The 54,789-nt window shown below is 65.0% G+C and carries 60 protein-coding genes and 1 pseudogene (2 of these 61 running past the window's edge); 22 read left to right on the top strand and 39 right to left on the bottom strand.

From position 1 onward, the window contains the following. Together FHS31_RS08050 and leuA are read right to left on the bottom strand one after the other, a co-directional pair. Positions 1-147 carry the start of a hypothetical protein gene (locus tag FHS31_RS08050; RefSeq protein WP_167072841.1) on the bottom strand. The gene continues 852 nt to the left of window position 1, outside the view, so only the first 147 of its 999 coding nucleotides appear in the window; the start codon lies at positions 145-147; its stop codon lies beyond the left edge, outside the window. Between the two features lie 174 nt (positions 148-321). After that, positions 322-1,980, bottom strand: a complete 1,659-nt coding sequence (gene leuA / locus FHS31_RS08045) for a 2-isopropylmalate synthase (RefSeq protein ID WP_167073003.1) — start codon at positions 1,978-1,980, stop codon at positions 322-324. 251 nt (positions 1,981-2,231) lie between these two features. Between leuA and FHS31_RS08040 the strand changes: the two genes are divergently transcribed. After that, a complete protein-coding gene (locus FHS31_RS08040; protein WP_167072840.1) occupies positions 2,232-2,636 on the top strand; it encodes a BLUF domain-containing protein in 405 nt (134 codons plus the stop codon). Position 2,637: 1 nt separating this feature from the next. Here the strand turns inward: FHS31_RS08040 and FHS31_RS08035 are convergent, their stop codons facing one another. The 5 genes from FHS31_RS08035 to miaA all read right to left on the bottom strand — a co-directional run bounded on the left by FHS31_RS08035 (position 2,638) and on the right by miaA (position 7,843). Then, a complete protein-coding gene (locus FHS31_RS08035) occupies positions 2,638-3,177 on the bottom strand; it encodes a YceI family protein (RefSeq protein WP_425057207.1) in 540 nt (179 codons plus the stop codon). 165 nt (positions 3,178-3,342) lie between these two features. Then, positions 3,343-4,362: a ketol-acid reductoisomerase gene (gene ilvC, locus FHS31_RS08030; protein ID WP_167072839.1), complete on the bottom strand. Its 1,020-nt coding sequence runs from the start codon at positions 4,360-4,362 to the stop codon at positions 3,343-3,345. A 105-nt stretch (positions 4,363-4,467) separates the two neighbouring features. Then, positions 4,468-4,983, bottom strand: a complete 516-nt coding sequence (gene ilvN, locus FHS31_RS08025) for an acetolactate synthase small subunit (protein ID WP_167073001.1) — start codon at positions 4,981-4,983, stop codon at positions 4,468-4,470. Between the two features lie 2 nt (positions 4,984-4,985). Then, the gene (gene ilvB / locus FHS31_RS08020) at positions 4,986-6,722 is read right to left on the bottom strand and encodes a biosynthetic-type acetolactate synthase large subunit (RefSeq protein WP_167072838.1); all 1,737 of its coding nucleotides are present in this window, start codon (positions 6,720-6,722) and stop codon (positions 4,986-4,988) included. A 290-nt stretch (positions 6,723-7,012) separates the two neighbouring features. After that, positions 7,013-7,843 carry a tRNA (adenosine(37)-N6)-dimethylallyltransferase MiaA gene (gene miaA, locus FHS31_RS08015; RefSeq protein WP_341786315.1) on the bottom strand — a complete coding sequence of 277 codons (831 nt, stop codon included), beginning with the start codon at positions 7,841-7,843 and terminating at the stop codon, positions 7,013-7,015. Between the two features lie 22 nt (positions 7,844-7,865). Between miaA and serB the strand changes: the two genes are divergently transcribed. Then, entirely contained in the window at positions 7,866-8,753 is an 888-nt protein-coding gene (gene serB / locus FHS31_RS08010) for a phosphoserine phosphatase SerB (protein ID WP_167073000.1), read from the top strand. Positions 8,754-8,853: 100 nt separating this feature from the next. On the opposite strand, the gene FHS31_RS08005 is transcribed toward serB, so the two are convergent. The 10 genes and pseudogenes from FHS31_RS08005 to FHS31_RS07960 form a co-directional block, all read right to left on the bottom strand. Then, the gene (locus FHS31_RS08005) at positions 8,854-9,846 is read right to left on the bottom strand and encodes an SPOR domain-containing protein (protein ID WP_167072836.1); all 993 of its coding nucleotides are present in this window, start codon (positions 9,844-9,846) and stop codon (positions 8,854-8,856) included. Beyond that, positions 9,843-11,063 (bottom strand): dihydroorotase, encoded by a 1,221-nt coding sequence (locus tag FHS31_RS08000; protein ID WP_167072999.1) that lies wholly within the window; start codon positions 11,061-11,063, stop codon positions 9,843-9,845. The genes FHS31_RS08005 and FHS31_RS08000 overlap by 4 nt, the downstream gene beginning before the upstream one ends. After that, on the bottom strand, positions 11,057-12,040 hold the full coding sequence (locus FHS31_RS07995; RefSeq protein WP_167072835.1) for an aspartate carbamoyltransferase catalytic subunit: 984 nt from the start codon (positions 12,038-12,040) through the stop codon (positions 11,057-11,059). Before FHS31_RS07995 ends, FHS31_RS08000 begins: the two co-directional genes overlap by 7 nt. Positions 12,041-12,101: 61 nt before the next feature. Beyond that, positions 12,102-12,845: pseudogene (arsH, locus tag FHS31_RS07990) on the bottom strand (arsenical resistance protein ArsH). Next, complete coding sequence (locus FHS31_RS07985) at positions 12,842-13,510, bottom strand: aquaporin (protein ID WP_167072834.1); 669 nt, start codon at positions 13,508-13,510, stop codon at positions 12,842-12,844. Before FHS31_RS07985 ends, arsH begins: the two are co-directional and overlap by 4 nt. Next, positions 13,507-13,938 carry an arsenate reductase (glutaredoxin) gene (gene arsC, locus FHS31_RS07980; protein ID WP_167072833.1) on the bottom strand — a complete coding sequence of 144 codons (432 nt, stop codon included), beginning with the start codon at positions 13,936-13,938 and terminating at the stop codon, positions 13,507-13,509. The genes FHS31_RS07985 and arsC overlap by 4 nt, the downstream gene beginning before the upstream one ends. Positions 13,939-13,947: 9 nt before the next feature. Then, the gene (locus FHS31_RS07975) at positions 13,948-14,277 is read right to left on the bottom strand and encodes an ArsR/SmtB family transcription factor (RefSeq protein WP_167072832.1); all 330 of its coding nucleotides are present in this window, start codon (positions 14,275-14,277) and stop codon (positions 13,948-13,950) included. A gap of 168 nt (positions 14,278-14,445) precedes the next feature. Next, positions 14,446-15,138 carry a hypothetical protein gene (locus tag FHS31_RS07970; RefSeq protein ID WP_167072831.1) on the bottom strand — a complete coding sequence of 231 codons (693 nt, stop codon included), beginning with the start codon at positions 15,136-15,138 and terminating at the stop codon, positions 14,446-14,448. Next, the gene (ruvX, locus tag FHS31_RS07965) at positions 15,135-15,602 is read right to left on the bottom strand and encodes a Holliday junction resolvase RuvX (RefSeq protein ID WP_167072830.1); all 468 of its coding nucleotides are present in this window, start codon (positions 15,600-15,602) and stop codon (positions 15,135-15,137) included. The genes FHS31_RS07970 and ruvX overlap by 4 nt, the downstream gene beginning before the upstream one ends. Further along, complete coding sequence (locus FHS31_RS07960) at positions 15,599-16,738, bottom strand: DUF3089 domain-containing protein (protein WP_208408618.1); 1,140 nt, start codon at positions 16,736-16,738, stop codon at positions 15,599-15,601. The genes ruvX and FHS31_RS07960 overlap by 4 nt, the downstream gene beginning before the upstream one ends. A 109-nt stretch (positions 16,739-16,847) precedes the next feature. Here FHS31_RS07960 and gatC point away from each other — a divergent pair, with 109 nt between their 5' ends. The 3 genes from gatC to FHS31_RS07945 all read left to right on the top strand — a co-directional run bounded on the left by gatC (position 16,848) and on the right by FHS31_RS07945 (position 20,231). Beyond that, a complete protein-coding gene (gene gatC / locus FHS31_RS07955) occupies positions 16,848-17,135 on the top strand; it encodes an Asp-tRNA(Asn)/Glu-tRNA(Gln) amidotransferase subunit GatC (protein ID WP_167072829.1) in 288 nt (95 codons plus the stop codon). Positions 17,136-17,274: 139 nt separating this feature from the next. Further along, positions 17,275-18,756, top strand: a complete 1,482-nt coding sequence (gatA, locus tag FHS31_RS07950; RefSeq protein ID WP_167072828.1) for an Asp-tRNA(Asn)/Glu-tRNA(Gln) amidotransferase subunit GatA — start codon at positions 17,275-17,277, stop codon at positions 18,754-18,756. A 20-nt stretch (positions 18,757-18,776) separates the two neighbouring features. Further along, complete coding sequence (locus tag FHS31_RS07945) at positions 18,777-20,231, top strand: oligosaccharide flippase family protein (protein WP_167072827.1); 1,455 nt, start codon at positions 18,777-18,779, stop codon at positions 20,229-20,231. Positions 20,232-20,344: 113 nt separating this feature from the next. Here the strand turns inward: FHS31_RS07945 and FHS31_RS07940 are convergent, their stop codons facing one another. From FHS31_RS07940 to FHS31_RS16715, 4 genes are read right to left on the bottom strand one after another with little or no spacing between them, the layout of a single operon-like run. Continuing rightward, on the bottom strand, positions 20,345-21,088 hold the full coding sequence (locus FHS31_RS07940) for a glycosyltransferase family 2 protein (RefSeq protein WP_167072826.1): 744 nt from the start codon (positions 21,086-21,088) through the stop codon (positions 20,345-20,347). Next, the gene (locus FHS31_RS07935) at positions 21,085-22,686 is read right to left on the bottom strand and encodes an aminoglycoside phosphotransferase family protein (protein ID WP_167072825.1); all 1,602 of its coding nucleotides are present in this window, start codon (positions 22,684-22,686) and stop codon (positions 21,085-21,087) included. The genes FHS31_RS07940 and FHS31_RS07935 overlap by 4 nt, the downstream gene beginning before the upstream one ends. Then, a complete protein-coding gene (locus FHS31_RS07930; RefSeq protein ID WP_167072824.1) occupies positions 22,686-23,063 on the bottom strand; it encodes an LNS2 domain-containing protein in 378 nt (125 codons plus the stop codon). The genes FHS31_RS07935 and FHS31_RS07930 overlap by 1 nt, the downstream gene beginning before the upstream one ends. Next, entirely contained in the window at positions 23,060-24,187 is a 1,128-nt protein-coding gene (locus tag FHS31_RS16715) for a glycosyltransferase (protein WP_167072823.1), read from the bottom strand. The genes FHS31_RS07930 and FHS31_RS16715 overlap by 4 nt, the downstream gene beginning before the upstream one ends. Positions 24,188-24,305: 118 nt before the next feature. Here FHS31_RS16715 and gatB point away from each other — a divergent pair, with 118 nt between their 5' ends. The 8 genes from gatB (at position 24,306) to FHS31_RS07885 (ending at position 31,681) form a co-directional block, all read left to right on the top strand. Continuing rightward, entirely contained in the window at positions 24,306-25,766 is a 1,461-nt protein-coding gene (gene gatB / locus FHS31_RS07920; protein ID WP_167072822.1) for an Asp-tRNA(Asn)/Glu-tRNA(Gln) amidotransferase subunit GatB, read from the top strand. Next, positions 25,763-26,656, top strand: coding sequence for a GIY-YIG nuclease family protein (locus FHS31_RS07915; RefSeq protein WP_167072821.1), 894 nt, complete (start codon positions 25,763-25,765; stop codon positions 26,654-26,656). The genes gatB and FHS31_RS07915 overlap by 4 nt, the downstream gene beginning before the upstream one ends. 3 nt (positions 26,657-26,659) lie before the next feature. After that, the gene (locus FHS31_RS07910; RefSeq protein ID WP_167072820.1) at positions 26,660-27,250 is read left to right on the top strand and encodes a hypothetical protein; all 591 of its coding nucleotides are present in this window, start codon (positions 26,660-26,662) and stop codon (positions 27,248-27,250) included. Beyond that, a complete protein-coding gene (gene ruvA, locus FHS31_RS07905) occupies positions 27,247-27,843 on the top strand; it encodes a Holliday junction branch migration protein RuvA (RefSeq protein WP_167072819.1) in 597 nt (198 codons plus the stop codon). The genes FHS31_RS07910 and ruvA overlap by 4 nt, the downstream gene beginning before the upstream one ends. 69 nt (positions 27,844-27,912) lie before the next feature. Further along, complete coding sequence (locus FHS31_RS16405) at positions 27,913-28,593, top strand: RcnB family protein (RefSeq protein WP_243843340.1); 681 nt, start codon at positions 27,913-27,915, stop codon at positions 28,591-28,593. Positions 28,594-28,752: 159 nt separating this feature from the next. Continuing rightward, positions 28,753-29,781 (top strand): Holliday junction branch migration DNA helicase RuvB, encoded by a 1,029-nt coding sequence (gene ruvB, locus FHS31_RS07895; protein ID WP_167072818.1) that lies wholly within the window; start codon positions 28,753-28,755, stop codon positions 29,779-29,781. 139 nt (positions 29,782-29,920) lie between these two features. Beyond that, entirely contained in the window at positions 29,921-30,838 is a 918-nt protein-coding gene (locus tag FHS31_RS07890) for an MlaA family lipoprotein (RefSeq protein WP_167072817.1), read from the top strand. A gap of 84 nt (positions 30,839-30,922) precedes the next feature. Continuing rightward, positions 30,923-31,681, top strand: coding sequence for an SDR family oxidoreductase (locus FHS31_RS07885; RefSeq protein ID WP_167072816.1), 759 nt, complete (start codon positions 30,923-30,925; stop codon positions 31,679-31,681). Positions 31,682-31,756: 75 nt separating this feature from the next. Here the strand turns inward: FHS31_RS07885 and FHS31_RS07880 are convergent, their stop codons facing one another. Then, a complete protein-coding gene (locus FHS31_RS07880) occupies positions 31,757-32,500 on the bottom strand; it encodes a Bax inhibitor-1/YccA family protein (protein WP_167072815.1) in 744 nt (247 codons plus the stop codon). Between the two features lie 161 nt (positions 32,501-32,661). Between FHS31_RS07880 and thpR the strand changes: the two genes are divergently transcribed. Further along, on the top strand, positions 32,662-33,195 hold the full coding sequence (thpR, locus tag FHS31_RS07875) for an RNA 2',3'-cyclic phosphodiesterase (RefSeq protein ID WP_167072814.1): 534 nt from the start codon (positions 32,662-32,664) through the stop codon (positions 33,193-33,195). A 214-nt stretch (positions 33,196-33,409) separates the two neighbouring features. Here thpR and FHS31_RS07870 read toward each other — a convergent pair whose 3' ends face one another. The 6 genes from FHS31_RS07870 to FHS31_RS07845 all read right to left on the bottom strand — a co-directional run bounded on the left by FHS31_RS07870 (position 33,410) and on the right by FHS31_RS07845 (position 39,053). After that, positions 33,410-34,522: an OmpA family protein gene (locus FHS31_RS07870; protein ID WP_167072996.1), complete on the bottom strand. Its 1,113-nt coding sequence runs from the start codon at positions 34,520-34,522 to the stop codon at positions 33,410-33,412. A 201-nt stretch (positions 34,523-34,723) separates the two neighbouring features. After that, positions 34,724-35,227, bottom strand: a complete 504-nt coding sequence (locus FHS31_RS07865) for a DUF2793 domain-containing protein (RefSeq protein WP_167072813.1) — start codon at positions 35,225-35,227, stop codon at positions 34,724-34,726. Between the two features lie 7 nt (positions 35,228-35,234). Next, positions 35,235-35,627, bottom strand: a complete 393-nt coding sequence (locus FHS31_RS07860) for a hypothetical protein (RefSeq protein ID WP_167072812.1) — start codon at positions 35,625-35,627, stop codon at positions 35,235-35,237. Positions 35,628-36,018: 391 nt separating this feature from the next. Next, entirely contained in the window at positions 36,019-36,810 is a 792-nt protein-coding gene (locus FHS31_RS07855; RefSeq protein WP_167072811.1) for a TorF family putative porin, read from the bottom strand. A 234-nt stretch (positions 36,811-37,044) separates the two neighbouring features. Then, positions 37,045-38,214 carry a cystathionine beta-lyase gene (gene metC / locus FHS31_RS07850; protein ID WP_167072810.1) on the bottom strand — a complete coding sequence of 390 codons (1,170 nt, stop codon included), beginning with the start codon at positions 38,212-38,214 and terminating at the stop codon, positions 37,045-37,047. Next, positions 38,211-39,053, bottom strand: a complete 843-nt coding sequence (locus tag FHS31_RS07845) for a sulfurtransferase (RefSeq protein ID WP_167072809.1) — start codon at positions 39,051-39,053, stop codon at positions 38,211-38,213. Before FHS31_RS07845 ends, metC begins: the two co-directional genes overlap by 4 nt. 84 nt (positions 39,054-39,137) lie before the next feature. On the opposite strand from FHS31_RS07845, the gene FHS31_RS07840 reads away from it, so the two are divergent. After that, positions 39,138-39,377 carry a hypothetical protein gene (locus tag FHS31_RS07840; protein WP_167072808.1) on the top strand — a complete coding sequence of 80 codons (240 nt, stop codon included), beginning with the start codon at positions 39,138-39,140 and terminating at the stop codon, positions 39,375-39,377. 134 nt (positions 39,378-39,511) lie between these two features. Here FHS31_RS07840 and FHS31_RS07835 read toward each other — a convergent pair whose 3' ends face one another. Further along, positions 39,512-41,047 carry a cryptochrome/photolyase family protein gene (locus FHS31_RS07835; RefSeq protein ID WP_167072807.1) on the bottom strand — a complete coding sequence of 512 codons (1,536 nt, stop codon included), beginning with the start codon at positions 41,045-41,047 and terminating at the stop codon, positions 39,512-39,514. 44 nt (positions 41,048-41,091) lie between these two features. Here FHS31_RS07835 and queF point away from each other — a divergent pair, with 44 nt between their 5' ends. Together queF and FHS31_RS07825 are read left to right on the top strand one after the other, a co-directional pair. Further along, on the top strand, positions 41,092-41,538 hold the full coding sequence (queF, locus tag FHS31_RS07830) for a preQ(1) synthase (protein ID WP_167072806.1): 447 nt from the start codon (positions 41,092-41,094) through the stop codon (positions 41,536-41,538). Positions 41,539-41,650: 112 nt separating this feature from the next. Continuing rightward, positions 41,651-42,016 carry a hypothetical protein gene (locus FHS31_RS07825; RefSeq protein ID WP_167072805.1) on the top strand — a complete coding sequence of 122 codons (366 nt, stop codon included), beginning with the start codon at positions 41,651-41,653 and terminating at the stop codon, positions 42,014-42,016. An 87-nt stretch (positions 42,017-42,103) separates the two neighbouring features. On the opposite strand, the gene FHS31_RS07820 is transcribed toward FHS31_RS07825, so the two are convergent. The 5 genes from FHS31_RS07820 to hflK all read right to left on the bottom strand — a co-directional run bounded on the left by FHS31_RS07820 (position 42,104) and on the right by hflK (position 47,437). Further along, positions 42,104-42,589 (bottom strand): hypothetical protein, encoded by a 486-nt coding sequence (locus FHS31_RS07820; protein ID WP_167072804.1) that lies wholly within the window; start codon positions 42,587-42,589, stop codon positions 42,104-42,106. Next, a complete protein-coding gene (locus FHS31_RS07815) occupies positions 42,586-43,536 on the bottom strand; it encodes an isopenicillin N synthase family dioxygenase (protein ID WP_167072803.1) in 951 nt (316 codons plus the stop codon). Before FHS31_RS07815 ends, FHS31_RS07820 begins: the two co-directional genes overlap by 4 nt. Positions 43,537-43,929: 393 nt before the next feature. Continuing rightward, positions 43,930-45,495 carry a Do family serine endopeptidase gene (locus FHS31_RS07810; RefSeq protein ID WP_167072802.1) on the bottom strand — a complete coding sequence of 522 codons (1,566 nt, stop codon included), beginning with the start codon at positions 45,493-45,495 and terminating at the stop codon, positions 43,930-43,932. 101 nt (positions 45,496-45,596) lie between these two features. After that, complete coding sequence (gene hflC / locus FHS31_RS07805; protein ID WP_167072801.1) at positions 45,597-46,469, bottom strand: protease modulator HflC; 873 nt, start codon at positions 46,467-46,469, stop codon at positions 45,597-45,599. Continuing rightward, entirely contained in the window at positions 46,466-47,437 is a 972-nt protein-coding gene (hflK, locus tag FHS31_RS07800) for an FtsH protease activity modulator HflK (RefSeq protein WP_243843339.1), read from the bottom strand. Before hflK ends, hflC begins: the two co-directional genes overlap by 4 nt. Before the next feature lie 220 nt (positions 47,438-47,657). On the opposite strand from hflK, the gene FHS31_RS07795 reads away from it, so the two are divergent. After that, a complete protein-coding gene (locus FHS31_RS07795) occupies positions 47,658-48,596 on the top strand; it encodes an Mrp/NBP35 family ATP-binding protein (protein WP_167072799.1) in 939 nt (312 codons plus the stop codon). Positions 48,597-48,748: 152 nt separating this feature from the next. Further along, positions 48,749-49,177 carry a CoA-binding protein gene (locus tag FHS31_RS07790; RefSeq protein WP_167072798.1) on the top strand — a complete coding sequence of 143 codons (429 nt, stop codon included), beginning with the start codon at positions 48,749-48,751 and terminating at the stop codon, positions 49,175-49,177. Between the two features lie 6 nt (positions 49,178-49,183). Here the strand turns inward: FHS31_RS07790 and FHS31_RS07785 are convergent, their stop codons facing one another. Next, positions 49,184-49,393: a hypothetical protein gene (locus FHS31_RS07785; protein ID WP_167072797.1), complete on the bottom strand. Its 210-nt coding sequence runs from the start codon at positions 49,391-49,393 to the stop codon at positions 49,184-49,186. A gap of 67 nt (positions 49,394-49,460) precedes the next feature. Further along, positions 49,461-49,667, bottom strand: coding sequence for a cold-shock protein (locus FHS31_RS07780; RefSeq protein ID WP_167072796.1), 207 nt, complete (start codon positions 49,665-49,667; stop codon positions 49,461-49,463). A 556-nt stretch (positions 49,668-50,223) separates the two neighbouring features. On the opposite strand from FHS31_RS07780, the gene FHS31_RS07775 reads away from it, so the two are divergent. After that, the gene (locus FHS31_RS07775) at positions 50,224-50,643 is read left to right on the top strand and encodes a TIGR02281 family clan AA aspartic protease (RefSeq protein ID WP_167072795.1); all 420 of its coding nucleotides are present in this window, start codon (positions 50,224-50,226) and stop codon (positions 50,641-50,643) included. 11 nt (positions 50,644-50,654) lie between these two features. Here FHS31_RS07775 and FHS31_RS07770 read toward each other — a convergent pair whose 3' ends face one another. From FHS31_RS07770 to ubiA, 3 genes are all read right to left on the bottom strand, one after another. Then, positions 50,655-51,446 (bottom strand): 3'(2'),5'-bisphosphate nucleotidase CysQ, encoded by a 792-nt coding sequence (locus tag FHS31_RS07770; protein ID WP_425057206.1) that lies wholly within the window; start codon positions 51,444-51,446, stop codon positions 50,655-50,657. A gap of 160 nt (positions 51,447-51,606) precedes the next feature. After that, positions 51,607-52,953, bottom strand: coding sequence for a TldD/PmbA family protein (locus FHS31_RS07765; RefSeq protein ID WP_167072794.1), 1,347 nt, complete (start codon positions 52,951-52,953; stop codon positions 51,607-51,609). A gap of 26 nt (positions 52,954-52,979) precedes the next feature. After that, the gene (ubiA, locus tag FHS31_RS07760) at positions 52,980-53,897 is read right to left on the bottom strand and encodes a 4-hydroxybenzoate octaprenyltransferase (protein ID WP_167072793.1); all 918 of its coding nucleotides are present in this window, start codon (positions 53,895-53,897) and stop codon (positions 52,980-52,982) included. A 116-nt stretch (positions 53,898-54,013) separates the two neighbouring features. Here ubiA and FHS31_RS07755 point away from each other — a divergent pair, with 116 nt between their 5' ends. Beyond that, positions 54,014-54,475 carry an EF-hand domain-containing protein gene (locus FHS31_RS07755; RefSeq protein ID WP_167072792.1) on the top strand — a complete coding sequence of 154 codons (462 nt, stop codon included), beginning with the start codon at positions 54,014-54,016 and terminating at the stop codon, positions 54,473-54,475. Beyond that, on the top strand, positions 54,472-54,789 hold the beginning of the coding sequence (locus FHS31_RS07750; protein ID WP_167072994.1) for a 16S rRNA (uracil(1498)-N(3))-methyltransferase. It continues 423 nt past the right edge of the window; the window shows 318 of its 741 coding nt (coding positions 1-318); it begins with the start codon at positions 54,472-54,474; the stop codon falls past the right edge of the window. Before FHS31_RS07755 ends, FHS31_RS07750 begins: the two co-directional genes overlap by 4 nt.

The raw sequence follows: 54,789 nt of genomic DNA, 5'->3' as shown, positions 1-54,789 counted from the left end.
CCATTCCGCCATGATCGCGAACAGCCCGCGATAGCTCGCCGCCTCCCACGAAAAATACAGCACAACCACCAACACCCACAGCCATAACAGCTGCAGCCGTAGCGCTCGGGATCGCACCGGCGCCTTTGGTCTCCAGATTTCGGTCATGATGGGAGGACCGAAACCCTACCGGATTTTCGCCATCCGCGGGATATGCAAAAACCCGACACGCACACTTACAGCCATTCTTCTTCCCCAAGTATGCTTTCCATACGATCGGTGATCGTTTTTGGACGCAGAAGAAACGCCGTTAACGTGGAAAATTAATCGAAGTTATGCGCGTCAAATCGCGTTGGCGCAGCCGAGCAGCGCCTTGACCGATGCGGTGGCAACATCCTCATCGACCCCGACACCGAACAAAGTGCGCCCTTCCGGCGTCCGCGCTTCCACGTAGGCCGCGGCCTTGGCGCCCGATCCATGCCCGATCGCATGTTCGGAATAATCGACGATATCGAGATCGATGCCAAAGCCGCTCTTCAGGCCGGCGACGACACTCGACAGCAACCCGTTGCCGCGCCCGCTGACCGAGCTTTCCTTGCCGCCATGGCGAATCGTGCCGGTGAACAGCCGATCGCCATCGGCGCGGCCTTCGTGATAATCGACCAGATCATACGCCTGCTGCCCGATCAGCCGATACTGTTTCTCGAACGCGCCCCAGATATCGGCAGCGTTCAACTCGCGGCTGTGTTCGTCGGCCAGCGCCTGCACGACGCGGCTGAAATCCGCCTGCAGACGCTTGGGGAGCTTCAGCCCCTTGTCCTGCTCAATCACCCAGGCGACACCGCCCTTGCCGCTTTGCGAATTGACGCGGATCACCGCTTCATAGCTGCGGCCGAGATCGGCGGGATCGATCGGCAGATAGGGCACGCTCCACAGCCCGCTGTTGCTCTGCTCCTGCGCGGCGAACCCCTTCTTGATCGCGTCCTGATGGCTGCCTGAGAAAGCTGTGAACACCAGATCGCCGGCATAGGGCGTGCGCGGGTGGACGGGGATATTGGTGCAATATTCGACCGTCTTCACCACCTCATCGACGTCCGAGAAATCGAGGCCGGGATCGACGCCCTGCGTGTAGAGGTTCATCGCCACAGTCACGAGATCGCAATTGCCGGTGCGCTCGCCATTGCCGAGCAGGCAGCCCTCGACGCGATCGGCGCCCGCCATCAGCCCCAGCTCCGCCGCCGCGACGCCGGTGCCACGATCGTTGTGCGTATGCAGCGAGACCACCACGGCATCGCGATTGGGGATGTTGCGGCAGAAATATTCGATCTGATCGGCGTAGATGTTGGGCGTCGCTGCCTCGACGGTGGCGGGCAGGTTGAAGATGATCGGGCGATCGGGCGTCGGCTGGAGCACGCCCATCACCGCCTCGCAAACCTCCAGACTGAAATCGAGTTCGGCGGTGGAGAAGGTTTCCGGGCTGTATTCGAAATGCCAATCGACATTCGGCTGCTTGGCAGCTTCGTCGCGCAGCAGCTTGGCGCCGGTGATAGCGATCTCGCGCACCTCGTCCCGGCTCATCTGGAAGACGATCCGCCGCCAGGCCGGAGATACCGCATTGTAAAGGTGGACGATCGCCTGTTTGGCGCCGACGAGGCTCTCAAAGCTCTTCTCGATCAGGTCACGGCGGGATTGGGTCAGCACCTGGATCACGACATCGTCCGGAATCTTGCCCTGCTTGACGAGGCCCGAGATGAAATCGAACTCGGTGGCGCCCGCCGACGGGAAGCCGACCTCGATTTCCTTGAGCCCAATCTTGCAGAGCAGATCGAAGAAGCGCTGCTTCTTCTCCTCGTCCATCGGATCGATCAGCGCCTGATTGCCGTCGCGCATATCGGTGGAGAGCCAGCGGGGCGCCTTGGTGATCGTGCGCGACGGCCATTGGCGATCGGGGATATGGATCTGCGGGAAAGGGCGATATTTGACGGAAGGGTCGGCCAGCATAGTCATGGATGTCACTCGTGCTCGAAAAGGATCGGGGCGCGCGGTCATTTGCGCGGTCTATGGTCCCTTAGGCGGTGAGCGGCGGCGGACAGCCGCGCGAAATCGACGCGCCTAAGGGCGCGTAAGTCGAAGCAGGAGAAGGCTGCGCAGCGACGGCATGGCCCGCGCCTAGGCGATGCGGACACAAACGTCCAGCCATTTAGCGGCTGTTAACCGCCATTGGCTAGCTCAACCTTCCAAGGGAGGCCGCAGTGATCCAACTTACTTACATCAGCTCGGCAACGGCGACGGTGAACGATGCCGAGGTTCAGACGATCCTGACGGCATCCCGGCGCAACAATGCGGCCGCGGGCGTGACCGGGCTGCTGCTGTACGATGGCCGCCGCTTCCTGCAGGCGCTGGAAGGCGAGCCCGTGCTGGTCAACCGCACCTATGAACGGATCAAAGCCGATCCCCGCCACCGTGCGGTAGTGCTGCTGAGCAGCAAGGACACGACCGAACGATCGTTCGGGGAGTGGGCCATGGCGGCGCAGAAGGTGGCTACGGCCAGGGCGTCCGACATGGCCACCCTGGTCGATGAGCTGACGGCAGGCGTCGCGGATGCCAACATCCGCGAGCTCTTCCGCGGCTTCGCGCGGGTCCGCGCAGCCGCCTGACTTATGGCGCGGTGAAGGCGACGTGGATGCCGAGCTTCACCTCGTCGCTGACGGCGGGCACCGCGAAGCCGAGGCCGAATTCGCTGCGCTTGATCGTCGCCGAGCCATGGAAGCCGAAGTTCAGCTTTTTGCTCATCGGGTTCGATCCCGCGCCCACGAACTTGGCATCGATCACGATCGGCTTGGTGATGCCCTTGATCGTGAGGTTGCCCATGATCTTGGCCGACGTGCCGTTGACCACTACCGATGTCGAGGTGAAGGTTGCGGTCGGGAACTTGGCGGTATCGAACATCTCTGGCGTGGCGAGATGCTTGGCGAACCCGACCGACGTCACCGTGATGACGCTGGTATCGAAGGTCACATCGACCTTCGCCGCGTTGGGCTTGGCGGGATCGATGGTCAGCGAGCCGCCGGTCGCTCCGAACAGGCCCGACAGTGACGAAAAGCCCAGGTGATCGACCGTCCAGATCACCTGCGTATGATTGGGATCAACCTTGTAGGTGCCGGCCGGGACCCGCGAAACATCGGGCGCGCCAGGCATGCCCATAGGAGCTTGCGCCATCACGGGCGCGGCAAGCAAGGCAAGGGCGAGAAAAGCTGAGCGCATCATGGAGCCTCGAATAAAAAAGGGGACGCCGGACTTGTGATCCTGCGCCCCCTTCGCGTCAACCGCGTAACGATCGAAGCGACTATTCGATGAAGTTGATCAGTTCTTACTCTTGTCGACCAGCTTGTTCTGCGTGATCCACGGCATCATCGCGCGCAGCTTGGCGCCGGTCTGTTCGATCGGATGCGCGGCGGCGAGCTTTCGGGCGGCCTTGAGTTCGGGCTGGCCGGCGCGGTTGTCGAGCACGAAATTCTTGACGAAACGGCCCTGCTGAATGTCCTCCAGCACCTTCTTCATCTCCCACTTGGTCTCGTCGGTGATGATGCGCGGGCCGGTGGTGATGTCGCCATATTCGGCGGTGTTGCTGATCGAATAGCGCATGTTGGCGATGCCGCCCTCATACATCAGATCGACGATCAGCTTCACTTCATGGAGGCATTCGAAATAGGCCATTTCGGGCGCATAGCCCGCCTCGGTCAGCGTCTCGAAGCCCGCCTGGATCAGGTGGGTAAGGCCGCCGCATAGCACCGCCTGCTCGCCGAACAGATCGGTCTCGCATTCCTCCTTGAACGTCGTCTCGATCACGCCCGCGCGGCCGCCGCCGATCGCCGAGGCATAGGACAGCGCGACGTCATGCGCGTTGCCGCTGGCGTCCTGATGGATCGCGATCAGGCAGGGCACGCCGCCGCCGCGCAGATATTCGGAGCGGACTGTGTGGCCCGGCCCCTTGGGCGCGATCATGAACACATCGATATCCGCCGGCGGCTCGATCAGCCCGAAATGAACATTGAGACCATGCGCGAAGGCGATCGCCGCGCCGGGCTTTAGATTGCCCTTGAGATCATTTTCCCAAATTGCGGCCTGATGCTCATCGGGCGCGAGGATCATGACGATATCCGCCCAGGCCGCCGCTTCGGCGCCGGTCAGCACCTTGAAACCAGCATCGGTCGCCTTTTTTGCAGTCGCCGAATCAGGGCGGAGCGCTATCGCCACTTCGGCAACGCCCGAATCCTTGAGGTTCTGGGCGTGGGCATGGCCCTGGCTGCCATAGCCGACGATCGCCACCTTCTTGGTCTTGATCAGGCCGATATCGGCATCGGAATCGTAGTAAACGCGCATTGGTAGAAATCCCCGGACTGTGAGCGTCCCTCGACTTCGCTCGGGACAGAAGGATGGTGAAACAAGAAACCCCGTTCGTATCGACCGAAGTCGAGATACGCTGCTTTAGATCACCTCATGCCCCCGTGCGATGGCGGCGATGCCGGTGCGGGCGACCTCGATCAGGCCGACTTCGCGCATCAGCTCGAGGAATTTGTCGATCTTCTCGGTGCCGCCCGTCACTTCGAACACGAAGCTGGAGGTGGTCGCATCGACGACGCGGGCGCGATAGACTTCGGCCAGGCGCAGCGCCTCGATCCGATGATCGCCCGCACCCGCGACCTTGACCAGAGCAAGCTCGCGCTCGACATGCGGGCCCTGCGCGGTGAGATCGCGCACGCGGTGGACGGGCGGCAGGCGATCGAGCTGCGCCATGATCTGCTCGATCATCTCGGGCGCGGCCTTGGTGACGATCGTGATGCGGCTGATCGCCTCATCCTCGGTCACGTCGGAGACGGTCAGGCTCTCGATATTATAGCCGCGCCCCGCGAACATCCCCGCGATCCGCGCAAGGATGCCGGGCTCATTGGCGACGGTGAGCGACAGCGTATGCCGCTCAGCGGCTTCGGTACGGATGTGCATCATCAGACGAGTGCCTTCGCCTCATCATCCATCGTCCCGCTGACCTCGTTGGCCTGCAGGATCATATCCGTGTGCGCGGCGCCGCTGGGGATCATCGGCAGGCAGTTGGCGAGCTTGGCGACGCGGCAATCGACCATCACCGGGCCGTCATAGGCCAGCATCTCGGCGATGCCACCATCGAGCGCCGCCGGATCCTCGATCCGCATGCCCTTCCAGCCATAGGCTTCGGCGAGCGCCACGAAATCGGGCAGCGAGTCCGAATAGCTGTGCGAGTAGCGGCTTTCATAGGTGAGTTCCTGCCACTGACGGACCATCCCCATATATTCGTTGTTGAGGATGAAGACCTTGATCGGCAGGCGGTACTGCGTCGCGGTCGCCATCTCCTGGATGTTCATCTGGATCGAGGCTTCGCCGGCGATATCGATCACCAAAGCATCGGGATTGCCGATCTGAGCGCCGATCGCGGCGGGCAGGCCATAGCCCATCGTGCCGAGGCCACCGCTAGTCAGCCACTTGTTCGGCGCTTCGAAACCGAAATGCTGCGCGGCCCACATCTGATGCTGGCCGACTTCGGTGGTGATGATCGGATCGCGATGCTTGGTCGCCTCCCACAACCGACGGATAGCGTGCTGCGGCATGATCTCCTTGGCGGATGCCGGGAAATCGAGGCTGCGAACGGCGCGCCAGCCATCGATCCGGGCGTACCAGTCGGAGAGATCGGGCTTTTGGTGCCCACGCTGCCGCCACAGCGCCGCGATCGCCTCCATCGCCCGGCCCGCATCGGTGACGATGCCGACGTCGGCGCGGACGATCTTGTTGATCGAGGAGCGATCGATATCGATGTGGACCTTGCGCGCGTGCGGCGCGAAGGCATCCAGCCGCCCGGTGACGCGATCATCGAAGCGCGCGCCGATCGCGATGATCAGGTCCGCCTTGTTCATCGCATGATTGGCTTCGTAGGTGCCGTGCATGCCGAGCATACCCAGCCACTGTGGCGAGGAGGCGGGCAGCGCGCCAAGCCCCATCAGCGTGGACGTCACGGGCGCGCCGGTCAGTGCGGCGAGATCGCGCAGCGCGGCGGTCGCCTCCGGCCCGGCATTGATAACGCCGCCGCCGGTGTAGAAGACCGGACGCTCGGCCGCGGCCAGCATCTCCACCACCGTCGCGATCGCTGCGGGATCGGGTTCGGTCTGCGGGCGATAGGGCGCGGGCTGCGGCAGGCTCGCCGCCGCCGCGACCTGCACATCCTTGGGCAGATCGATCAGCACGGGGCCGGGGCGTCCCTTGGTGGCAATATCGTAGGCCTCGCGGATCACGCCTTCCAGCCGCGCCGGATCCTTCACCAGATAATTATGCTTGGTGCAGTGGCGCGTGATGCCGACCGTGTCGCATTCCTGAAAGGCATCCGATCCGATCAGCGCGGTGGGCACCTGCCCCGTAATCACCAGCATCGGGATCGAATCCATCAGCGCATCGGCGATGCCGGTGACCGCGTTGGTCGCGCCGGGGCCCGAGGTGACGAGCACGACGCCGGGCTTGCCGGTGGAGCGCGCATAGCCCTCCGCCGCATGCGCCGCGCCGCCTTCCTGGCGAACGAGGATGTGGCGAATCTTGTCCTGCTTGAACAAGGCGTCATAGATCGGAAGCACCGCGCCGCCCGGATAGCCGAAGATCACTTCGACTCCGAGATCGACCAGGGTCTCGATCAATATGTCCGCGCCGGTGCGTTCGCCCGCCATGATTCGTCCAGTTCGCTTGGGAAGCGACCGGTTAGAGGCAAGAAAGTTGCGTGTCAAAGCCCCTTTGGTAATTTAATTACGCTAAATACGTTCCAATGATATAAAAGTACGTTGAACCTGCCCTAGCGCACATATATTTGTCCAGAGCTATCCCGATGAAGCCGGCGGTCGCTCCCGGCTGCGATGACGACGGATCACGGTGCTGACAGTGCCGAAGCCCTAGGATCGGCATCCCCCATGTCGGGCACGAAGATGTTGGCCGAAACCGAAGCGGCGACGGCCACGGGACGTTACAGTGGCTGGTTGCGAAACCAGGTCCTCTGGCGCTTGGCATAATTGCGCGTCGCTTGCCGAAGACGATCAAGCGTTTGTTCTTGACCGCTATTTCCGGCGAGCAAGTCCGCAATGGGCGCCACGCCAATCGCGCGCATGATCGGGAGGGAGGGTTCGAGACCGAGACTGAGAAGCCGCTGCACCTCTTCGATGCCGCCCGCATCCAGGATCGTCTCTGCCCGGGCATCGCAGCGCGCGTAGAGATCGGCGAGCGGCGGATCGACCTTCGTGACCTCCGGCGTGATCGACTCGCGGATGCCGCCGACCCGCGCCTGCTGCCAGACAGCCAACGGTTTGCCTGTAGAGCGCACCACCTCGAGCGCGCGCTGGGTGCGGCTGGTATCATGAGGATGCAGACGCGCGGCGGCGGCCGCGTCTTCGATCGTCAACGCCGCATGCGCCGCCGCAGGTGCCAGTTCCCGAACCTTTGAGCGGACGGCGGGATCGATTGGGGGCACCGGCGCGATGCCATCGAGCAGTACGCGGAAATAGAGCCCCGTGCCGCCGACCAGGATCGGCAGCCTGCCCTCCTCCAGCACGGCGGCGATCGCGGCCCTGGCATCCTCCGCCCAGTCCGCCGCCGAACAGGCGTCGTCGGCGGCGCGATAGCCGTAGAGCCGGTGCGGCACACGCGCCTCTTCCTCCGCCGAGGGCCGAGCGGTGAGGATGCGAAGATCGCAGTAGACCTGGCTGGCATCGGCATTGATCACCGTGCCGCCCTCCCGTTCGGCGAGCGCCATCGCCAGCGCCGACTTGCCGCTGGCGGTCGGCCCTGCAATGAGCGCCACCCTTGGTTTTGAGGATCCGAACATGTTCATCGCCACGCTGATAGCATCTCCCGGCGGATTGACGCCCGCCGATCTGGGGACAGCGCGCGATGCGATTGGCGGCGCGGGCGGGATGGTATCCGAGACCAGCTGGATCGACGCGGGTGAGGCGGCGGACCTGTTCTTTGGGCGGCTGGATGTGGCCGGTGCGCGGGCGGTGCTCGAAGGGCTGCTGCCGGATGTGGACGTGATCGTTCAGCCGCGCGCGCATCGCGCCAAGAAATTGCTGATCGCCGATATGGATTCGACGATGATCACCATCGAATGCATCGACGAGCTCGCCGATTATGCCGGCATCAAGCCGCAGATCGCCGAAGTGACCGAGCGCGCGATGCGTGGTGAGCTGCAGTTCGAGCAGGCGCTGGATGCGCGCGTCGCGCTGCTCGCGGGGCTCGACGCGGCGGTGATCGACCGCTGTTATACCGAGCGTGTGGTGCTGATGGGCGGCGCACGGACCCTGGTGCGGACGATGAAGGCGCATGGCGCCCGCGCGGTGCTGGTGTCGGGGGGCTTCACGGTGTTCGCGGATCGGGTCGGCGAAGCGATCGGCTTCGATCGGATGCTCTCCAACGTGCTCGATATCGCCGACGGCAAGCTCAGTGGCACGGTGCGCAAGCCGATCGTCGGCGCGGACGCCAAGCGCGAGACCTTGCTGGCAGAGGTGGCGGCTCTCGGTATCAAGCCGGAGGAGACGCTGGCGGTGGGCGACGGGGCCAACGATATTCCGATGATCCAGGCAGCGGGCCTAGGTATCGCCTATCACGCCAAGCCTAAGACCGCCGCGGCGGCGGGCGCGCGGATCGAGCATCGGGATTTGCATGCGCTGCTATTTGCGCAGGGGTATGCGCGGAGTGTGTGGGTGACCGACTGACCTAAAAGCCGTTCGTGCTGAGCTTGTCGAAGCACCGTCCTTCCCTTCTTCGGGCCAACAAAGAAGAGCGGCCCTTCGACACGCTCAGGGCGAACGGGGTCTAAGAGCTAGGCGCCACCACGAAACAGCCGAGGCCCGCAGCGACCAGTTTCTGGCACAGCGCGCTTGCCTCTGCCTTGCTGGCGATCCCCACCGCCTGCAGCCGCGTCATGGAGCCCGAGGGCACGGCGGCGTGATCCAATGCGGCGAGATCGGGGGCCTTGCGCTTGAGCCGTACCCACTCGCTTTCGGCGGCGGCCGGCGATGCGACCGCAGCGAGCTGGACGCGCCAGCCGCCCGTCACGGGCGCGGAGGCGGTGTGTATCGGCGCGGCGGCCGTCGGCGCTGATGGCGGCAACTCGATCGTCGCAAGCGGCGCAGGGCCTGTGGAAACGGGAGGGATCGGATCGGCGGCGGACGTCGTGGCCGAAGCGACTGGCGCGACCGACGGCGTCGCCGCGACATAAGGCGTCTTCACCGTCCGCACCGGCGGCGCAGCGGCACGCGCGACCGGGGGCGGCGGTACGGGTAGCGCGCCGGTCTCCGGGCCGGCTGGCTGCGCGGCGAGTTGATCGGCGCGAGCGCGGGCGTCGGCATCCACATAGGGCTCCATCAGCTGCAGGCTGCGCTGCGCTTCGGGCAGGCCCTTCTGCGCAGCGAGGCGCATCTCGGCATAGGCCGCGCCGATGTCCTTGGGCACGTAATCGCCGTTGAAGCGCGCGGTGCCCAAGATGTAGAGCGCCTGCGCATTGCCGCGCTGGCTCGCCGCCTGCAGCAAGGGCACCGCCTGCTTGCGCTCACCCTTGACGAACAACAGCACGCCCAGCGCATCGGCGGCGCGCGTGTCGTTCGGCGCGGCCTTCTTGAACCAGCTCAGCGCCTGCTCGCGATCGGCCTGCACGCCGTTGCCCGAACGGTACGCCTCGCCCAGCGCATATTGCGCCGCCGGATCGCCCGCCTGCGCCGATGCGACCAGCGCGGGCGAATAAGGCTGCCAGCCCTGCGCCTGCGCGATACCTGCCATAAGCATCCCGATCGCCAGCAACCGTCTCATAAGCGCACGCCTCCCTTGATCAGGTGGTTGATCCGACCCTGCACGGGCAGGCCATCGAACGGCGTGTTGCCCGCCTGCGCCACCATTTTTTCCGAGCTGATCCGCCACGGTGCCTCGGGATCGATCAGGATCAGGTCCGCCTCGGCGCCCACCGCGATCGCGCCGCCGGGGAGACCGAAGCGCTTTGCGGGGGCGGCGCTGAGCAGATCGAACAGGCGGGGCATCGCGATCGTGCCATCGCGCACCAGCCCGAGGCCGAGGCTCAGCAGCGTTTCCGCACCCGCCATGCCCGGTTCGGCATCGACGAAGGGCAGGCGCTTGGCTTCCGGCCCGCGCGGATCGTGGCCGGAGCAGAGAATATCGATTGTGCCATCGGCCAGCGCGCGCAGGCAGGCCTGGCGATCGTCCTCGCTCCTGAGCGGCGGCGAGAGGCGGGTGAACGTGCGAAAATCGCCCATTGCGACATCGGACAGTAGCAGATGCGCGGGCGTGATCCCGCACGTCACGGGCAATCCCCGCCGCTTGGCATCGCGCACCAGATCGAGCGCGCGCGCCGTGGTAAGCTGGCGGAAGTGCAGCGGCGCGCCCGTCACCTCTACCAGCAGCAGATCGCGTGCCACCGCCAGCGCCTCGGCCTCGGCGGGTGCGGCGGGAAGGCCCATGCGTGTCGCCGCCTCGCCATTGGTGGCGACCGCGCTGCCCGCGAGGCCGGCATCCTCGGCATGGGAGATTGTCACCAGCCCCAGCGCGCCGGCATAGCTCAGCAGCCGTTGCATCACGCCGCTGTCGGCGATCCAGCCGCGCCCGGTCGCGGTGCCGCAGGCCCCTGCCCGCGCCATCAGCCCGATCTCGGCAAGGTCGGTGCCCTTCAATCCCTGCGTCGCCGCCGCGAGCGGATGCACCCAGACGTCCGGTTTGCCCGCTGTCACTGCATGCTGGATCAGCGCCACCGCATCGAGCGGTTGCGATTGATCGGGCATCAGCACCGCGCGCGTGATTCCGCCCGCGCTGAACGCCGCCGGATCGATCGCGAACACGCCGACATCGATGATCCCCGGCGCGATCAGCTTGCCGCCCGCGTCGATCGTCTCGGCATCGTCGGGCACCGCGAAAGTGCCGACGCCCGCGATCAGGCCATCGCGCACCAGCACTCCACCGGGCGCTACCGTGCCGCCCGCGACCACCTGCCCGCCCAGAATTGCCAGCGCGCTCACCAGCCCGCCACCCCGCGCCGCGCGCGCGTCAGCACATCGAGACAGGCCATGCGCATCGCCACGCCCATCTCCACCTGTTCGGGGATTGCCGATCGGTTGAGATCGTCGGCTACCGAACTGGCGATCTCGATCCCCCGGTTCATCGGCCCGGGATGCATCACCAGAGCATCGGGCGCAGCGCGCGCCAGCCGTTCGGGCGTGAGGCCGTAAAGCGCGTGATATTCGCGTTCGGAGGGCACGAAGCCGCCGGCCATCCGCTCGCGCTGGAGGCGGAGCATCATCACCACGTCCGCGCCCTCAAGGCCCGCATCGAAATCGGTGAAGGCGGTGACGCCCATCCGCTCGACCTGCGGCGGCAGCAATGTCGGCGGGCCGACGACACGGACGTCCGCGCCGAGCGTACCGAGCGCGAGGATGTTCGATCGCGCCACCCGGCTGTGCAGCACGTCGCCGCAGATCGCGATCGTAAGCCCCGCGACCCGGCCCTTGCGGCGGCGGATGGTGAGCGCATCGAGCAAGGCCTGCGTTGGATGCTCGTGCCGCCCGTCACCCGCGTTGAGCACGGGGCAATCCACCTTGTCGGCGATCAGCTGCACCGCGCCCGAGGCTTCGTGGCGGATGACGATCACATCGGGCCGCATCGCATTGAGCGTGATCGCGGTATCAATCAGCGTCTCGCCCTTCTTCACGCTGGATGTGGCGGCGTGCATGTTGACCACGTCCATGCCCAGCCTTTTGCCCGCGATCTCGAAGCTCAGCAGCGTGCGGGTGCTGTTCTCGAAGAAGGCGTTGATCTGGGTAAGCCCGGCGAGGCGATTGTCATGCTTGGCAGCGCCGCGATTGAGCGCGATCCACTGCTCCGCCTCATCGAGCAGGAAGAGGATTTCATGCGGGCCAAGGCCGGCGATGCCGAGCAGATGCCTGTGCGGAAACAGCAGCGCGCCGAACGTCTCTTCAGAGGAAGGCGGGGCGGCAGGCATTAAAGCCGCCTGCTACCCGTTCCGGACCCGAACCTCAAGCGCGGCGGATGGCGGGACGGCGTTAGCTGCGACCGATCGCAATTGCGGAGTGATCCTCGGAGACGATCTTCCGTCCGGCCGCTTTGCGCTCGGAATAGCGATCAACAAGTTGGTTGGCATGTGGCCGCATCAGGATCGTGAACCGAACCAGCTCTTCCATCACGTCCACGATCCGATCGTAATAGTCGGAAGGCTTCATACGATCGTCATCGCCGAATTCCTTATAGGCCATCGCGACTGACGATTGGTTTGGGATCGTGAACATCCTCATCCAGCGGCCGAGAATGCGCAGCGTGTTCACGCTATTGAACGACTGCGATCCTGCCGACACTTGCATGACGGCGAGCGTCCGGCCTTGCGTGGGACGCATGCCGCCCATCGACAGCGGCAGGTGATCAATCTGCGTCTTCATCACGCCGGTAATCTGGCCGTGGCGCTCAGGGCTGCACCAGACCTGGCCCTCCGACCACATCGAAAGCTCGCGCAATTCGTGAATGACCGGATGGTCGTCACCGGCGGCCTGATCCGGCAAAGGCAGATCGCTTGGATCGAAAATGCGGGTCACGGCACCGAATAGCTGGAGCAGCCGCGCCGCCTCTTCGACGCACAGGCGGGAAAAGGATCACTCGCGGAGCGAGCCATAGAGCAGCAGGATCCTTGGCGGCGGCTGATCGGCCCCGAGGCCCAGCCCCGGTCGGTCGATCGCAAATGATCGGTCCAATGCGGGGAGGTGATCGGGATCGGACAGGGCGCGGAGGCGGCTCATATCGCTTTCGCTCTGTGTTCGGGAAAGAGCGAACCGGCCACGACATGCGCGGCAAGCGCCCCGACGATTTGCGCGACGACGAAGCCCGGCACGCTCGACGGCGCGATGCCGGCGAAGCTATCGCTCAGCGATCGCGCGATGGTGATGGCGGGGTTGGCGAAGCTGGTCGAAGAGGTGAACCAATAGGCAGCCGTGATATAGAGCGCGACGCTGGCTGGGATGTGCTCGGGCCGCATTTTAGCGGTCCCCAGGATCGTCAGGATCAGGCCGAACGTGGCGACGGCCTCGCCAGTCCATTGACCGGGGCCGGTGCGCACTTTGTGCGCGAGCTGAAGCACGGGCGCATCGAACATGAGATGCGCAAGCCAGACGCCGAGGACGCCACCGAAGAGCTGCGCCGCGACATAGGCGATCGCCACGGTGGTGCTGATATGCCCGCGCAACCGCATGACCAGAGAAACGATAGGGTTGAGATGCGCACCCGAGACCGGCCCCAGCATGGTGATCAACACGAAGAGAATTGCGCCCGTCGCAAGCGTGTTGCCGAGAAGCGCGATGGCGACGTTTCCGCCAGCCAGTCGCTCGGCCATGATGCCTGATCCGATGACGGTCGCAAAAAGGAGGAGGCTGCCGAGCGTTTCGGAGAGGATGGCCCGCCGGATCACGTCCCGTTTACTCTGCGACCGAACTCATCGACGACCTGTTCGCCATCCTCCTTGGCGAAGGCGCAGGGCTGGCCGTCCGGCAGTATATCCAGCACGGTCTCCGACGGGCGGCATAGCTTCACGCCTAGCGGCGTAATCACGAGCGGTCGGTTTATGAGGATGGGGTGAGCCATCATCGCATCGATCAGTGCGTCGTCGGTAAGGCTTTCATCGCCTAGGCCTAGATCGGCGTAAGGCGTGTCCTTCTCGCGCAGCAGGTCACGGGGTTTCATACCGCTGCGACCGATCATCTGCATCAGCAGCGGGCGGGCTGGCGGCGTCTTCAGATACTCGATGACGTGCGGCTCGACGCCGCTGTTGCGGATGAGCTCAAGGACATTGCGTGACGTGCCGCAGGCGGGGTTGTGATAGATGATGATGTCGGTCACGGCACGTCCTCAGCAGCAGGTGAGTTCAGCGAGAAGCGGCTCGCACAGATCGGCGCGACCGCCACAGCAATCCTTGGCAAGGAAGAGCATAAGGGCGGTGAGAACGGCGATCTCGGCACGCTGGATTTGGTGGCGACCTTGCTTCTCGGCCCGGACGAGCCCAGCTTTTGCCAAGACTGCGAGGTGGGTCGAAAACGTACTTTGGGTCAGGCCACTAGCCTCGACAAGTGCACCGGTGGGCAAGCCCTCCGGTTCGTGCCGCACGAGCAGGCGGAAGGCGTCGAGCCGTGTGGGGTGCGCCAATGCGCCTAGAGCGGAAAGTGCGGCATCGGTTTCCATACATCGGTAATAACCGATGTAAATTCGAGCGGCAAGATGCATCGGTAATATCCGATGTTTTAGCCATTGCCGATCAGCTCAGAGGTTGGAAGCGCGCTAGTGCGCCGCTCGTTCCCTAAAAACCTGGCCGGTCGGAACACGCGCAATAGCCGCCAGCGCCCCGCAACCTCAGCGATAGGTCAGCTTCACGCGCGCCGTATCGGGCAGGGTCTTGTCGGCGACTGGGATGCGGTATCGGGTGCCCTTGAGGATATCGAGCGGGCGGGAGGCGCCGTCCGGGGCGACGATGGCGGCGGACGCGAGCGGGCGCGAGGCGCTGGTGTAAAGGCCGATCCGGCTCGAATCGCAGCCGCCGATCGCCTCGAAGCCGGCGCGCTGAATGAAGTTGAAACGATCCTTGAGCAGCGCCCAGCCGACGCGGCAATAGAGCCGCAGGTCACCCAGCTTGCGATCCGCCTCGCTGCTGTCCGGCGAGAGGATCCAGAGCTTCACGCCCATCTGCGCGGGTGTGCGGTTGACGGTGAGGCGCCAATCATCGCTATCGAGCGGCGGGATGCCGAAGCGCATCTCGGCATCGACCGGCACCTCGCGAATTTCGTCGCCATTGCGCAGCGTCAGCCGCAGTCCGTCCGCCGAAGCGCCGCCCTTGGCATAGACCTGGAAGAACATGCGGCTGCCCGGCGCGTAACGCTCCCGTCCGGCGAGGAATGCCGCCTGCGCGGCACGGATGTGCTTGCCTTCGAGGCTCCACTGGCCCTTGATCGCGGTGACGACGATCTCGTCCGTGGGGCTTGCCGCAGGCGGCTCCTGCGCCAGCGCCGCCATCGGCAGCGCGAACGCCGCCAGCCACCAAGCCTTCACTGCATTCCCCCCACCATCGCATCGATCGCGCCCTGCAGGATGTAGCTTGCCGCGAGTTTGTCGACGAGTTCGGCGCGACGGGCACGGCTGGCGTCGGCATCGATCAGGGTCCGTGTGACGGCGGCGGTGGACCAGCGTTCGTCCCACAGCAGGATCGGCAGATCGAGGTCGGCAAGGTTGCGCGCGAAGGCGCGGACCGATTGGGTGCGCGGGCTATCGCTGGCATCGAGATTGAGCGGCAGGCCGATGACGAGGCCCCTCACCTGCTGGCGCGTCAGCAGCGCAACCAGCGCGGCCTTGTCCGCCATGAACTTGGTGCGGCGGATCGTCTCGGCCGGGCTGGCGATCGACCAGCGGGCATCGCAGAACGCCACCCCGATCGTCTTGGTGCCGACATCCAGCCCCGCCAGCCGCCCGCCTTCCGGCAGTGCGGCAGCGAAATCGGCGCCGGTCGCGGTGATCATTTGCGCGCAACGAGGAAGGCGATGGTCCGCGCTTCGGCGTCGGCGCGGATGTTGGCCCAGAACAGGGCATAATCGAAGATGTGGTAGTTCTGCCCGGGCAGGACGTACGTGCCATAGCCGGTCGGCGGATCGCCGATCAGCAGGATGCCCTGAGGATCGCAGCGCGCCGGGATGATGCCCTTGGCGACGTCCGCACCGCTCATGCCCGCGCGCGGCACCAGCGCGCCCAGGTTGGCGGCGGCAGGCGCGGCACTGTTCGGCGCGCCGGTCAGCGGATTGACGCACAGCATCGGCGTGCCCTTGCGCGGGCTGCCGGTTAGCCCGTTGGTCGCGTCATAGACCTTTAGCATCAGGCCGGGATCGGCGGGTTCGGCGAAGCTCTGCCAGGCGAGGATGCAGCCCGGCTCTGCAGCGCGGGAGCAACCCGGCAGGCCGAGCTTCGGCAGATCCGCCGTCACCGACACCGGCCAACCGATCAGATAGGCCGCGACGATCCGCTGCGCGATCGGCGTCCCCGCCACCCGCCTCGCCAGCAGGGTCATCAGGTGCAGCGATCCCTGGCTGTGCCCGGCGAGGATGATCGGCCGATCGGGCGGGATCGCCGCGAGGAAGGCGTCGAACGCCTGCTCGACATCGCCATAAGCGAAATCCAGCGCCTGGCCGGCCGCCTTCTCATCGGTGAGGAACGCGCCCGCCGTCGCCTGGCGGTAGCGCGGCGCCCACACCTCGCCGACCGCATTGAACGCGCCCGCCTGGCTGCCGATGAACAGCGTCAACCGCCCGTTGGCTTCGCGATCGTCGATCGGGCCGTTCCATTGGTCTTTCTTGAGATAGGTGGTCGGCGCGACGAAGAAGACCGAGACCTGAGGATCGCGGGTCGCCGTGAAGCCCTCGGGCACCCAGCGCGAGGGATCATTCGGCATGTGCGGCCGCGCCGCCCAGCTTTCCGCCTTGGCATAATCGATCCGCCCCGCCGGCGCCTTGAACGCGCCGCTCGGCACGAACGTCCAGCGCATGATCTGATCCTGGAACAGGTTCCAGCCAATCCCTCCGGCAAGCGTCAGCATAATCAGCGCGGCGATGACATAAAGGAACTTTCGGGCGAGCAGCGGAGCATCCTTTGTGCAGTGCAGCATAAGCTGCGGCCACGGCAAGTGCGTAGCGCGCAACGGCCGACCCGTCCAACGGCGGCGCGCGCCGTGATGGCCGCTTGAAGGCCTTGGGGGGCGATGCTAGCGCGCGGCGATGTCCGTAGATGCCACCATCGTCCGCAAGATCGCTAGCCTCGCGCGCATTGCCGCTTCCGAAGAGGAAGTGGCGGCGCTGGTGCCCGAGCTCAACAATATCCTCGGCTGGGTCGAACAGCTTGGCGAGGTAGATACCGACGGCATCGAGCCGATGACCGCGGTGATTCCCAACACGCTGCGCCTGCGCGAGGACAAGATCACCGATGGCGACATCCGCGACAAGGTGCTGGCCAACGCACCCCAGGCCGAACACGGCTTCTTCACCGTGCCCAAGGTGATCGAATAGTGACTGCCTTCCTCTCCTCCGTTCGCCCTGAGCTTGTCGAAGGGCTGTTTTTCTTTGTCTGCCGTCACGCAGAAGGAGGACAGGGCTTCGACTGGCTCAGCCCGAACGGCGTTTTGGATGGCCCGAATGGAGCCGTGGCATGACCAACGCCACCGATCTGACGGTTGCCGAAATCCGCGACGGCTTCCGCGACGGCGAGTTCACCGCACGCGAGATTGCGGAGGAGTTCGTCGCGGCGGTCGAGGCCGGGCGTGCGCTTAACACCTTCATCGTCGAGACGCCCGAACATGCGCTCGCCGCCGCCGACGCCGCCGATCAGGAGCGGGAGAGCGGCGCTGTCCGCCCGCTTTCCGGCGTGCCGCTCGGCATCAAGGATCTGTTCTGCACCGAAGGCGTGCAGACCACCGCCGCCAGCCATATCCTGGAAGGCTTCGTGCCGACCTATGAATCGACCATCACCGAGCGGCTGTTCCTTGCCGGCGCCGGAATGCTCGGCAAGCTCAACATGGATCAGTTCGCGATGGGCTCTTCCAACGAGACGAGCTATTTCGGCAATGTGCTGAGCCCTTGGCGGCGCAACGACGGCGGCAATGCGGCGCTGGCGCCCGGCGGATCATCGGGAGGATCGTCCGCCGCCATCGCCGCGCGGATGGTGCCCGCAGCGACCGGCACCGATACTGGCGGATCGATCCGCCAGCCCGCCGCCTTCACCGGCATTTGCGGGATCAAGCCCACGTATGGCCGCTGCTCGCGCTGGGGCGTGGTGGCGTTCGCCTCCAGCCTCGATCAGGCCGGCCCAATGGCCAGGGACGTGCGCGATTGCGCGATCCTGCTGGAGGCGATGAGCGGCTTCGACAGGAAGGACGCCACTTCTCTCGACGTGCCCGTCCCCGCCTGGGAGGCGGCGCTCAACGGCAGTCTCAAGGGCAAGACGATCGGTATTCCCAAGGAATATCGGGTCGATAATATGCCCGCGGAAATCGATGCTCTGTGGGAAAGGGGCATCGCGCTGGTCAAGGATGCGGGCGCCGAGGTGGTGGAGGTCTCCCTCCCCCACACGCATTACGCGCTGCCTACCTATTATATCATCGCCCCCGCCGAGGCCTCGTCGAACCTCGCCCGCTACGATGGCGTACGCTACGGCCTGCGCGATCTGCCCGAGGGCGCGAACCTGCAGGACATGTATGCCGCCACCCGCGCCGACGGCTTCGGGCCTGAGGTCAAGCGCCGCATCATGATCGGCACCTATGTGCTCTCGGCGGGCTTCTATGACGCTTATTACACCAAGGCGCAGAAGGTCCGCGCTTTGATCGCCCGCGATTTCGAGCAGGCGTTCGAGACGGTCGATCTGCTGCTGACGCCGACCGCGCCCTCCGCCGCCTTCGCATTGGGCGAGAAGAGCGACGATCCGCTGGCGATGTATTTGAACGACGTGTTCACCGTGCCCGCCAGCCTCGCCGGCCTGCCCGCCATGTCGGTGCCCGCGGGGCTCGACGCGCAGGGCCTGCCGCTAGGCCTGCAGATCATCGGCAAGCCGCTCGACGAACAGGGCGTGCTCGATGCGGGTCTCGCGATCGAGCAGCGCGCGGGCTTCACCGCGCGGCCCGATCCCTGGTGGTAAAAAGCGCCGACGCACCCCGGATGAGCGCGCCCCGCACGCTCGTCTGGAGCGTGGGTGGCAATTTTGTGAACCTCTTCGTTTCGATGGTATCGACCGTCATCCTCGGTCGATTGCTGTCGCCGACCGATTTCGGCGCCTTCGCCTTCGGCATCACCATTTACGGCATGGTCCAGTGGCTGCTGCAGACCGGCATGAGCACTTATGTGCTGCGCGAACGCGAGATCAGCACCGCGAAGCTCAATACCGCTTATGCCGTGACCAGCTTTCAGGGCATTGCGGCGACGCTGATCATCATGGTGCTGTCGCCAGTCGCGGGATGGTTCGCGCACAGCACCACAGTCGGCTGGGTGACATTCCTGGTCGCCCTGATGCCGGCCCTGAGCGGGCCGGAATCCATGCTCGATGGGCTGTGGCTGCGCGATGGCCGTTTCCGCGCCTATTCGGGGCTGATGATCGGCAAGACCGCCGCGCAGACGATCGTCTCGGTCATCGCGCAGGTCTGGCTGCATTGGGGCGTCTATGCGCTGGTCGCGGGATTATTGGCTTATGGCCTGCTGTCGCTGATCGTAGCGGTGCCGACACTGGCGTGGCATTACCGGATCCGGCCCGGGCGGCATGCTGAACATTGGGCCGAGGTCCGCAGCTTCGGTAGCCGCAACCTGTTGCTCGTGCTCGGCCAGACCGGATCGATGCGCGTGCCCGATTTGATCATCGGCCGCGAACTCAGCATCGCGACGCTCGGCTATTACAACCGCGCCACCGCGACGATCGACATGATATCGCGCACGCTGCAGACCTCGATCGCGCGCGCGCTGGTGCCGAGTTTCTATCGCCGCGTGAACGAGGGCAGCCCGCTGGATCACGAAGTCCGCGAATTGTGCGGTGGGCTGATCTTTCTCTGCTGGCCGGCGGCGGCGGGGATGGCGGTGCTCGCGCAGCCCATCGTGCGGCTGATCTATGGCCCGCAATGGGGAATCGCGGGGGAGGTGCTGCCGTGGCTGTGCCTGGTCTTCGCGATCGATGCCGCGCGCACCGGCGGCATGGAGGTGCTGACCGTCCACGACAAATTGACGCAAAACGCCTGGCTGGAACTGGCGCACGCGCTTTATGCGATCGTCCTAATGACCATCGGCAGCCACTTCGGGCTGTTCCAGGCGCTGTGGGCCAAGGTCGCGGATTCGGCGATCACCGCGTTGCTCTATCTGGCGGTGATGCAGCGGTTGGGGGCTTTGCGGATCGATCGCTGGGTGGGCCTCTATGCGTGGAACGGCGTGCTGACGATCGCCGCCGCCGTGCCGCCCTTCCTGCTGATGCGGCATTGGGCCTGGCCGAACGAGCTCTCGATAGGCCGCTATGCGCTGGCGATCCTGTCGAGCATCATCTGCTGGCTGCTCGCCGCTGCGCTCACCCGCCATCCTTATTATCTGCACGGCGAGGCGATCGTCCGCCGCCGCCTGCGCCGCGCCTCAGCCTAAAGCCAAACCCATCCGTTTGTGTCGAGCGAAGTCGAGACACGCTCGCTCTACGCTTGTGGCACGTCCCTCGACTTCGCTCGGGACAAACGGAGGTTTGATGTTTGCCGCACGCCTCAGCCCAAAGCCGCGGGCGGGTCCGCCAGCAGCGCATCATATTCGGCCGGCACACCGCAGAAAATCACCTCCTCGCGCGGGATCACGGTGAAGCGGATGTCCCGGCCTTCGGCGATCAGGCGATTGTACATCGGCGCGACATAGAGTTCGCCGCCCTGCAGCTCGCCTGCGTCGAGCCGGCTCTCTGCGGCGAAGGCGTCCAGGAACAGCCCGGCGCGCGCGAAATGATAGAGGCCGGTGCAACAGAAGCGCGAGATCGGCCGCTTCTCGCTGGTCTCGGCGGCGCGGTCCGATCCTTCCGCCACGGGCCGCACGAACGACCAATTGGCGCCCTCGCCCTCAAACGTCTCCAGATAGCCGTCCGCATCGGTAAGGAAATCGGGAAAGCGGAAGCCGGGGCGAAACGTATCGATGTTGAAGATGGTGATCGGCGCATCCGCCCCGACGCTACCTTGCTGCAGGCCCAGCGCCACGGTCTCGGCCTGTCCCCGCGTCGGCGCATCGAGCAGCGTGATGCGCGCATCCTGGATGCCGAGCGCCTTGCACCGCTCGGCGATGAACGGCCCCGTCTCCATCACATCGCGCGCCACGAACAGGAAGGGCGTCGTATCGAAATAGGCCGCGAAGCTGGCAACCGAATGATCGAACAGCGTCCGGCCATGCGCTTCGAGCATATATTTGGGCTGTTCATAGCCCGCTTCGAGGAAGCGCCGGCTGAGGCCCGCCATGGGGATGACGATCATCGCGCGCCCTTCTGCGCGACATAAAGCCGCAGCGCGTTTGCGAGCAGAGCGCGCTGGCGTTCAGGCGAATCGCTGTGCAGCGGCAGCATCGACAGGAACAGGTGTAGCGAAATCGCCTCGATCGATTGCCGATCGGCGGCAAACGGCGCGAGCAGCACGCGCTCGAACGCCGCCTGCGCCGCGGCGATGCCGGCGGTGTCGGGGACGGTGAAGCGGATCGCATGCTCGCCCTCGTCCTCCACTGCGCAATAGCCCGCAAGGATCATGTCGTAGAGACCGATGACGCTATGATGCAGCTTGGCGAGATCGTAGCGATTGTCGCCCCAGATCGTCGGCCGCCCTTCGGCATCCTGTCCGCGCGGATCGATCAGCCGAACCGAATGGCTGCGGAAATCATAGAGGATGTTGCTGAAGCAGGGATCACCGTGGATCACGGTGAGATGCTGGGCGGTGGGCGGTGCGATGCGCTCGGCGCTCTCCTGCGCGATCTGCCGGAGGCCGAGCGTCTCGACCCCGTTGATCCGCCAGGGGCGATCGAGATCGAGCCCGTTCGCCGCGCCAAACTCTTCCAGCCGTTTGAGCGTCTTCGGCAGATACATGGCGAGCGGATCGGCGACCGCGCCTTCCGGCGCGGCATAGCCCCCCGCCGCATGCAGGAAATCGGCGCAGGAGGACAGGATGCGCGCCCAGGTCGGTTCGTTCAACGTGCCGAACACGAACAGATCGGCCAGCGAGGCGAGATACAGGAATTCGAGGCCGTAGCCCTCCTGACCCCCATCCCGCATCCGTCCCAGATATTGCGGCAGATAGATCCGTAATGCGGCGGGCAGCGCCTCGTACCAATGCGATTCCGCCTCGATGCGATCGGCGCGGCTGCTCTGCTTGAGCACCGATCGCCGCTCGACCCGCAGCGCATTGAAGGCGCGCTCGGTCGTCATGCTGCCGCGCGAGATGTAATAAGTGTGGATATGGCCGAAATCGAGCCAGCGGTTGCTCGACAAAGGCACCATCGGCCGCTTGGCGACATAGCGATCGAGCGCGGTGACGAAATTGCCGCGCGACGCCGCCAGCGACAGGATCAGGTGGTTGAGATCGGCGAAGTGGAAATAGCCGCTCAGCACCGGGCCGTCGTGCGTCTCGCCCGGCAGCACATCGATCACGCGCACAAGGCGGCCCTCGCGCACCTCGCCGCCCGCCCATTGATAGGATTCGCTGGTGTTGGCGGCCGAGACAGAATCGGGCACGCCATAATCGATCTCGAATATCAACGTATCGCCGTGCAGGATGGCGAGCGGCCCGCCCTCCAGCCCGGCCTCGGCAATCGCCGCGAGGATCGACGACGACAGATCGAGCCCTCGCGCGACGAAGATCAGCTCGATCCCCAAGGCCTCCAGCAGCGCGCGATCATGCGCACCGGGCTCGAAATCGGCGGGCAGCGACATCAGGATGCGATCGAAGCCGCCCTTGAGCTGATCGTGCTGGTGGACGAACAACCGGCGATTGCCGACCGGCAGAAACGACGGCGGCAGCCGGCCGAACTCGGCCGCGAGCTCCGCGCCGACATAGGCGCCGGCCGTGATCAGGACTGCACCGCCCATCAGCTGCGTTCGCGATCGAGCAATTCGCGGATCTGTTCGTAACTCAGATCACGCAATTCGGACGGGCGAATGGCCTTGTCATCGATATAAAAGCCATCTTCGCCGCACCACGGCTTGCCGATGTGAACCTCATCATAGGGAATGTCGTGCCGCGCGAGCCATTCGAACATTACCGGCAGCGTCTTGGCGTTGATCATGCCCACCGAATTGCCGTGCGTGCGCATGTTGCGGCTGCTGGCGATGATGATCGTGAAGCCCTGCGCCTTATAGGCCCGCAGCTGTGCCACCATATCCGCGCGCGGGCGCTTGTCGGCGTAGGAAACACCAGGCTCATCATGCGTCAGCGTGCCGTCGAGATCGAACACCAGCCGCTTCATGCCGCCTGCTCCGGATAGCGGCTGAGGATGTGGTCTACGACACGATCCCAAACATATTCGGCCAGCACATGCTCCCGCCCGGCCGCGCCCATCCGCGCGAGCCGATCGGGATCGGACAGGGCATCGAGGATCGCAGTCGCCACCGCTTCCGGCGTGGCCGCTTCCGCGGTGAACCCATAAGCGCCGTCTGCCGCGAATTGGGGAAAGGCGTTATGCGCCAGACCGAGAATGGGGGTACGGACGGTCAGCGATTCCAGATAGACAATCCCCCACGGTTCGTTGTCCGCCGGCCCCGCGTAGAGCGTCGCGCCCGCAAGCAGCGTGCGATACTCCGGCGTATCGTAATTGTAGAAGTCGATCGCCGCATCATTCTGCATGCGCGGCAAATCCTCCTGCTGCGTCACATCGTCGACATTGCCGATGATCACCAGGCGCGTCTGCGGCCGTTCGCGGCGCACGATCTCGAACGCATCGAGCAGCAGGCGGCCGCCTTTTCCGATGAAATTCTGTTTCGCGATGAAGAGGATATAACCCCCGGCGTAATCCTTGACGCCAGGGTCGGGCAGAATGTGACCCAAGCCCGATTTCACCGGCACGACGCGCTCCGGCGGCATGCCGTCTTTCTCGATGAACGATTGGGCGACATAATCCGCAGTCGTGAACACGCCGTCCAGCTGCCGCGCCATCGCCCGCTCATGCTTGACCAGTTCACGGCGATGACCGGGATATCGGGCAAAGATATTGTTCGGATTGACGATCTCGAAGAACACCGAGCCGTCCGTGAACATCCAGTGCCGCTGCCCGGGCCTCGGCTTCACCGGCAGGTGCGCCGATCCGATGTGCAGGAAATCGGCCGCCCCCGCCTTGTCGACGATCGCCTGCGCCCGCCGAACGGACAGCGCGTGGCCGAAGCCGACCCGCGTCGGATTATATTTGCCCAGGCCGAGCAAGGCGTTGCCCCAGCCGATGATCCGCTGCAGCCGATACCCCAGCATGACATTGTGCGTTTCGACATCGCCGCGCCGCCGCAGGATGGCCTGCCAGATCGCATAGGGCGTGCCGGACCACCAGATACGCTCGGTAACATCCCCGACCGACGAAACGATGTGGAGCTTGCGTGTCACCCTGTTCCTTCGTCGCCCAGCGCCCGTTTCGTAGCGAAGGTCTGCTAACATCGCGTTTGGCCCAAGAAAAGCGCCGCCGTTCTTGATGCGGCGATGCGGCAGGCTGTAAGGCCTGTGCATGGCAACAGCACCTTATCGTATCGAAGGCGCCACCGGCGCGTGGGAAGTCGTGATCGGCCTCGAGGTTCATGCCCAGGTGACGAGCGAGGCCAAGCTGTTCTCGGGCGCGGCGACGGCGTTCGGCGCCGAGCCCAACGCGCAGGTCAGCCTGGTCGATGCGGCGATGCCGGGAATGCTGCCCGTGCCCAACGGCGAATGCATCCGCCAGGCGGTGCGAACCGGCATGGCGATCGAGGCCAAGATCAACAAATGGAGTCGCTTCGATCGCAAGAATTACTTCTATGCCGATCTGCCGCAGGGCTATCAGATCAGCCAGCTCTATCATCCGATCGTCGGCGAAGGCGCGCTGGAGATCGAGCTGGAGGATGGCGAGACCAAGACGCTGGGGATCGAGCGCATCCATGTCGAGCAGGATGCAGGCAAGCTGATGCACGATCAGCATCCCACACGTTCCTATGTTGATCTCAACCGTTCGGGCGTGGCGCTGATGGAGATCGTCAGCCGCCCGGACATGCGTTCGCCCGCGGAAGCCGGAGCATACCTGACCAAGCTGCGCGCGATCCTGCGCTATGTCGGAAGCTGCGACGGCAATATGGATCAGGGATCGATGCGCGCGGACGTCAACGTCAGCGTCCGCAAGCCCGGTGACGCATTCGGCACGCGCACCGAGACCAAGAACGTCAATTCGATCCGCTTCGTGATGCAGGCGATCGAGCATGAGGCCAAGCGCCAGATCGCGGTGATCGAGGATGGCGGCAAGATCGTCCAGGAAACCCGTCTGTTCAATCCCGACACGGGCACGACGCGATCGATGCGCTCCAAGGAGGATGCACACGATTACCGCTATTTCCCCGACCCCGATCTGCTGCCGTTGGTGCTGGACGACGCCTTCCTGGCGGAATGCCGCGCGAGCCTGCCCGAGCTGCCCGATGCCAAGCGCGCGCGCTATGAGGCGCAGGGCATTTCGGCGTATCAGGCGAAAGTGCTGACCTCGGACGTCGATATCGCGCGCTGGTTCGATACATTGCTGGAGGCGGGCGCCAAGCCGGTGGCGGCGGCGAACTGGGTCTCATCGGAACTGTTCGGCGCGCTCAACCGCCTCGGCAAGGAGATCGGCGAAAGCCCGGTTTCGGCCACCCAAGCGGCAGAACTGCTCGCGCTCGTCGCGGACGGTACGCTTTCGGGCACGCTCTCCAAACAGGTGTTCGAGATCATGCTGGAGACCGGCGCCGATCCGTCCAGGATCGTCGAGGAGCGCGGCCTCAAGCAGACCAGCGACACCGGCGCGATCGAGGCGGTGATCGCCGATGTTCTCGCCAAGAATCCCGGCCAGCTCGAACAGTATCGCGGCGGCAAGGAGGCTTTGTTCGGCTTCTTCGTCGGCCAGACGATGAAGGCGATGGGCGGCAAGGCCAATCCGGCAGTGGTCAACGAATTGCTGAAGAAAGCGCTGGGGTGATCGTATCGACGCCACTTACCTTCAACGAACTCGTTGTAAGAAGCGGCATCGACGAACGAGAGGTATTGGCTTTTCGCCATCGTCCTACGGAAGGTTCACTCAATAAAGCTTTTGAATGGATGGTCGCGGAACGGCCAGACCTGTTTGACTGCTATCAAAGTACCCAGAACCCACGCGCCGAAGCTGCCTTGAAGAAAGCGCGATATCTCGCGTCGTTCATTCGCCAAGGCCCCGGACAAGCTCTGCTCGTTGGACTTTACGCCATCGCTTCTTCGCAAGCACTGACTATCGAGCAATGTTTAGCCCGTCCTCTTCATCAGGAATTGATGGCGCGAGGCATGGCCGGCATGACCGCCACCGAAGGTCGAACATCGCTGCTGGAATTCAAATTCGATCCCATATCGTGGCACCAAGAGTGGTTGGGGCGCCTTGTAATATCTTGGCCCAAACCCGATCGCGCTTGGTATCGCTGGCTCGCCAACGGACGCTTTGAAGTGCGAGCGATCAACCTAGAGAGTTTACTTACACAAGCGATGCCGCCTTGGACCGAGTTGGTACTCTCGTGGGCAGAATTGGCGCTGCTACCTAGGGATTGGCGATCAAGGATCAGCCAGTGGCGTGGCGTTTACCTGATAGTCGATCGATCTGACGGCAAACAGTATGTAGGTTCGGCATATGGCGAAGAAAACATTCTGCAACGCTGGCAGCATTATGCGGTATCAGGGCACGGTGGAAATAAACTGCTGCGCGATCGTGATCCCACAGCATTTCAATTCTCTATCTTGCAAAGAACTTCGCCCGATTTGTCCGACAGCGAAGTTACGCAGCTGGAAAGTAGTTGGAAGCAGCGTTTGCGAACGCGTGCTCCGTCCGGCTTGAACGAGAATTAGGTGATGGCTTGGCATCTCGTCTTTTGGCGGCGTTTTGGTCTCGGCATCAGCGCCGGCCTGCTGCTGGCTGCCGCGCCGGCTGCGGCCGCGCCCGCTGATCATATCTATGTCGTGGAACGCATCGGCGATCGGATCGCGCCTGACACCGAGATCGGCAAGAAGCGCGCCGGCCTTGCCTGCTTCCCCAACGGGCGCATCCACTGGAGCGACATCGGCTCCACCGGCGTGACCGATCGCCGCGAGCTCGTACAGGATACGCTCGAGGATGCCGGTCTGCCGATCGCGACCTTGAACAGCGGCACCCCGCTCAAGCGCCAGATCCGCCTCCGCGGCGTCGTCACCGAAGCCGCCGCGGATCTCTGCGCGAAAAATATGCTCGGCCATCCCAGCACGCTCAGCGGCACGGCCAGCCTGATCGTGGACTGGCGCGGCGAAACGGCCGATGGCGAGGGCGCGCTACTCCGCCACGTCTCGACGGTCGAACATCGCTTCGAGGGCCCGTCAGCCGCAAGCCTCGACACTATCGGTCGCGTAATGCTGGAGGAAGCCACGCGCGATCTAGCGCTGTGGCTGCAATCGGACGCGCGCAAATGATCGCCCGCCTCACCGGCACGCTCGCCGAAGCTTCCGCCGATGCGCTCGTCATCGATGTCGGCGGGGTCGGCTATCTGGCGCTGGCCTCGGCGCGAACGCTTTCTGCGATCGGCCCCGTCGGCGGGCAGGTGATGCTGTTTACCGAGATGCAGGTCCGCGAGGATGCGATCACCCTATTCGGCTTTGGATCGTCGGGCGAGCGGGATTGGTTCCGGCTGCTTACTTCGGTGCAGGGCGTCGGCGGGCGGGTCGCGCTTGCTATCCTCTCGGTGCTTGCGCCGGACGAACTGGTGCGCGCCATTTCCTCGGGCGACAAGGCGATGATTTCGCGCGCCAACGGTGTCGGGCCTAAGCTCGCACAGCGCATCGCGATGGAATTGAAAGATAAGGCCGGCGGCATCGTCCTCGGCCCGGGCGGCGCGGCCGCCGCGCCCAAGGGCAGCGCCAGCGCCGATGCCGCCTCGGCGCTGGCCAATCTCGGCTTCCGCCCCGCCGAAGCCGCCACTGCCGTCGCATTGGCGGAGGAAGAGCTGGGCGCGGGCGCGTCGCTCGATGCGCTCGTCCGCCTTGCACTGCGCAAGGCGTCGCGCTGACGGAACCCTCTGCGCCCGTGCGCGCTTGATCCATATCAGGCGTTGCGACGCCGAAACGAGGATGAGACGATGCGCAAGATGATCGGCGTTGCGGGCGCCCTGCTCCTGATACTCCCCCAGATCGCCCTGGCGCAGGGCCATGAGCATGGCGGCGGTGGCGGTCATCCGGGCGGTGGTGGCGGCGGCCCGCATGGCGGTGGCGCTCCGCACGGTGGCGGTGGTGGCGGCCCGCACATGGGTGGCGGCGCTCCGCGCGGCGGCGGCGGCGAACATCGCGGCGGGGGCGACGTCCGCGCCCAGGCGATCGGCGGGGGCGGCAATCGTGGTGGCGGAGATCATCGCGGCGGTGGCGATTTCCGGGCGCAGGCAGTCGGCGGAGGCCCGGGCGGTGGTTTTGCCAGCGTGCATTCCGAGGGCAATCGCAACGGTGCCGGCGTTCGCGGCGGCTTCCCGCGCGCGAGTGCGGGCGGCTGGCACCGTGGCTTCTACGCCAGCCAGAGTGGCGGCTGGAACCGGATTCGGGGCGGCAGTTACAATTATCCGCGCGGCTTCGGCTACCGCAGCTGGGGCGTCGGCGCGATCCTGCCCGGCATCCTGTTCGGATCGGCATATTATTGGAACGACTACCAAACCTACGGCGTCTATCCGCCGCCTCCAGGCGATCGCTGGGTGCGTTACGGCCCCGATCTGCTGCTGGTCAACGTCCGCAGCGGTCGCGTCGATGACGTGATCCGCGGGGCCTTCTACTAAGCTGGCATAAGCCCCTCCCCTTCAGGGGAGGGGTTGGGGGTGGGGGGACGCGCGCGAGGCGAAGCGTTGTCCTTTGAATTGGAAGATTCCCCCACCCCAACCCCTCCCCTGAAGGGGAGGGGCTAGGCCGCACGAGCGATCCGCCGTAAGCCTCTCGCAATGAGCGAAGCCGACGATCGCCTGCTATCCGCCGCGCGCGCGCCAGAGGATGTGGACGCCGCGCTGCGTCCGCGCTCGCTCGACGATTTCGTGGGACAGGAGGCGGCGCGCGCCAATTTGCGTGTGTTCATCGCCGCTGCCAAGGCGCGCGGCGAGGCGCTGGATCATGTCCTGTTCTTCGGCCCTCCCGGCCTGGGCAAGACGACACTTGCGCAGATCATCGCGCGCGAGCTCGGCGTCGGTTTCCGCGCAACCTCCGGCCCGGTGATCGCCAAGGCGGGCGATCTCGCGGCGTTGCTCACCAATCTCGAAGAGGGCGACGTCCTCTTCATCGACGAGATCCACCGCCTGTCGCCCGCCGTGGAGGAAATCCTCTATCCCGCGATGGAGGATCGCGCGCTGGATATCATGATCGGCGAGGGACCCTCGGCCCGCTCGGTCCGCATCGATCTGCCGCGCTTCACGCTCGTCGGCGCGACGACGCGGCAGGGGCTGCTGACCACGCCGCTGCGCGACCGCTTCGGGATTCCCGTCCGCCTCAACTTCTACTCCGTTGATGAGCTGGAGAAGGTGGTGAGCCGCGCCGCGCGCCTGCTCGGCTTGCCCGTCGCCGCCGACGGCGCCGCGGAGATCGCGCGCCGCGCCCGGGGCACGCCGCGCATCGCCGGGCGCCTGCTCCGCCGCGTCCGCGATTTCGCGCATGCCGCCGGGCATGATCTGGTCGATGCCCCCGCCGCCGATGCCGCGCTCAACCGGCTGGAGGTGGACAAGCTCGGGCTCGATGCGATGGACCGCCGCTACCTGACGATGATCGCCGACATCTATCGTGGCGGCCCGGTCGGCGTGGAAACGCTCGCGGCGGGGCTCGGCGAGCCGCGCGATACGATCGAGGAAGTGATTGAACCCTTCCTTATCCAGCTCGGACTTGTCGCGCGGACCGCACGCGGCCGCTGCCTCAACGGGGCCGCCTGGACGCATCTCGGCCTCACCGCGCCGCCCGGCGCGCAGGAGAGTTTGTTCGGCAAATGACTGCGGTTCTGCGGTCCGCGCGACGTCAAGCCATTGAGGGCGCCGCTTAGGTCAAGGGGCGGGAAATGATCGTTTCCACGCAAAGCCCTGTAGTGAGAGGGGCTTTACCGTTTTCCATCCCGTTCGTGCGCCGCGCCGGATGCGCGCCGATCCTATAGCGGCATTCATCGTCGCCGCCGGCCTGCTCGCCGGTGCCGCGCCCCTTCACGCCGCGCCGCGGACCGATACGGCCGCCTCCGTCCAGCCGGAACCGGCGCTGCCGGCATCGGACCCAGCCCCGGCATCCGCGTCCGACGGCCCACCCGCCGCTGGCCCGCCATCGGCCGCCGCGGTCGAGGATGAAGAAGTCATAATACGGGCGCGCGGCCATAATCCGGCCGATCCTCTCGAGGCGGTCAACGCCAAATCCTTCGCCGTGACCCAGGCCGTCGACGATGCGGTCGTCGGCCCCGCCGCCAGCAAATATGAAAGGGCCGTCCCCGCGCCTATCCGCAACGGGCTGCGCAACGCTCTCGCCAATCTGCAAGAGCCGATCATCATCATCAATTATGTGCTGCAGCATAATATCCCGAAGACCGGCGAGACGATCGGCCGCTTCGTGATCAATTCGACGATCGGCATCGGCGGCCTGTTCGATATGGCCAGGCGCAAGCCTTTCCGGCTGCCCTTCCGCCACAACGGCTTGGCCGACACTTTCGGCTTCTATGGCGTCAAGCCGGGACCCTTTCTGTTCCTGCCGCTGATCGGGGCGACAACGGTGCGCGATCTGATCGGCGACAATCTCGATCGCATCGTTCTGCCCGCGATGCTCGGTGCGCCTTTCAACCGCCTCGCTTTCGCGATCCCCGCCGGGATCGAGCGGACGCTGGATCACCGTATCACGTTCGATCAGGAGCTGCAGGAAGAGCGCAAGCGGCAAGACCCTTACGCCGCCCGCCGCGAGTTCTACTTGCGGCGGCGCCAGGCCGAAATCGACGCATTGCACCAGCGCCACCATTCCCCATCACCACCGGCCATCGACGTCAAATTGAACCTGACGCCCTTACCGATCGGCTGACGCGCGGCAATAATGCTCCACTGCAGTCTTACTTCGGGGTCAGGGATGCCTAAGTAGTGCGGCCCAACCCCATGGAGTGCCGATATGAAGACCAGCGGAAACACGATCCTGATCACCGGCGGCGGATCGGGCATCGGCGAGGCGCTTGCTCACCGCTTCCATGATGCCGGCAATACGGTGATCGTGTCGGGCCGCCGCAAGGAGGCGTTGGAGAGCGCGATCGCAGGTCGGGCCAACATGCATGCGGTTACGCTGGACATAAGCGACAAGGCTTCGATCGCCGATTTCGCTCAGCGCATCACCACCGATTTTCCGGCGCTGAACGTCCTGATCAACAATGCCGGGATCATGCGCGTCGAGGATCCTAGCAGCGCGCGCCCGCTGGACGATGCCGAAGCCACGATCGCCACCAATCTGCTGGGGCCGATCCGGATGATCGATGCGCTGGTCGATCATCTGAAGGCGCAGGCCGACGCGGCCATCGTCAACGTCTCTTCGGGGCTGGCCTTCGTGCCGCTGCCCGCGACGCCGACCTATGCCGCCACCAAGGCGGCGCTGCATTCCTACACGATCACGCTCCGCGAACATCTGCGCGATGCAGTCGAGGTGATCGAGCTGGCACCGCCGGGGGTGCAGACCGAACTGACGCCGGGACAATCGACCGCCGCCGGTTACATGCCGCTGGATGCCTATATCGATGAGGTCATGGCCCTGTTCGCCGAACAACCGACACCCGCCGAGATATTGGTGGAGCAGGTCAAGCCGCTGCGCTTCGCCGAAGCATCGGGCAAATTCGGTGAGATTTTTGCTAGGATGGCTCAGGTCGTCAAGCAGCGCGGCTGAGATCGACTGCCGCACAAAAGAAAAGGCCCGGCGGATCGCTCCGCCGGGCCCTTGTTTGTCTGTAGCTGCGTCGGCTTAGCGGCGATCACCCATGAAGCGCAGCAGGAACAGGAACATGTTGATGAAATCGATATAGAGCTGCAGCGCGCCCATGATCACCGTCTTGCCCATCATCGATGTGCCCTGCACCGCGAAATAGGCGCTCTTGATCTGCTGCGTGTTCCAGGCGGTGAGGCCCGCGAAAAGCAGCACGCCAAGCACGCTGACCACAAGATCCAGCGCCGACGACTTCAGGAACATGTTGATCAGCATCGCCACGAAGATGCCGATCACGCCCATGATCAGGAAGGTGCCGAACGCCGACAGATCCTTCTTGGTGGTGTAGCCCCACAGGCTGAGCGAGGCGAACGCCGCCGCCGTAGCGAAGAAGGTCTGCGCCACCGATGCGCCCGTATAGACAAGCAGGATCGTCGACAGTGATACGCCCATCAGCGCGGCGTAGCCCCAGAAGATCGCCTTGGCGGTGCCTTCGCTGATGCGGTTGATGCCGAAGCTCAGCCACATCACCAGGCCGATCGGCGCCAGCATCACCACCCACTTCAGCGGGCCACCATTCAGGAATACCTGCGCCGCAAGGCTATCGGCTCCGCCGCGCGCGAACAGCATCGCGACGATGCCGGTCAACAGCACGCCCGATGCCATGTAATTGTAGACCGAAAGCATGTAGGACCGCAGGCCGGCATCGCGCGTAACGTCGCGCACGCCAACGCCTGAAGCCGGCCGCGCCGCGGTCGCCCAGGGGTCCAGACCGTTTGCCATCGTAAATAAGCTCCTTTCGCGCCCGATATGGCGCTGGATTGAATATCGGCCCGGCACGAGACAAATTCAAGCGAAACAAGACCGATGCGTCTTATCTAGGTAAGGCAGCATTTCGCGCAACTGAACGCGCTCCGCCGGAAACACTTTGTTACGAGGGATCGATGCATCGGCTGTTCGTCGCTCTGCGGCCACCAGGGGAGGTTCGGGAGCGCCTGCGCGCCATCATGGGCGGCGTGCCCGGGGCGCGGTGGCAATCGGACGATCAGTTGCATCTGACGCTGCGCTTCATCGGCGAGGTGGATGACCATGTCGCCGAAGAGATCGCGCTGGCGCTGGATCGCGTGCGTCATGCGCCGGTGACGATCGCGCTTTCAGGCGTCGGCAGCTTCGGATCGCGAGGGCGCCCGCACAGCCTCTGGGCCCGCGCGCTCCCCTCACCAGGTCTCGGGGACCTTCATACGGCAGTGGAGGGGGCGCTGCGACGCTGTAGCATCGCACCCGATCCGCGCGCCTTCACCCCGCACATAACACTGGCGAGACTAGCTCGGACCGCCGGCCCAATCGACCGCTGGCTCGCAGAGAGCGCGGGGCTGGCCATCCAGCCGTTCACGATCGAAAGCTTCGAACTCTATGAGAGCGAGCTGGGCCGGGAGGGTTCGATCTATCACGTCGCAGCGCGTTACCAGCTTCGCTGATCTCGACGCTATGCCAGCGCAGACTGGCGTTCTGGGCGGCAAGGCCAGTGCGTGAACCTCTGGGGAGCCTAGCCTTCGCTGCAGTGACGATCGGGCGCATGGCCGACGCTCAAACGCCTTATCCCGCACGCCCATCTTCCGCGCGCAAAGAAAAAGGGCCGGCCTGAAGGCCGACCCTCTTCCTGTTTCCACCGGTCGAACCGATGGCTGGGGCTTACATGCCCGAGCCAGGCCCGAAGGTGATTTCCACGCGCCGGTTCTGCGGCTCACGGACACCGTCCGCGGTCTGCACAAGCAGCTTGGTTTCGCCGAGCGCTTCCGTTGACATCTTGTCGGCGGGGACACCCTTACCGGCGAGGTAAGCCTTCACCGAGTCAGCGCGGCGCTGCGACAGGCCGACGTTGTACTGGGCAGAGCCCGACGTGTCGGTGTTGCCGGCCAGCATGACCGAAGCCTGACCGGTCGTCGTGTAAGCCTGGGCAGCATTGTCGAGGATCGACGCGGCCTCAGGCGTGATGTCCGACTTATCCCAGTCGAAGAACACGATGAACGGACCCGGGGTAGCCGGCGGCGGAGGCGGCGGCGGAGGCGGGGGCGGCGGAGGAGGAGGCGGGGGCGGCGGAGGCGGCGGCGGGGGTGCCGGCGGCTCGCCGAAGTTGTAGGTCAGCGTCGCCAGCAAGCTGTGCGAACGCCAACGCGCGATCGACTGGCCCTGGGCAAGCGCATTGCCCGTGTTGCTGTCGATCCGGACGCCGAACACGTTCAGGAAGCGATACTTCGCACCAATGTCGATGTTCGAGGTGACGGCATATTTGACGCCGGCGATCGCCTGGAAGGCAAAGCGGGTATCGGAACCGTCAAGGAAGACGTTGCCGCCGTTGAGGCGATAGCCGCTATACTTGACGCGCGCGACACCGGCACCACCGCCGACGTAACCGCTGAGGGCGTTTTCATCGCCGAAGTCGAACAGGGCATTGCCCATGAACGTCAGAACTTCATCATGGCCGGCACGGCCGCGATAATAACCCGACGGGACACCGGTGATGGTCGCCGCCGTATTATGCGCCTTCAAGCGCGAATATTTGTAGGCGACTTCGCCCTCGAGCCGCACCGGCCCAATATCGTAGCCGATGATGCCGTCGGCATCGAGACCGACCGACTGATTTTGCGTACGGTCGATGTTAGCGATCGCGCCGATGTTGATCGCCGTATCCTCGACGATCATGCCACCGCCTTCGATACCGACATACCAAGCGCCGTCTTTCGCGAACGCCGGGCTAGTCAACGCCGAGGTAGCGAGCACCGCCATAAAGGCTAGCTTACGCATATCTTTCCCCTTTTCCTTCTGCGATCCCTGCGGGAAGCAAGAACCGTCTAGTGAATGCTTCATTTCCACGCAAGCGCGCAAAAACCTGGACTGTTGCCGAAATGTATCTTTCTTCAGGTTACCCTTTGGAAGATCAATCTCGGCAATCGCAAGCGCAAACAAAGCATTTGGGAAAGGGTTGCATGCTCAAATCAAATTTTTTTAGGTGGCGATCAGACCATGTGCGCGTAGTGATAAAATTATCGCAGTAATAGCGGCGCGCGCCTCAGTATCGGCCAAGGTCCCACCGCTCGGCGGGGCTATCGCCGACTGTTGAACCCCGACGACTTGAACCCCGCCGATTACAACGCTTTGCGCGCGCTCCGCGCCCAGCGACCATATACCGGAACGATGGTGCGCCCACAGATCGGCAGCCGCCACCCAAACCGCCATGCCGTCGAACGCGGGTGTGAACCGCCAGCCGCCGTCGGTCCACATCGCCAGCGCCCCCGCTTGCCCCGCCCATACCCCGCTCGGCGCGGTGCCGATGATCCAGCATTGGCCGGCAAGAGGGGAGGCAGGTGGCACGTCATCTCCCAGCGTCTGCGCCACCGGCTGAACCAGCGCCTCGATGGCCGCCAATGCCTCGTTGTGCGTAAACTCCTTTTGCGCCTGACCCGCCTGAAGCAGCGGCAAGTTGAGGCGTGCGCTCGTGTAAGTCATCATGATCCTTTCAGAAGCTCCACGCGAGCGTCGCGGGCCGCGACGTCGCGCGGACGCCCAATTGCTCGAGGGATAATGTGCCCGCAGCTGCGGTCATGCCGTCCGCGGCCTGATCGGCCGGCGCATAGTCATAGGCGGCCACACCCAGGTTGAGGGTTCTTCCGCCGCCGCCCGCCAGCGCGATGGTAACGCGATAGCTCTCGCCATCCTCGCCGAGCGGCGCGTCGCTGCCGTCGATCCACGCCCAAGAGGCGCGCGACCGGCGGATCTCCGGCACGCCTGCTGCCTTCGTCCGGCGTGCAACCGGCTTGCCCATCTTACCCTCCGATACGAAAAAGGCCGAGCCCTGCGGCCCGGCCTGAAGCAGGCGCAACGCTTGCGAGTTGCTCACTACGAAATGCATACAGCCGAAATTGCGTGGTCGGTGTCCTTCGAAAACCCTCCCCTGCAAGGGGCGGGGGACCGCGCGCAAAGCGCGTGGTGGAGGGGTGTCCCGCTATCGAGAGGGTAATACCCCTCCGTCAGCCCTGCGGGCTGCCACCTCCCCTTGCAGGGGAGGATCGAATGAATGACGCCGACGCCCAAAGGCCTATAAACTCCCTGGCATCCGAGCTTCACAGCCGCCGATCGGCAGGTCGATCTCGTCCGCCCGCAATTCCTCAGCGTTCGCTTCTTATGGCATAACAGCGGGGCGCTGTCAACCCTTTTTGTTTATCCTAATCCCACTCTTTGTTCTCTAAAGCAGAAAACCGGAGCGCCCGAAGGCGCCCCGGTTCCCCCCGCCCAAAGCTAGATCAGAATGCGACGCCGATCGCGCCGACGACACCCGCCTTGCCCAGCTGATGGCCGCCTTCCGTCGCGGGCGAGGTGATCTCGCCCTTCTTGAAATCGGTATCGACATAGGCGACGCTGAGGGTCAGCGCCTTCCAGGTGTAGGCCGCGGTCAGGCTCCAGTCGGTATAGTTCTTGAGCCCGTTGGTCAGATACGAACGGCCCCAGCTTTCGCCCAGATGCCCGGTCAGCGTCAGCGGCGTGTGCGGAATCGCACCCGACAGTTCGGCATAGGTATAGAGGCTGTCTTCGCGCGGCTTGTTCCCGCAGCGCGGATCATAGGCGCATGATTGCGCGCTCTGCTTCCACGCATAGTTCAGGCCGAGCTTGACGCCGACCGGGCCATAGGTGTGCGAGATGTTGGCATAAGGCTCGAAGAAATCGGTCTTCGTGCCCTTGGCGTTGCCCGGATAGTAATAATAGAGCACGCCCATATCGGTCGCCCAGCCACCCCAGGTATGCTTATAGCCGGCGTACAGATCGATTTCCTGCGCGCTGCCGGCGGCGATATAGTCCTTGATCGAGCTGCCCCAGGTGCCGACGTAGAAGCCCGATACGTGGGAGATGCCGAGCGTGCCCTGAATCGCCGGCTGGAGATTGGTCTGTGAAATGCCGCGGAAGCGATAATCGCTGATCAGCGTGGCGCCGCCCGTGACCGTGAACTCGGGCGTGGACGCGGGTGCCGGATCTTCGGCAAGCGCAGCGGTGGAAACAGAAGCTGCCAGGAAGGACAGCGCCAGATATGTGGAACGCATGGGTAACCCCTTTTGGTAGGTTGGCCGACGTTCCCCTGCTGTCCCGGTGTTCAGATCTATCGTCCGTTACCGGGCGCGGTGAACTGCCGTGACACTGCCCCAATGGTCCGCGGCGGACTTCGGCTCAACCCCTAAATCCTTCGTCTGTGTTCGTAAGCGCGCACTTGTTGCCATTGCGTCACAGTGTGCGCACGTATCTTGCGCGATAGGGAAACTTGATTACCGCCGTAACGGTCAGAGCTTGGCGAAGGCCTGATCGAGATCGGCGATCAGGTCGTCCGAATCTTCAATGCCGATGTGCAGACGAACGAGCGCGCCGGTCGGCCATTTGGCATGCGCGCGAATCGATTGCGGATCGATCGGCAGCGCCAGGCTCTCGAAGCCCCCCCATGAAAAGCCGATGCCGAACAGGCTGAGCGCGTCGATCAGCCGCGCCCGCGCCTCCGCGTCCGGCGTCTTGAGCTCGAATGCAAACAGGCCGGAGCTGCCGAGAAAGTCCCGCTGCCAAAGCTCATGCCCCGCGCAATCCGGGAACGCGGGATGGAGGACGCGCCCCACCTCGGGCCGCTCGGCCAGCCAGCGCGCCACCGCAAGCCCGCCCGCCTCATGCTGCTTGAGCCGGACGCCCATCGTCCGCAGCCCGCGCGCGGCGAGATAGGCGTCGTCGGGGCTGAGGCAGTTGCCGAGCCGCTGCGCGGTGGTGCGGATACGCTCGAACACACCGGCCCGCGCGGTCGCCGATCCGATCATCACATCCGAATGGCCGACGACATATTTGGTCGCCGCCAGGATCGAGATATCGACATGGGCAAGCGCGGGAAACAGCAAAGGCGTCGCCCAGGTATTGTCGATCAGGCTGGTGATCCCCTTCGCCCGCGCCATCGCGGCGAGGCCGGGGACGTCCTGCACCTCGAAGGTCAGGCTGCCGGGGCTTTCGAGGAACAGGGCCTTGGTCTGCGGCGTGATCAGCGTTGCGACCTCGTCGGCACAAGCGAGCGGATCATAATAGATTGTCTCGACACCCAGCCGTTTGAGGAAGGTCGCGCAAAACACCCGCGTTGGCTCGTAACAGCTATCGACCATCAGCAGTTTGTCGCCGGAATGCAGCAAAGCGAGCAGGCTCTGCGCGATCGCCGCCGTGCCCGAGGGATAGAGGACGGTCCCCGCCGCCCCGGGCTCGAGCTCGGTCAGCGCCTCGGCCAGCGACCATTGCGTCGGCGCGCCCCGGCGGCCGTAATAGAGGCCGGCGTTCGGGTTCTTGCTCGCTTCCTTGAGATGCGCGCAGCTGTCGAACAGATGCGTCGATGCGCGCCAGACGGCGGGATTGACGATCCCCTGCGTCCATTCCTTGCGCCGCCCCGCCTCGACCAGTTTGGTCGCGGGCCGATGCTTCTCGTCGCTCACAGCCCGACATCCTTGGGCGTGTCGGGCAGCGCCCCCCACTCGCTCCAAGACCCGTCGTAGAGCGCCCAATGGTCGCGTCCCAACAAGGCCAGCCCAAACAACAGGATCGATGCCGTGACGCCCGATCCGCAGGTCGTGATCACCGGCCGATCGAGATCGATCCCCGCCGCCTCGAACTCCGAAGCCAGCGCATCCCCCCGCTTCCAGGTGCCATCGGCCTCGAATAGTCGCCCATAGGGAAGATTGGCGCTGCCCGGGATATGCCCCGCGGCGACCCCGGCTCGCGGATCAGGCTCCGCGCCCGTGAAACGCGCCGCCGATCGCGCGTCGAGAATCTGCGTGCCGCCCTCGGCGACCAGAGTCTTCATCTCGGCGAGGGTTCGCACCCGGTCGCTATGACGCTCGATCGGCACACCGCCGCCGCCGGGATCGCTGGGCGCGCCCGTCTCGATCGGCCGCCCTTCGGCCCGCCACTTCGCCAGCCCGCCATCGAGCAGCGCGACGTCACTGAGGCCGTAAAGCTGGGTCAGCCACCACGCCCGCGCCGATGTCTTATGCGGCGCGCTATCGTAGATCACGATCCGCGCGCCCTCGCCGATTCCCAGCGCCGCGAGCCGCGCCGCCATCTGCGCCTGTCCCGGTGCCTGCCCGGGGACGGGATCGTTGCCGTCCTTCAGCTGCGCCAGATCGAGGTGGAGCGCGCCGGGAATATGCGCCGCGGCATAATCCGCCGCCGCATCCTTCTCGGGCTCCAGCGCATGATAGGTCGCATCAAGGATGACGAGATCGGGGTCGCCGAGATGATCGGCCAGCCATTGGGTGGAAACGAGCAAGTCCATGGCCCCGGCTTAGGGCCGTCCCCCCGCCGTGCGCAACCGCTTGGGGATTCCCGCGTTCGGAGGCGAAAGCTTAGGAGACACATCATGCGCGCCCCGATCATCCTCGGCCTAGCCCTCGGCATCAGCCTCGCCGGCTGCAGCCAGAAAACCCAGGACGCCAGCGAAGCCGCTCTCAACAGCGCTGGCAACGATGCCGCTGCCGACAGCAACACTGCGCTGGCGGAAAGCAGCAACGCCATCGACAATGCCTCGAACGCGACGGGGAGCGCGTTGAATGATGCGGGTCACGCGATCAGCAATGCGGGGAATAGCTTGAAGAACTGACCCTCAATTCCTCCTCCGCCAGGGGGAGGTGGCGCCGAAGGCGTCGGAGGGGGCGGACGGCGGCGTCCTATCGAGGTTGCTCAGTCCTCCCCCTCCGTCAGCTACGCTGCCCCCTCCTCCCTGGCGGGGGAGGATCAATAGATTTCCCCCGCAAACCGCTCCAACAACTCCCCCGCCCGTCCCCGGATCGCCGCCCGCTCCCCTTCCGAAAACCGCGCCCAATTGCGATACGCCATCGTCATCCTGGGATTGTCAGCGAGCGTCTCTTCATGCCGGGCGAGGAAATCCCAGTAGAGCGCGTTGAACGGGCAGGCGTCCGTGCCCACCCTCTGCTTCACATCATAGCGGCAGCGCCCGCAATAATCGGACATGCGGTTGATATAGGCCCCGCTCGCCGCATAGGGCTTGCTTCCCAGCAGCCCGCCGTCGCCGAACTGGCTCATCCCGAGGGTGTTGGGCAGCTCCACCCATTCGAAGGCATCGACGTAGATCTCCAGATACCAACGATGCACCTCGGCGGGATCGGCGCCGATCAACAACGCGAAATTGCCGGTGACCATCAGCCGCTGGATATGATGGGCATGGCCGGTCGCCAGCGTCTGGCCGATCGCTTCGGCCATGCAATGCATGTCGGTTTCGGTCGTCCAGTAAAAGGCCGGAAGCTTGCGGTGCGCGCGGAGGAAGTTGCGCGCCGCATAATCCGGCCCCTCGCGCCAGTAGATGCCCCGGACATATTCCCGCCAGCCGATGATCTGGCGCACATAACCCTCGACCGCGTTGAGCGGCGCGCGGCCCTTGCGATATTCCGCCTCCGCCCGGCGGCAGAGATCGAGCGGATCGAGCAGCCCGACATTGATGTAGGGCGAGAGGATCGAGTGCCACAGGTGCCGCTCGCCCGTCAGCATCGCATCCTCATAATCGCCGAACCGCGGCAGCGCGTGGGCGAAGAAGTTGGCCGCCTGCCGCTCGGCCTGCGCGGCGGTGACGGCATAATCGAACGCTTCGAGGCTGCCGGGATGATCGGCGAAGCGCGCCTCGATTAGCGCAAAGACCTCGCGCGTCGTCGCGTCCGGTTCGAACGGGATCGGGCGTGGCATCAGCAGATCGGCCTTGGCGGGCTTGCGATTCTCCTTGTCGAAATTCCAGCGATCGCCCGCGGGTTTGTCGCCGTCCATCAGCAGCCCGGTCGTGCGGCGCATCGCGCGATAGAAAAATTCCATCGTCAGCTTGGTCTTGCCCTCCGCCCAGCCCTCGAACGCAGCATGCGAACAGAGGAAGCGATCGTCGGCGCGGATCTCGGTGGGGAGGCCGAACATCGTCTCCCAGCTTTCCAGCATCGCCTGTACGCGCCACTCGCCCGCCTCGGTGACTATGATCCGCTCGGGGCGAAACCGCTCGATCGCCCGCGCCACCTCGCCGGTGAAACTGCCGGCGTTATCGGGATCGTCGAGGCGGACATAATCCACCCGCCAGCCCTTCGCTCTCAGCGCCTCGGCATGATGGCGCATCGCCGCGAACAGGAAGGCGATCTTGGCCTTGTGATGGCGGACGTACTTCGTCTCCTCCGCCACCTCCATCATCAGCAGAACGGCATCGGCCTGCGCCACGCCCTTGAGCGCCGAAAGGCCGGGCGAAAGCTGATCGCCGAGGATGGGGATGAGGATCGTCATGCGGATGCTGGGCAGAAACGCGCTCGCGTCCTACATGGGTTCCGATGAGCATCACCCACCTCGGCCAATCCTCGCCGCTTCCCGCCTCGCCGGAAGAAGCGGTGCTCGATTACGTCCCCAATCCGCGCCCGGGCCGGCCCTACCTCGTCCGCTTCACCGCGCCCGAATTCACCTCGCTCTGCCCGGTCACCGGCCAGCCCGATTTCGCGCACCTGATCATCGATTATGCGCCGGGCGACCGAATCGTCGAATCAAAATCGCTCAAGCTCTTCCTGAGCAGCTTCCGCAACCATGCTGCCTTCCATGAGGATTGCACCGTGGGCATCGCCGAGCGGCTGGTCGCCGAGATGCAGCCGCTGTGGCTGCGCATCGGCGGCTATTGGTATCCGCGCGGCGGCATTCCGATCGACGTCTTCTGGCAATCGGGTCCGTCCCCTGAAGGCCTGTGGCTCCCCGATCAGGGCGTGCCGGGCTATCGGGGGCGGGGCTGAACCTCATCAACCCGTTCGTCCCGAGCGAAGTCGAGGGATGTGCGGCAGGGTGAAACGCTGGAGAGGTGCCTCGACTTCGCTCGGCACAAACGGAAAAGTGTTGGAGATCAGGATGAAATTCGCCGCCACCCTATCGATCGCCCTCCTCACCGCCGCGCCGCTGACCGCGCAGGGCACTCCCCTCGCCAAGCAACCCAAGGCGAGCGATTACACCCGCCACATGCTCCAGCTCCAGCCGATCCAGCGCGCCGCCGCGATCCGCGGAGCGATCGCGCAGAGCGATCAATGGTGCCGCCGCGTGATGAAGCTCGGCTATCAGGGGCCGTACAAGAATCTCGAAATGTGGGTCGCCAAATGCGGGCCGAAGCCGATCGTCGATTACGGCGTGTTCATCGGCCCCGACGGCAGCGTCCAGGTCTCCACCTGCGGCGACCTGATCAAGGTGCATTGGCCGGCGTGCAAAGGCTTCAAGGATTGAGCGCACCGTGCTCCGGTGAAGGCAGGAGCGCTGGAATAGATGCACGCAGCAAGCCTCCAGCGCTCCGGCCTTCGCCGGAACACAGCGTTACCCGCCGATCAGCATCACCTGGATCTTCGGCGCCATCGTCCCCGAAAACTGCACGACATAGACTCCCCCATCTAGCTGATAGTCGACAATCTTCGCGATCCCCGAGCAGGCCGGGCCATGCATGTGCGCGGCGGACGGCATCCGCTCGCCCTTGCCGTTGATCACGTCCAGCCACGCGCCCTCGCTCAGCGCGAAGCGATAGCTGCCCGGCTTGTCGAGCGTGATGCCGTAGACGCCTCCCCTTTGCCCCGGCTGCGGCGCGCGGTTGAGCGGGGGCGAGAATTTCACCGCCTCCGCCGGCGCCAGCACTAGGCTGGAGGTCGCGCCCAGCTTGAGCTGTGGCGTGGGCGCGCCTTTCCCCCATCCCTCGAAACCCGGAACGATAACCGGCGCGGTGCAGGCGGGCGCGGGCATCGCCATCCCCTGCATCTGCGCAGCGGCAGGAGCGGCGATCAGCGCCAGGCCCAGAAGGAAGGTCTTCATGCCAGCTTGATCTCCCGGAGGCGCTCGAACAGATAATCGTGCGCGGTGATCGGCACGGGATAGAGATTGGGCCGGTCGGGTGTGATGCACTGGGGCAGCGTCTCGATCAGATAATCGGGCCGGAAGTGCAGGAAGAAGGGCATCGAGTAACGCGAATGGCCGCGCCGCTCGGGGGCCGGGTTCATCACACGGTGGGTGGTCGATCGCAGCACATTGTTGGTCAGCCGCTGCAGCATATCGCCGACGTTGATCGCCAGCTCGCCTGGCCCCGGCTGCACCGGCAGCCAGTCGCCATCGCGGTCGAGCAGCTCCAGCCCCGCCTCCTCGGCACCGAGCAGCAGGGTGATGGTATTGATATCCTCATGCGCCCCGGCGCGGATGTTCGGGCCATCGGCGTCGATCGGCGGATAGTGGAGCAGGCGCAGCACGCTGTTGCCATTCTCCACCGTCGCCTCGAAATAATCGGGCGCGAGATCGAGATAGCGCGCCACCGCGCTCAGCAGCCGCGCGCCAGCCTTCTCCAGCGCATCGTACAGGGCAATCTCCGCCTCATGAAAGCCCTGCACTTCGGCGGGCCACACATTGTCCGGCATTACCGCGCGCAGCGGATCGCCCTCGGGCAGATCGCGGCCGACGTGCCAGAATTCCTTGAGGTCGTATGCCTTGGCGCCCTTGGCCGTCTCGATCCCGAACGGGATATAGCCGCGCTGTCCGTTCGATCCCTTGAGATGATAGGCGCGCTTCACATCGTCCGGCAGCGCGAAGAAGGCTTTTGCTTTGGCCTCGGCATCAGCGATGATCGCTGGCGAGACGCCATGATCGGCAACGATCGCAAAGCCATAACGCTCGAACGATCCGCCCAAGGCTTGGGCGAAGGCGTCGGGGTCGGCCTCCTGAGAGGCGAGGCTGACGGTGGGGACGGCGGGTTTATCGAGCGTGGTTGCCATGCGGCCAAGGTAGCGGGCTCGACGGGAAAAATCACCCCTCGGCTGAACCTGCGCAGGCTAGCCGCTGGACGCTTTTCTCGTAAAAACACCCTGACGCCGTGCTGGCCTGCAAGCCAGCAAAACCTCGGCGTCAAAGGAGGTGGTTTATATAGATACTAACCTTGCAACACTCGCTGTCAGCGTCTGCACGTTGATGGCAACCGTCATCACGGTGGTCCTCAAGATCATCGAGGTGGCCCGCTCTAAATAGCGGCGGGCGGGGCTCGGCCTGCAAGCCGGGCCCCAAACGCAGTTGAACCCCGGCTGCTGCAACAACCGGGGCTCAGGAGATGATCTAGATACCAACTCGCAACGGCGACCACGTAACCCAAAACGCCGAAAAGTTCAATCCACTCACTTCCCGATCAGATCGACACCGACGAACAGCGCAGGGCGGTTTCCGCGCTGCACCAGCAGCAGCACCGTCTTGGCACCCGCCTTCTGAGCGGCGGCGATTTGGGCGGCGGCATCGGCGGCGCTGGTAACGTGATGGCTGCCGACCGATAGGATGATGTCGCGTGGCTGCAGGCCCTTGGCGGCGGCATCGCTCGAAGGATCGACGTTGGTGATCACCGCGCCCTGCACCGGCCCGGCGAGCTGGAGCTGGCGCGCGATCGCCGGCGTCATCGATTGCAGCGTGACGCCGAGCGCGTTCTTGGTCGCTGCCTGCTGCTGCTGATCGCCCGGGCCATCATTGTCATCATCGCCATCGGCGCCGAGCGCGAGCTGCTCCTCGGGTGGGCGCTGCGCGACAACCGCGACGACATTGATCGTCTTGTGATCGCGGATCAGCTCGATCGGCACCCGCGTGCCCACCGGCAGGCCGGCGACGATATAGGAGAGCGTGCTGTCCGGCGTCACATCGACGCCGTTGACCTTGGTGATGACATCGCCCTGCTGGATGCCGGCCTTGGCGGCAGGCTGGTTGGGCTCGACCCGCGCGACGATCTCGCCATGGTTCTTGGGCAGGCCCGCGCCCGCCGCGATATCGTCGTCAACCGGCTGGATCTGCACGCCGAGATAGCCGCGCGAGATCTTCTGGCCCTTCATCAGCGCCATCACGACCGGCTTGGCCTGTTCGGCGGGTATCGCGAAGCCGATGCCGACATTGCCGCCGGTCGGCGAAAAGATCGCGGTGTTGATGCCGACCACATTGCCGTTGAGATCGAACATCGGGCCGCCGGAGTTGCCCTGATTGATCGCCGCATCGGTCTGGATGTAGCGATCGTAAGCTCCGACGTTGCCGATCGAGCGGTGAATCGCCGAAACGATGCCCGCGGTGACCGTACCGCCCAGCGCGAACGGGTTGCCGATCGCCAGCACCCAATCGCCAACGCGAGTTTTAGTCGAATCGCCGAACTGCACGAAGGGCAGGTTGGTCGCATCGATCTTGAGCACGGCGAGATCGGAGGCGGCGTCCTTGGCCACCACCGTTGCCTTATATTCCTTGCGATCGGTGAGCGTCACGGTGATCGAGCTGATCGTCACCTTGCCCTGCTCCGTCGGCACGCCCGAAATGACGTGATTGTTGGTGACGATGTAGCCATCGGCCGAGATCAGAAAGCCCGATCCCAGCGATACCGCCTCGCGCGTTTGCGGCGCGCCCGCGCCGCCGCCATCGCCCATACCGCCACCCTGGCCGCCGCCGAACCGCTTGAAGAAATCATCGAACGGCGTGCCCGCGAACGGGCTTTGCTGCTGTTTGACCTGCACCTTCTGCGTGGTCGAGATGTTGACCACCGCGGGCTGCAGTTTGGCGGCGAGATCGGCGAAGCTCATCGGCGCGCCGCGCGGCGCCACCGCCGCCATCTGCGACGGGGCATTTTGCGCGACCTGCGCACCGAGCGGGCTTTGCAGCGCAACGGTGGCGGCGGCGCCTCCCAGCAGGGTCGCGGCGGTCACGGCATAGGCATAGCGCACTGAGTGTCTCTCCTGGGAAACTGCCCGGAATCGGGCAGGCGGGAAATCTTATCGCCGAACGGTGGCAATCGCGGGCTGAACGATCATTGAACGCGCCCGGTTCAATGCTCCTGCTTTGCAAGGCCCTTGAACTGGTGGAGATATTCGCTGTCCGGCGAAAGGATGATCTGCGATTCGCCGCGCGGCTGCGCATCGTCGGTGCCGAACGTGTAGCGGTAGGACTGCATCGCCCGATAGAAATCGTAGAAGCCCGGATCCTTGCCGAAGCTGTCCGCATAGACCTTGGCGGCGTTGGCATCGGCCTGCCCCGTGATGATCTGCGCCTCGCGCCGGCCCTCTGCCTCGATCGATCGCGCCTCCTGCTGGCGCGCGGTCTTCATCCGTTCGAACGCCGATTGCAGCGGGGTGCCGTCGGGCAAATCGGCGCGCTTGATGCGGACATCGACGATCTCGGCGCCATATTGCCTGGCGACACGCTCCACGGCGGTACGGATGTGCTCCATCAATTCGCTGCGCTCCGGGCTCAGCAGATCGGCGAAGGGCCGCTTGCCGAGCTCGTTACGCAGTGCCGAGCCGAGGATCGGCTTGAGCTGCTCGGCCACGCGCCGCTCGCTGCCCGCCGATACGAACATCCGCACCGGATCGACGATGCGGAAGCGCGCATAGGCATCGACTTCGAGGCGCAGCTGATCGGTGGAAAGCACCGCCTGCCGCTCCATATCGAAATCGAGCACGCGCTTGTCGACCCACACCACCTTCTCGGCAAAGGGCAGGCGCGCGACGATGCCCGCGCCGGTCTGGCCGAACTCTTCGCGCGAATCATAGCCGTTGGCGATGCGGCTCGGCGATCCGAAGCGCAGGATCAGCGCCTGCTTGGTCTCGGGCACGACGATGAAGGTGCTGAGGATCAGCGCAGCGATGATGACGGCAAGACCGCCCCACAGCATCGGGTTGCGGCGAAGGGCCTCGATCATTTCGGCGCCTTGGTCTGGATGGGGAGATAGGGGGTCACGCCGGGCGCCTCGACGATCGTCTTGTCGCTCTTGGCCAGCACCTTCTCCATCGTCTCATAATACATCCGCCGCCGCGTCACTTCGGGGGCGAGCTTATATTGCTGATAGACCTGATCGAAGGCGATCGCCTCGCCGCTCGCCCGCGCGCTGACCTGCATAGCATAGGAGCGCGCCTGGTTGAGGTAGCTCTGCGCCTGCTGCTGCGCGGCCGACACTTCCTTGAAAGCATCCATCACCTCGGTCGGCGGATCGGCCTGGCGGATCGCGACGCCCTGAATGGTGACGCCGGCGCGATACTGATCGAGCAATTCCTGCATCCGCTGCGCGACGCGCTGTTCGATGATGCTGCGCTGCGGGCCGATCGCCTCGTTGAGCGTCACCCGTGACACTGCCTCACGCATCGCGCTTTCGGCGACTTCGCGGATCGTGCCGTCGGGATCGGCGAGCTCGAACAGGTAAAGCTCGGGATCGCGGATGTTCCAGCGCACTGAATAAGCGAGATCGATGATATTCTCGTCGCCGGTGAGCATCAAATTCTGCCCGCCGTCGCCCTCCACCGCGCCGCTGTCGATGTCGATCGAGTGGATATTATCGACGTCCAGCTTGCGCACCATGTCGATCGGCGCGGGGAAGGTCATACCGAGCCCCGGCTGCAGCGTGCCGACATATTTGCCGAAGCGCGTGATCACGCCGCGCTGCTGCGGACCGATCGTGTGGACGCTGGTGACGATCATCCACAGCACGACGACCGCCGCGACGATCCAGCCGGCGTAGCCGCCGGCAATCGGGCCGCCGCCCCCGCCGCCGCCGAACCGCGTCCGTCCGCGCTGCAAGAGCTGGTCGATCGCCGAAGGGCCCTTGCCGAGCGCAGGCTTGCCGCCCGCGTCCCCGCCCGAACCGCCGCCCCACGGCCCACTCTCGTTCAGCATAGCGCCGTCGACAGGCGGCAACCCATTGGTGTTCATGGCGCGGTCTTATAGGGGCAGCGTGCGGGAAAAACAGTGCCTGCCGCGCCGAAAAGGCTTAGCACGCATTCCACACCCCTCCCGTTCGTGCTGAGCCTGTAGAAGCACTGTTCTTCTTCTGCGTGCAAAAGAAGGGCAGCCCTTCGACAGGCTCGGGGCAAACGGATTTGTAGCGGATTTCCAGATGACCGAAGTGGAGCTGAACACCGCGCTCGATCGCATCCCCGAGGTAGCAGGCCGTGTGCTATCTGCCCGGATTGAGCGCGAGCGCCCCGAAGTGACGATCGACGTCGGCGGCCTCGCTTCGGGCGACCAGCAGGCGATCGAAGCCCGGGTACGCGCGGCCCTCCCCGCCGATGCCCGCATCCTCCTCACCGCCGAACGCAAGCAGCGCCGCATCCTCGCCATCGCCAGCGGCAAGGGCGGCGTCGGCAAATCGACCGTCGCTGCCAATCTCGCCATCGCGCTGGCGCGAACCGGCCTCAAGGTCGGGCTGGTCGATGCCGACATTTACGGCCCCTCGCAGCCCAAATTGATGGACGCGCCGGGCAAGCCCGAGGCGTACAACAAACAGCTGCTGCCCGTCGCCACGCGCCATGGCGTGCCGCTGCTTTCGATCGGGCAGTTGGTCGAGCCGGGCAAGGCGATCGCGTGGCGCGGGCCGATGGCGGCGGGCGCGCTGACCCAGCTCGTCGATGCCGCCTGGGGCGATACCGAGCTGCTGATCATGGATCTGCCCCCCGGCACCGGCGACGTGCAGCTGACAATGATCCAGAAGCATCGGCCGATGGGCGCAATCATCGTCTCCACGCCGCAGGATCTCGCGCTGATCGATGCGGCGCGCGCGATCGATCTGTTTGGGCAGGCGGGTGTGCCGGTGATCGGGCTGGTCGAGAATATGGCGGGCTATATCTGCCCGCATTGCGGTGCGCTCTCCGATCCGTTCGGCAGCGGCGGCGCGGAGACGGACGCGGCGGCGCGCGGCATCCCCTTCCTCGGCCGCATCCCGCTCACCATCGCGATCCGCACCGCGAGCGATGCCGGCGAGCCGCCGGCTGCGGGAGATGGCGCCGATGCTGAGCCGTTTCGGTTGCTGGCGGAAAAGGTGGCGGTGCTTCTCTAAGCCTCCCGTTCGTCCCGAGCGTAGTCGAGGGACGTGCGGCGAGGCGAGACGCTCGAGCGATGTACCTCGACTTCGCTCGGCACAAACGGGCCGTGGGCAGTATGGTGCGAAAGCCGCGGCTCAGACGTTGCGCTCCGAAACAGGAGAGACCGATGCCCCTCACGTCTGCCGAAGACATCCGCCAGCTCCTCACCGAAACCCGCACCATCGCCGTGATCGGCGCCTCCGATCGGCCGGATCGGCCCAGCTATGGCGTGATGCGCGTGCTGCAGGATCATGGTTATCGCATCCTACCGGTCAATCCGCAGATCACCGGCGAGCATATCCACGGCGAATATGTCTGGCGCGATCTCGATCAGATCGGGGAGCCGATCGACATGGTGGATATCTTCCGCCGTCCCGACGCTGCGGGCGAAGCGGTGGACGCGGCGATCGCCGCCGGCGCCAAATCGGTGTGGTTGCAGATCGGCGTGATCAACGAGGCGGCCGCGGCACGGGCCGAGGCAGCGGGGCTCAAGGTGGTGATGAACCGCTGCCCGGCGATCGATATCCCGCGGCTCGGCGTCCCGAAGATCGCCTGAGCGCGCTTATTTGGTGGCGATGTCGATCGCTTCGGCGCGATAGGTTTCGCGCAGATAGGCGCGCGCCTTGGTCGCGGTCGGGAAAGTGTCGCCCAGCATTTCGGTCGAGACCAGGGGATAGCCCTGCGAATTGAAGCGCGTGGTGCGGACGGTGATGCGGAATGCGCCCTCTTCATCCTTGGCGACGAGATAAGGGCGAACGGCGACGCGCGACATGAGCGGGCTCCTAGAGAAAGCAAAGGTGGTTCCCCGGCGGACCTCGTCCGCCGGGGAACCGGATCGATCAGGCCGACTGCAGGTTCACCGCAGAGGACTTGCCGCGCTTGTCGGCCTCGAGCTCGTAGGAAACGCGCTGCTCCTTATCGAGCGTGCTCATGCCGGCGCGCTCGACGGCCGAGATATGCACGAAGGCATCGGGGCCGCCACCCTCAGGCGCGATGAAGCCATAGCCCTTGGCGTTGTCGAAGAATTTTACGGTTCCGGTAATCATGGGTCAGTTCCTTTGTCCCAGTATGACGGGCATGCGCCAAGTGCGGCGCATCCCGGCTTCGGCAGAGCAAGAAAGGGACAAAGGGGGCGCCAAAGCGGGCCCGATATCCGTCGCGAGCGACGTCAGCCCTGCTTGCATAGGCCATGTTGCGCCCAAATGATAGAGCGTACGGCCAAAGACCATTTCTGCTGGGCGGGCGGGCAGCGGAATGTCCCATCCGTGCGCGGACTGGCGGACGATCGGCGCCCTATGCCGCGTTAATCACCCCCGCCTATCGTGACCGAAAATTCTTAAAGAATAGTTACCGACATACCCATATAATCGTGATTATTGATTGAAATTTTTTCTTGGAACAAGCGCTGTCCGCATCTCTTTTGTGGATCATGCCCACCGCTGCTTTATAGTGTTGGCAAAGTTATCAGTAGAGAGGCTTATAGTAATCGGCTTTTAGAGATGTATCGTTATGCCTAGTAGCTTTGCTATAACACTTTTGGCAGTTGGCGCAGCCCTGGCCGTGTATCCGACTGCTCATCATTCCATCTATGATGTCAGTCCCGTGATCGAAGCACCGACTGATCTGTGGCATGATACTTCCGTCATTGACGTGCAGGATAATGTCCATCAAATAACTGTGGATCCTGATGGCCTATATTATGCCGAAGCCAAATCCCGCGATCAGAAGATCCGGTTTATCGTCGATAGCGGCGCCAATACCACTATCATCACACAGTCTGATGCCCGACGCCTGGGTATAGACCCACGGACCTTGCAATACCGCGAGAAACTGGTGACCGCGAACGGCAGCGCACCACTTGCGTTCGTCCATATTGCCAGTCTCACGATCGCGGGCAAAACCTATTCGCAGGTTCAGGTGGCGGTGTTCGGCCGGAAGGGCGGGGTCTCCTTGTTGGGACAGGATATGCTGCGTCGGTTCCGCCGCTTCGCGATCGAGGATGGGGTGATGACGCTCGCCTGAGCGAAGGTAGCTCAAGGCCTTTTTCGTTCTGCCTCCTGGGCGCGCTCCGCCAGGCGCTCCACCGCCGCCGCATGAACGCCGGGCGCCGCGGCGAGCAAGCCCAGCAGGTCAGGCCTCGGCTTGTTGAAGCGGACGGGAGCACCCAGCGCATCCGTGACAATCGCGCCGGCCTCTTCGGCGATCAGCGCGGCGGCGGCGATGTCCCATTCGTTTCCCCAACGCAGCGATGCACAGAGATCGACCTCGGCGCGCGCCACCATCGCGCAGCGCAGCGCGATCGAATTGGCACGGGGAACGGCGACAAGATCGCTGTCAATCTTCGGCAAGGTATCGGCGGGAACGCGCGAACCGGGCAGCGCGGTGCGGTCCGAGGTCTTGAGCGCCACGCCGTTGCAGGTGGCGCCCTGTCCCTTCGCCGCGATCCACAGCTCATCACGCGCTGGCGCGTCCAGTACGCCGACGATTGGCAGCCCATGCTCGATCAGCGCCACCGAAATGCACCAGCCCGGCCGCCCGCGCAGGAAATCGCGCGTGCCATCGATCGGATCGACGACCCAGACGCGCTCCGCCTTGAGGCGATCGGACGAGTCGGCGGTCTCTTCGGAGAGCCAGCCTGCCTCGGGATCGATCGCCTGCAGCCGCTCGGCGAGCAACCGGTCCACCTCCAGATCGACGTCGCAGACCGGATGGCCCGGCACCTTTTCCCACCGCGCGTAATCCTCGCCGCTGCGGCGGAGCGCCAGCGCGCCCGCTTCGCGGGTCGCGGCGACGATGGCTGCGACCAGGGCGGGGTCCAGACCCACTTAAACCCCTCCCCCTTGTGGGGAGGGGCGAGGGGTGAGGGTGCGCTGACAGGGGCTCGATGCCCCTGCCAGTGCCTTGCGGTACAGATGGATTCTCTTGGGCGCGCAGACGCGCGCACCCACCCCCAACCCCTCGCTTGAAAGGGAGGGGCTTAAGCAACTACGCCCCCGCAAGCATCATCCCATCGATGCGCAGCGTCGGCACATCCATCGCGCGGCGGAACTCCAGATCATCCGCGGGGGTGAGCGCCAGGAACATGTCCTTCAAATTGCCCGCGATCGTCACCTCAGCGATCGGCTCGGCAATCTGCCCGTCGCGGATCGCGAAGCCCGAGGCGCCGCGCGAATAATCACCGGTGATGCCGTTGACGCCCTGGCCGATCAGCTCGGTAACGTAGAGGCCGAGCTGGATGTCGGCGATCAACGCCTCCACCGAAAGCGTCCCCGCCTCCAGATAGAGATTGCTCGTCCCCGCCCCCGGCGCACCCGATCCGCCCCGCGTGGCATGACCGGTGGGGCTCAGCCCGAGCTGCCGGGCCGAGGCGCTGTCCATTAGCCAGGTCGTCAAGACACCCTTGTCGATCAGCGCCAGCGGCGCGGTCGGCAGCCCCTCGGCATCGAAACCGCGGCTGCGCAGGCCGCGCGGGCGATGCGGATCGTCGCGGATCGTGATTCCCTCCGCGAAGACGGGCGTGCCGACGCGATCGAGCAGGAAGCTCGTCTTGCGCGCGATCGAAGCGCCCGTGATCGCGCCGGTCAGGTGGCCGAGCATCGAGGTGCCGACGCGCGGATCGAGCACCACCGGCATCGGTCCGGAGGCGAGCTTGCCCGGATTGAGCCGCTTGACCGCCCGCTGGCCTGCACGCCGCCCGATCGCTTCGGAGGCCTCGAGATCGGCAAGATGGCGCGCCGAATGATAGCCATAGTCGCGCTGCATCCCGGCGCCCTCGCCCGCGATTACACTCGCCGAGCAGCCATAGCCGGTCGAGGTGAAGGCGCGCGCGAAGCCGGTGCTCGTCGCCAGCGCCATCAGCGTCCGGCCCGCGCTCGCGCCGGCGCCCTCGCTGTTGGTAACACCCGCAATCGATCGCGCGATCTCCTCCGCCTCCAGCGCGCGGGCCCGCAGCGCATCGGGGGCGGGATCCTCGCCATCGTCGGCATCGATCTCGGGCGCATCGCCCTTGAGCAGCCGATCCTCAGGCGCGAGCCCGGCAAAGGCATCCTCGGGCGCCTCGCGCGCCATCGCCACCGCGCGCTCCACCATCGCGGCGACGGCCTCCTTCGAGAGGCTGGAGGACGACACGCTGGCCGATTGCCTGCCGACGAAGACGCGCAGCCCGATCTCCTCGCCATCCGATCGCTCGACATCCTCGAGCTCGCCGAGCCGCACCGACACCTGCGTGGACATGTTGCGGAAATAGACAGCATCGGCGGCATCGGCGCCTGCGGCACGGGCGGCGGCAACGAGATCGGCGACCTGGGATTGCGCGGTATCGGTGGAAAGCATGCGGAGCACTTAGGGATGCGCTCCGTTCACGTCGAGGTGGTGCCGACTACGAGGCAGGCAAGAAACATCAGCAGACCCGCAAAACGATTGGCGCGGAACTTGGCGAGCGCATCGGCAGGATCGTCGAGCCGCAGCGCCGCCACCTGCCAGCCCAGGTGCAGCGCGATCGGGACCAGCCCGGCCAGGGCCAGAGCCTCGGGCCGCACCGTCCACAAAGCCTTCGCCCACAGTGCCAGCGCGATGAGGTAAAAAACCGCCACGCCCGGCCGCACCTTGCCGCCCAGCGCCCGCGCGCTGCTCTTCACCCCAGCCAGCGCATCGTCTTCGATGTCCTGCAGCGCATAGATAGTGTCGTAGCCGATCACCCAGGCGATACTGCCCGCATAGAGCCAGGCCATCGGCGCGCCGAAACCGCCCGCTGCCGCCGGCCAACCGGGCAGCGCCGCCCAGGAAAAGACGATCCCCAGCCACGCCTGCGGCCACCAGGTGATCCGCTTCATGAACGGATAGACCGCGACCGGCCCGAGCGCGGCCAGCGACACGATCTGCGCCGGCCGATTGAGCTGGAGCAACACGATCAGGCCGATCAGGCACAGCGCGATCAGCCACGCCCAGGCGATCGTGCGGGTAAGCCGTCCGCTCGCCAGCGGCCGAGACCGGGTCCGCTCCACCTTCCGATCGAGATCGCGATCGACGATATCGTTATAGACGCAGCCCGCCCCGCGCATCGCCACCGCACCCAGCGCGAACCACAGGATCAAATCCCACCGCCGCACCGCCTCCCCTGCGAGGGCAATCGCCCAGGCCCCTGGCCAGAACAGCAGCCAGCTGCCGATCGGCCGATCGAGCCGCGCCAGCTGGATCAGATCGCGCGCCAATCCCGGCAATCGCGCCAGCGGCCGGGCATGTTCGCTGTCTGGGACGATGGGAGCGGGCGCCGACATAAGCCCTCCCTGCCCCGGCTTGCCTCCTCCCGACAAGCCTGTGCTATTCGGGCGCGGTTCACCATGGTCCGGCTAGCCGCCACGCGCGTTCGGGATCATCCGAACATCTGGAGACGATGATGCGCCGCAGCCCCTTTCTCGCCCTGCTCCTCCTCCCGGCTGCGCCGGTCTTCGCACAGGACGCGCCGCCGCCACCCGCGCCGGCCGCCTCGATCGAGGCCGGACCGAGCCAGACCCGCGCCGAGGCTGAAGCACTGGCCGTGGCAACCTTCAACCGCCTCGATCTCAATCACGATGGCTTCGTCACGATGGACGAGATGATTGCGGTCGTCGCCAAGCAGAGGGGCACCACGCCCGACAAGATCACCACCGTGCCGCCGATGGTGAAGGCGATGATGGACGATGCCGACACCAATCATGACGGCAAGGTCTCGCTGGACGAAGCCAAAGCCGCGACGCTGCGCGACTTCGACGAGGCCGATACCAATCACGACGGCATCGTCACGCCCACGGAGCGGATGGCGGCGCAGGCCAAGATCATGAATGCGCTCCATCCGAAAGCGGCGGTCGGACGCTGATCGCCACCCCCGCCTGGCCGCCCGCGAGCACACCGCGGCTGTTCGTCGAGACCGAACTCACGGACGGACAGGTGCTGACGCTCGACGGCGCGCAGGCCAATTATCTCGCCAATGTGATGCGCGCCAAACCCGGCGATCCGGTGCGGCTGTTCGATGACGTCACCGGCGAATGGCTGGCCGAGGTGCGCGATGCGGGCAAACGCAGCCTGACGCTGGCGATCACCGCCAAGCTCGGCGAACGGGAGGCGGTGCCCGATCTCTGGCTGCTGTTCGCACCGATCAAGAAGGGCCGGATCGATTGGCTGATCGAAAAA

It is taken from the genome of Sphingomonas vulcanisoli (genome assembly GCF_011761305.1).
In the GTDB taxonomy this organism is placed as follows: domain Bacteria; phylum Pseudomonadota; class Alphaproteobacteria; order Sphingomonadales; family Sphingomonadaceae; genus Sphingomonas_I; species Sphingomonas_I vulcanisoli.
Note: the sequence above shows the minus strand (reverse complement) of the source record. Positions and strands in the feature narration are given on the sequence as shown.

Bases quoted from the DNA above. Each gene is read 5' to 3' on its own strand.
- FHS31_RS07910 (WP_167072820.1), top strand. From the start codon at position 26,660: ATGGCTTGGCATCTCGTCTTTTGGCGGCGTTTTGGTCTCGGCATCAGC.
- FHS31_RS07860 (WP_167072812.1), bottom strand. From the start codon at position 35,627: ATGCATTTCGTAGTGAGCAACTCGCAAGCGTTGCGCCTGCTTCAGGCC.
- ruvA (WP_167072819.1), top strand. From the start codon at position 27,247: ATGATCGCCCGCCTCACCGGCACGCTCGCCGAAGCTTCCGCCGATGCG.
- ilvN (WP_167073001.1), bottom strand. From the start codon at position 4,983: ATGCACATCCGTACCGAAGCCGCTGAGCGGCATACGCTGTCGCTCACC.
- ilvB (WP_167072838.1), bottom strand. From the start codon at position 6,722: ATGGCGGGCGAACGCACCGGCGCGGACATATTGATCGAGACCCTGGTC.
- FHS31_RS07870 (WP_167072996.1), bottom strand. From the start codon at position 34,522: ATGCGTAAGCTAGCCTTTATGGCGGTGCTCGCTACCTCGGCGTTGACT.
- FHS31_RS07790 (WP_167072798.1), top strand. From the start codon at position 48,749: ATGCCCCTCACGTCTGCCGAAGACATCCGCCAGCTCCTCACCGAAACC.
- FHS31_RS07845 (WP_167072809.1), bottom strand. From the start codon at position 39,053: ATGGACTTGCTCGTTTCCACCCAATGGCTGGCCGATCATCTCGGCGAC.
- FHS31_RS07785 (WP_167072797.1), bottom strand. From the start codon at position 49,393: ATGTCGCGCGTCGCCGTTCGCCCTTATCTCGTCGCCAAGGATGAAGAG.
- ubiA (WP_167072793.1), bottom strand. From the start codon at position 53,897: ATGTCGGCGCCCGCTCCCATCGTCCCAGACAGCGAACATGCCCGGCCG.
- FHS31_RS07835 (WP_167072807.1), bottom strand. From the start codon at position 41,047: ATGACGATCCTCATCCCCATCCTCGGCGATCAGCTTTCGCCCGGCCTT.
- hflK (WP_243843339.1), bottom strand. From the start codon at position 47,437: ATGCTGAACGAGAGTGGGCCGTGGGGCGGCGGTTCGGGCGGGGACGCG.
- ruvB (WP_167072818.1), top strand. From the start codon at position 28,753: ATGAGCGAAGCCGACGATCGCCTGCTATCCGCCGCGCGCGCGCCAGAG.
- FHS31_RS16405 (WP_243843340.1), top strand. From the start codon at position 27,913: ATGCGCAAGATGATCGGCGTTGCGGGCGCCCTGCTCCTGATACTCCCC.
- FHS31_RS07930 (WP_167072824.1), bottom strand. From the start codon at position 23,063: ATGAAGCGGCTGGTGTTCGATCTCGACGGCACGCTGACGCATGATGAG.
- FHS31_RS08005 (WP_167072836.1), bottom strand. From the start codon at position 9,846: ATGAGACGGTTGCTGGCGATCGGGATGCTTATGGCAGGTATCGCGCAG.
- ruvX (WP_167072830.1), bottom strand. From the start codon at position 15,602: ATGATCACCGCGACCGGCGCCGATTTCGCTGCCGCACTGCCGGAAGGC.
- queF (WP_167072806.1), top strand. From the start codon at position 41,092: ATGAGCATCACCCACCTCGGCCAATCCTCGCCGCTTCCCGCCTCGCCG.
- ilvC (WP_167072839.1), bottom strand. From the start codon at position 4,362: ATGCGCGTTTACTACGATTCCGATGCCGATATCGGCCTGATCAAGACC.
- serB (WP_167073000.1), top strand. From the start codon at position 7,866: ATGTTCATCGCCACGCTGATAGCATCTCCCGGCGGATTGACGCCCGCC.
- FHS31_RS07960 (WP_208408618.1), bottom strand. From the start codon at position 16,738: ATGCTGCACTGCACAAAGGATGCTCCGCTGCTCGCCCGAAAGTTCCTT.
- thpR (WP_167072814.1), top strand. From the start codon at position 32,662: ATGCATCGGCTGTTCGTCGCTCTGCGGCCACCAGGGGAGGTTCGGGAG.
- FHS31_RS07975 (WP_167072832.1), bottom strand. From the start codon at position 14,277: ATGGAAACCGATGCCGCACTTTCCGCTCTAGGCGCATTGGCGCACCCC.
- gatA (WP_167072828.1), top strand. From the start codon at position 17,275: ATGACCAACGCCACCGATCTGACGGTTGCCGAAATCCGCGACGGCTTC.
- FHS31_RS07865 (WP_167072813.1), bottom strand. From the start codon at position 35,227: ATGATGACTTACACGAGCGCACGCCTCAACTTGCCGCTGCTTCAGGCG.
- gatB (WP_167072822.1), top strand. From the start codon at position 24,306: ATGGCAACAGCACCTTATCGTATCGAAGGCGCCACCGGCGCGTGGGAA.
- FHS31_RS07755 (WP_167072792.1), top strand. From the start codon at position 54,014: ATGATGCGCCGCAGCCCCTTTCTCGCCCTGCTCCTCCTCCCGGCTGCG.
- FHS31_RS07820 (WP_167072804.1), bottom strand. From the start codon at position 42,589: ATGAAGACCTTCCTTCTGGGCCTGGCGCTGATCGCCGCTCCTGCCGCT.
- FHS31_RS07855 (WP_167072811.1), bottom strand. From the start codon at position 36,810: ATGCGTTCCACATATCTGGCGCTGTCCTTCCTGGCAGCTTCTGTTTCC.
- FHS31_RS07840 (WP_167072808.1), top strand. From the start codon at position 39,138: ATGCGCGCCCCGATCATCCTCGGCCTAGCCCTCGGCATCAGCCTCGCC.
- gatC (WP_167072829.1), top strand. From the start codon at position 16,848: ATGTCCGTAGATGCCACCATCGTCCGCAAGATCGCTAGCCTCGCGCGC.
- FHS31_RS07880 (WP_167072815.1), bottom strand. From the start codon at position 32,500: ATGGCAAACGGTCTGGACCCCTGGGCGACCGCGGCGCGGCCGGCTTCA.
- FHS31_RS07795 (WP_167072799.1), top strand. From the start codon at position 47,658: ATGACCGAAGTGGAGCTGAACACCGCGCTCGATCGCATCCCCGAGGTA.
- FHS31_RS07995 (WP_167072835.1), bottom strand. From the start codon at position 12,040: ATGCCTGCCGCCCCGCCTTCCTCTGAAGAGACGTTCGGCGCGCTGCTG.
- FHS31_RS07890 (WP_167072817.1), top strand. From the start codon at position 29,921: ATGCGCGCCGATCCTATAGCGGCATTCATCGTCGCCGCCGGCCTGCTC.
- leuA (WP_167073003.1), bottom strand. From the start codon at position 1,980: ATGCTGGCCGACCCTTCCGTCAAATATCGCCCTTTCCCGCAGATCCAT.
- FHS31_RS07945 (WP_167072827.1), top strand. From the start codon at position 18,777: ATGAGCGCGCCCCGCACGCTCGTCTGGAGCGTGGGTGGCAATTTTGTG.
- FHS31_RS07940 (WP_167072826.1), bottom strand. From the start codon at position 21,088: ATGATCGTCATCCCCATGGCGGGCCTCAGCCGGCGCTTCCTCGAAGCG.
- FHS31_RS07765 (WP_167072794.1), bottom strand. From the start codon at position 52,953: ATGCTTTCCACCGATACCGCGCAATCCCAGGTCGCCGATCTCGTTGCC.
- FHS31_RS07935 (WP_167072825.1), bottom strand. From the start codon at position 22,686: ATGGGCGGTGCAGTCCTGATCACGGCCGGCGCCTATGTCGGCGCGGAG.
- hflC (WP_167072801.1), bottom strand. From the start codon at position 46,469: ATGATCGAGGCCCTTCGCCGCAACCCGATGCTGTGGGGCGGTCTTGCC.
- FHS31_RS07780 (WP_167072796.1), bottom strand. From the start codon at position 49,667: ATGATTACCGGAACCGTAAAATTCTTCGACAACGCCAAGGGCTATGGC.
- FHS31_RS07815 (WP_167072803.1), bottom strand. From the start codon at position 43,536: ATGGCAACCACGCTCGATAAACCCGCCGTCCCCACCGTCAGCCTCGCC.
- FHS31_RS08035 (WP_425057207.1), bottom strand. From the start codon at position 3,177: ATGCCTGGCGCGCCCGATGTTTCGCGGGTCCCGGCCGGCACCTACAAG.
- FHS31_RS07825 (WP_167072805.1), top strand. From the start codon at position 41,651: ATGAAATTCGCCGCCACCCTATCGATCGCCCTCCTCACCGCCGCGCCG.
- FHS31_RS07885 (WP_167072816.1), top strand. From the start codon at position 30,923: ATGAAGACCAGCGGAAACACGATCCTGATCACCGGCGGCGGATCGGGC.